Below are 57,035 nucleotides of genomic sequence, written 5' to 3' on the forward strand. Positions count from 1 at the left end.
GAGCAGGACCGGAGCGAGGGAATGCCGAGCCTTGGCGAGGCACCGAACGAAAGGGGCAAGAGCCCTTGGTTACTTGGGGCTTTTCCAAGTAACCCGCCGTAAGGGCGGAACCTTAAGTAGCCATCTCAAAAATGATGGATATATACCCAACCAAAATAGGCGCCTGCAGACAGGATTTTAAGTCGTAACGCGCATTTCCCGCGGCATCCCCAGCGCCCGCTCGGCAATGACATTGCGCTGGATCTCGTTGCTGCCACCATAGATGGTGTCGGAGCGGGTGAACAGGAACAACGACTGCAGCCGGCTGAGCTGGTAGGGCGCGGCGTCGAGGATTTCCCCCGCATCACCCAGCACGTCCATGGCCAGTTTGCCCAGGTCGCTGTGCCAGGTGGACCAGGCCAGTTTGTAGATCATTGCTTCGCGACCGAGGTTGCCGTCTTGCGGGCCGGAGAGCATGCGCAAGGAGTTGTAGCGCAACACTTTGAGTCCGGCCCAGGCCTGGGCAATGCGCTGGCGCAGCAACGGGTCGCGCGCGGCGCCATTGGCGCGGGCGATGCGGATGATTTCGTCGAGCTCATTGTGGAACTGCATCTGCTGGCCCAACGTGGACACGCCACGCTCAAAACCCAGCAGGGCCATGGCGATCTTCCAGCCATCGCCCGGTTGGCCGATCAGGTTGTCGGTGCTGGTGATGGCTTCGTCGAAGAACACCTCGTTGAATTCACTGGTGCCGGTCAGTTGCTGGATCGGTTGCACGCGGATGGCGTCCTGGGCCATCGGCACCAGCAGGAACGACAAACCCTGATGCCCTTGGCTACCGGGTTCGGTGCGTGCCAGCACGAAACACCAGTCGGCCTCGTGGGCCAGGGAGGTCCAGACCTTCTGCCCGCTGATCAGCCAGTGCTCGCCCGTGGCATCGAGCCTGGCCCGGGTCTGTACGTTGGCCAGGTCCGAGCCGGCACCCGGTTCCGAATAGCCCTGGCACCAGAACTGACTGCCATCAAGGATGCCTGGCAACAGGCGCTGCTGCTGGGCAGGGGTGCCGAAGGCGGCGAGTGTGGGACCGACCAGGCCTTCGCCGATATGGCCCATGCGTCCGGGGCCACCGGCGCGGGCGTATTCCTCATGGAAAATCACCTGCTGGCTGATGGACAGTCCCCGTCCGCCATGCTCCCTGGCCCAGCCAACACCGATCCAGGCACCGGCGGCCAGCTCGCGTTCCCAGGCTTTGCGCTCTTCAGGAAAGCTGTGCTCATCCCCCGGCCCGCCACGAAAGCGCAACGGCGCAAACTCGCCGCTCAGGTGCTTGGCCATCCACTGGGCGACTTCTTCGCGGAATGCCTCGTCTGCACGACTGAAACCGATTTTCATGGTTGTTCTCCCAGTAGATGTGTGGCCAGGCGCTCGCGATGCAGCGCCGGGCTGCCCAATAGTTGCTCGCCGGCGCGGGCGCGTTTGAAGTACAGGTGCGGATCGTATTCCCAGGTGAAACCGACGCCGCCATGCAGCTGGATCGATTCGGCGGCGCAGTGGAAAAACGCTTCGCTGGCATGGATCTTCGCGGTGGCGGCGGCCAGTTCAAGTTCGCCTGCCACCGTGGCATCGCCTTCAGGATCGAGGCATTCCTGGGCCACGCAGGCGGCGTAGTAGGCCGCCGACCGGGCGCATTCGACTTGCAGCATCATGTCAGCGCAGCGGTGCTTGATCGCCTGGAAACTGGCAATGGTGCGTTTGAATTGCCGGCGTTCGGCGATGTACGCCAGGGTCAGGTCCAGGGCCTGTTGCGCGCCACCCGTCTGCTCGGCGGCGAGACCGGCAGTGGCGATCAGCAGGCTGTCGCGCAGCACCGCCCAACCTTGTTCTGGGCCGCAGAGCCGCTGCGCCTCGCTGACCTGCACCTGATGCAATTCAATGCGTGCCAGACGACGGGTCTGGTCCAGGGTGGCCAGGGACGTGCGGATCACGCCCGGCGTATCGCCCGGCAAGACGAACAGGCTGATGCCTTGTTCACCCTGAGTGTCGGGTGCGCGGGCGGCGACGATCAGCAGGTCGGCCGAGGCGCCATCGATGACTTGCGCGTACTGGCCCTCAAGGGTCCAGCCTCCCGGGCACGGCTCGGCCACGGTTTGCACGCTGCAAGCCGTAAGCCCTGGAACACTGGCGAAGGCCAGGGTGGCGCGGGTTGCACCGCCGGCAATTGCCCCCAGCCAATGCTCCCGCACGCTCTCGTTGTGCCCCAGCAACAGGGCCGGGGTGGCCAGGCACGCCGTGGCGAACAGCGGCGAACCCAGCAAGTAGCGACCGCTCTGTTCCAGCAGGATGGCCAGTTCGACAAACCCCAGGCCCATACCGCCAAAGCGCTCGGGCACCATCAGCGCCGGCCAGTACAGCTCCTGGCCAATCCGCTGCCAGACCTCGGGGTCATGCGCGTCCGGGCGGTTCATCGCGGCGCGCACAGCATGCGAGTCGCTGGCCTGGGCGAGAAAACGCTCGGCGCTGTCGCGAATCATCAGGTGTTCTTCGGTAAAAGCGAACTCCATGGGGGCGGTCTCTGCAAGGCGAATGGATGCGCGAGTTTGGGGCGGTGGCGGTGGTGTTCGAATCACTAAAACGGACTAGGGACAGCACGTCATCGTTCTTCGCCCTGTAGGAGCCCGGCTTGCCGGCGAAGGCGTCCGTGAAATCGCCTTCGCCGGCAAGCCGGGCTCCTGCAGGGTGCTTAGTCTCAACGGACGATGAAGCGCCCGATGGCGCTTAGCACAATGCCAGCCATGTAAGCCATTCAGCCAACGAGGACCCAGGCATGATCGACATTCGCGGTTTGAGCTATTTCGTCTCGCAGATCGAAAACCTTAGCCATTGGCAGCGTTACGCCGAAGACGTGCTGGGCATGCAAGTGCATCCAGCGCCGGGCGGTGGCTTGTACGTGAAAATGGACGAGCGCCCGTTTCGCATGCTGATCGTCGAAGGTGCTGAGGCGCACTACCTGGCCTCTGGCTGGGAGTTGGCCAACGAGACGGCATTCGAGGCCGCCCTCGAGCACCTGAGCGCAGCCGGCATCGAATGGCAGCCGGGCTCCGCCGCCGAGATCGAACAGCGCGGTGTCCAGGCGCTGGTCAAGCTCACCGACCCGTCGGGCAACTGCCATGAACTGAGTTGGGGCCATCGCTCCGATTGCCTGCCGTTTGTCTCGCCACAGGGTGTGCCGCGGTTCATCACCGGTGACATGGGCCTGGGTCACACGGTGCTGCCGGCGCCGAACTTCGACGCCACGCTGGCGTTCGCCAAGAATGTACTGGGCTTCGAGCTGTCGGACATTTTCAACTTCCGTCCTGATCCGTCGACGCCGCCGATCCGCATTCACTTCCTGCATTGCCAGAACGCCCGCCACCACAGCCTGGCGCTAGCCGAGTATCCGGTGCCGTCTGGTTGCGTGCACGTGATGGTCGAGGTTGATTCGATGACCGAGGTCGGCCGCGCCCACGATCGTCTGCGCGCCCATGAGGTGGCCCTGTCGGCGACCCTCGGCCAGCACCTGAACGACCGCATGACCAGTTTCTACATGAAGACGCCGTCCGGTTTCGACTTGGAATACGGCTTTGGCGGGTTGCAAGTCGACTGGGCCGAGCACTCAGCCTTCGAATTCACCCGCGTGAGCATTTGGGGGCACGACTTTTCGGTCGGCCAACAGTAAGGAATGATCAACATGAACAAACAACTGACAGCGGCCGATGCGGTCGCTCAATTGCGCGATGGCATGACCATCGGTTTTGGTGGCTGGGGCCCGCGGCGCAAGCCGATGGCCATCGTGCGCGAGATCCTGCGTTCACCGGTCAAGGACCTGACCGTGGTCGCCTACGGCGGCCCGGAGGTGGGCATGCTGTGTGCCGCCGGCAAGGTCAAGAAACTGGTATTCGGTTTCGCCACCCTCGATGCCATTCCGCTGGAACCCTATTACCGCAAGGCCCGCGAAGCCGGCGAGCTGGAGTTGATGGAACTGGACGAAGGCATGTTCCAGTGGGGCCTGCGTGCCGCCGGCATGCGCCTGCCGTTCCTGCCGACCCGTTGCGGCCTGGCCACCGATGTGACGCGCCTGAACCCGGAACTCAAGACCATCCAGTCGCCCTATGCCGATGGCGAGGTGCTGCTGGCGATGCCGGCGCTCAACCTCGACGTGGCGTTCCTGCATGTCAACGTCGCCGACCGCCTGGGCAACTGCCTGGTGACCGGGCCGGACCCGTATTTCGACCACCTGTTCGCCCGTGCCGCCGACCAATGCTTTGTTTCGTGCGAACGCCTGGAAGAGCGTCTTGAGCTGAGCGCCGAACAGGCCCGCTTCAATACCTTCGAACGCTATCTGGTCAGCGGCGTGGTCCATGCGCCCCTCGGTGCGCACCCGACTACCTGCGCCCCCGACTACGGCTGGGACATGAAGCACCTCAAGGGCTATGTCGCCAGCAGCCAGGCGGAAAACGGCTGGCAGGACTATGTGCAGACCTACATCGCCGGTGGCGAGCTGGCCTATCAGGCACAGAACGGTGGTGCCGACTCCATGGGCGCCTTGCCCCTTCCCGTGTTCTGAGGATTAGCGACTATGTCTGCAACCTGTGATTTCACCCTCGCTGAACTGATGATCGTCGCCGCCAGCGAAGCCTGGCGCGGCAATGGCGAGATCATTGCCTCGGGCCTGGGCGTCATACCGCGCCTTGGCGCCAGCCTAGCCAAACTGACCCACAGCCCGGAACTGCTGATGACCGACAGCGAGGCGTTCCTGGTCGAAGAACCGATCCCGCTGGGCCCGCGTGGCGACTACGTGCCGCGTTACTCGGGCTACATGTCGTTCGAGCGGGTGTTCGAATGCGTGTGGGGCGGACGCCGTCACGCGATGATCGGGCCGACCCAGATCGACCGTTGGGGCCAGACCAACCTGTCCTGCGTCGGTGACTATCAAAAGCCCAAGACCGCGATCCTTGGCGTGCGCGGCTTGCCCGGCAACAGCATCAACCACCTCAACTCGTTCTTCGTGCCCAGCCATAACACCCGGGTGTTCGTCAGCGGCGAAGTGGACATGGTCTCCGGTGTCGGCTTCAAGGCCGAACGCTGGCCCGAAGGTGCGCGCCGTGACTTGATGGACATCCATTGCGTGGTCAGCGACCTGTGCGTCCTGGATTTCAATGGCCCGGACCGTGCGGTGCAGGTGCGTTCGCTGCACCCTGGCGTGAGTTTCGAGCAGGTCCAGGAGAACACCGGCTTCCCTTTGCTCAAGTCCGCGCAGTTGCACGAAACCGTGCATCCCACCCCTGAGCAGTTGGCCCTGATCCGCCGACTCGACCCCCACGATTACCGCGCCACGGCGATCAAGGGCAACCCGCCCGGCATCCGTACGGCCTGAGACAAGGAGGCGAGCATGCACAGCAGCGACAGTGAATTTATCGTCCGCCAGGACAATGCCGTCTATGAGACGGACACCCCGGTGCTGTACAGCGTGGCCGAGGGTATCGCCACGCTGACGCTGAACCGGCCGACCTTCAACAATGCGCAAAACTCGCAAATGACCTACGCCCTGGATGCCTTCTTTCGCCAGGCGGTGAACGATGACAGCGTCAAGGTCATCGTCCTGCGGGGCAACGGCAAGCACTTTTCGGCGGGCCACGATATCGGCACGCCCGGGCGCGATATCGACAAGCCGTTCGAACGCGCGCACCTGTGGTGGGATCACACCAACAAACCCGGTGGCGAGCAGCTGTATGCCCGCGAGCAGGAGGTGTACCTGGGCATGTGCCGGCGCTGGCGGGAACTGCCCAAGCCGACCATCGCCATGGTCCATGGTGCATGTGTGGCGGGCGGGCTGATGCTGGCCTGGGTCTGCGACCTGATCGTCGCCAGCGACGACGCGTTCTTCCAGGATCCGGTGGTGCGCATGGGCATTCCGGGGGTGGAGTATTTTGCCCATCCCTACGAAATGAACCCGCGCATCGCCAAGGAATTCCTCTTCACCGGTGACCGCATGAGCGCCAACCGGGCCTGGCAAGTGGGCATGGTCAACCGTCTGGTGTCCCGCGAGGAACTGGAGTCGGCCACCTATGCCCTGGCTGCCGGTATCGCCCGCCAGCCGCGCATGGGCCTGGCCCTGACCAAGCAGGCGATCAACCACGTCGAGGACTTGCAGGGCAAGCGCACGGCGATGGATGCCGTGTTCGCCTGGCACCACTTTGCCCATGCCCATAACGAGCTGTTGTCCGGCGACAAACTGGGCGGCTTTGACGCCAAGGGCATGGCCCGGGCCAACAAGCAGGCCGAGGACAAAAGCCAATGAATCGCTGGCTGGATACGCCGCTGACCGAGGCCCTCGGTTGCCGTTACCCGATTGTGCAAACCGCCATGGGCTGGGTCGCCGACGCCAACCTGGTGACCGCCACGACCCAGGCCGGGGGTTTCGGTTTTCTGGCCGGGGCGACCATCGCGGCCGATGAGCTGGAAGGCGAAATCCGCAAGGTGATCGACGCCACCGGCGGCAGCAACTTCGGGCTCAATTTCCATATGTTCCAGGACAACGCCGCACAGTGCGTCGACCTGGCGATCAAGTACCGCTTGCGCGCCGTGAGCTACGGACGCGGCCCGGACAAACAGACCATCGCGCGCTTCAAGGTGGCCAAGGTGCTGTGCATTCCCACCGTCGGCGCCTTGAAGCATGCGCTGAAAGCGGTGGAACTGGGCGCTGATCTGATCACCATCCAGGGCGGCGAAGGCGGCGGCCATACCGGCGGCGTGCCCAGTTCGATCCTGCTGCCCCAGGTACTGGCGGCGGTCAAGGTGCCGGTGATCGCGGCCGGAGGATACGCCACCGGCCGTGGCCTGGCCTCGGTGCTGGCCGCCGGTGGCGCCGGCATCGCCATGGGCACGCGGTTTCTCATGACCCGCGAATCGCCGACCCCGCCCGCGACCCTCGAACGCTACCTGAAGGTCAATGATCCGCAGCAGGTGCGCGTGACCACCGCAGTCGATGGCATGCGCCACCGCATGATCGAAAACCGTTTCATCAATCATCTGGAGCAGGCCGGCCCCTTCGGGCGCCTGCGCATTGCCCTGGGCAGCGCCTGGCAGTGGAAGCAGCAGACCGGCATGAGCCTGGGGCACATGGCAGCAGTCTTTATCCGGGCGTTGCGCGAAGACCCTTCGGCGTTGTCGCAAGTGGTAATGGCCGCCAACCAGCCGGTGCTGTTGCAGCGCTCGATGGTCGATGGCGCCCCGGACGAGGGCATCCTGCCCAGTGGCCAGGTCGCGGCCGCCATCGGCGAGTTGCTCAGTTGCCGTGAAGTCATCGAAGGCATCGCCAGCGAGGCCCAGCAGTGCCTGGACGCGCTGCTGGCGCGCAGCCAGACCCGCCCCTCGAACCATCCAGCCAGCATTGGAGAACCCCTATGAACCCGGCATTTACGACACAACTCAATCAGGGGATCGCTGAGCTGGTGATCGCCAAGCCACCGGTCAATGCCCTCGACAGCCAGGAGTGGCAAGCCCTGGCGCGACAGATCGAAGCCCTTGGGGCCAATCCCGACGTGCGGGTGATCGTGATCCGCGCCGAAGGCCGGGGCTTTTGCGCCGGTGTCGACATCAAGGAACTGGACAAGCACCCGGAGCGGATCGTCGAGGTCAACGCCGGTAACTACGCCACCTTCAAGGCCGTGCACCGCAACCCGGTGCCAGTGATTGTCGCGGTGCATGGTTTTGTCCTGGGCGGCGGCATCGGCATCACCGGGGCGGCGGACATCGTCGTCGCCTCCGAGTGCGCGACCTTCGCCTTGCCGGAAGTCGACCGCGGCGCGATGGGCGGCGGTGCTCATCTGCAGCGCCTGTTCCCGGTGCAAAAGGTCCGCTACCTGTTCTTTACCGGCGACAGCATCGGCGCCCCCGAAGCCCTGCAATACGGCTTTATCGAGCGGATCGTCAGCAAGGACCAGTTGCGCGAAACCGCCTTGGGCATCGCGGCGAAAATCGCCGAAAAAAGCCCGGGCATGATCCGCATCGCCAAGGAAGCCTTGAACGGCATCGAGGATGGCAACCTGGAAGATAAATATCGCTGGGAACAGGGCTTCACCATGCAGGCCTACAGCAGCCCGGACTCCGCGGAAACGCGCCGGGCCTTCGTCGAAAAACGCGACGCCAAGTTCTGAGATAACGCCATGGACCTGACTTATACCCCCAAGCAAATCGCCTTCCGCGCCGAAGTCCGTGCCTGGCTGGCGGCCAACCTTCCACGCGAGCCCCTGGCCAGTTACGACACCCGCGAAGGCTTTGAGCAGCACCGCGCCTGGGAGGCCAAGCTGTTCGAGAGCCGCTGGTCGATGGTGATGTGGCCAGCCGAACTGGGCGGTCGCGGTAGCGACTTGATCGAGTGGCTGATCTTCGAGGAAGAGTATTACGGCGCCGGCGCACCGATGCGCGTCAACCAGAACGGCCAGCTGTTGCTGGGGCCGACCCTGATGGAGTTTGGCACCCCGGAGCAGAAGCAGCGCTTCCTGCCACGCATGGCCGAAAGCCTCGACATGTGGGCACAAGGCTGGTCGGAGCCCAACGCCGGTTCCGACATGGCGGCGATCACCAGCAAGGCGCTGCTCGACGGCGACCATTACGTGATCAACGGGCAGAAAACCTGGTCGACCCGGGCGATCTACGCTGACTGGTTGTTCGGCCTGTTCCGTAGCGAACCGGGATCGACTCGGCACCACGGCCTGTCGTTCATCATGGTGCCGCTGGACACGCCGGGGGTGAGCATTCGCCCGATCAAGGCGCTCAACGGCAAAGACGCTTTCGCCGAAGTGTTTTTCGACGACGTGCGGGTGCCAGTGGCCAATCGCATCGGTGACCAGGGGCAGGGCTGGCATGTGGCGATGGCCACCGCCGGTTTCGAGCGCGGCCTGCTGCTGCGTTCACCGGCGCGCTTCCAGGCCACGGCCCGCAAGCTGGTCGAGCTGTACAAGGCGCACCGCGCCAGCGCCGACCGCGACCCGGGCCTGCGCGATGCGGTGCTGGAGACCTGGATGGGCGCTGAAGCCTATGCGCTGTCGGCCTATCACACAGTGGGGCGCTTGAGCCGGGGCGAGCAAATCGGCGCCGAGTCGAGCATCAACAAGATCATCTGGTCGGAGTTGGACCTGAAGATGCACGAGACCGCCATGCGCATTCTCGGCGCGCGCGGCGAACTGCTGGACAAGGGCGCGCAGGCGGGCGATGCGGCGGGTTGGCTGGAGGGCTTCCTGTTCGCCCAGTCCGGGCCGATCTATGCCGGCACCAACGAAATCCAGCGCAACATCATTGCCGAGCGCATGCTCGGCTTGCCGAAATAAGGAACCGCCATGGACTTCACTTTTAACGATGACCAGTTGGCGTTCCACGAAGCCATCAGTCGTTTCCTGATGACCGAAGCCGCCCCGGAAATGCTCCGGGAAATCTGGGAGACCGATGCCGGGCGCTCCCGGGACCTGCGCAACAAGATCGCCGGCCAGGGCCTGACCGCCTTGTCGGTGCCTGAGGCCGAAGGCGGCCTGGGCATGGACGATGTGACCTGGGCCCTGATGACCCAGGATCTGGGTTACTACGCGATTCCCGACTCATTGGCCGACACCGCCTATGTCGCCAGCGGTTTGCTCGCCGCTCTGCCCGCGGAGCATCCGGCCCGTGCCGACCTGTTGCCACGGATCGCCGATGGCAGCTTGCGCATGGCGATCAGTCATCCGGTCAATGCTCTGGTCAGCGACGCGCAACTGGCCGAAGTGCTGATACTCACCAACGGCGATGACATCCATGTGGTGCCGCGCTCTGAAGTGGACGTGGAAAACCATCAGAGCATTGACGCCTCACGGCGCCTGGGTCGGGTGAGCTGGACCCCATCGTCGGCAACCTGCGTGGCCAGTGGCGAGCAGGGTCGTGCCTTGCAGGAGCGCCTGCTGGACCGTGGCGCGCTGTCGGTGGCCGGGCAACTGCTGGGGCTGGCGCAACGCATGCTGGACCTGTCGGTGGACTACGTGGCCCAGCGCAAACAGTTCGGCAAGCCGATCGGCAGCTTCCAGGCGGTCAAGCATCACTTGGCCGATGTCGCCCGTTACATCGAACAGGCCAAACCGGTGCTGTACCGCGCAGCCCATGCTCTGGCCCGGGGCGACGTCAACGCCGGTGTCTGGGTTTCGCAAGCGCGCCTGGCGGCGAACGAGGCGAGCTGGATCGCCGCCCGCAAAGGCATCCAGACGCATGGTGCGATGGGGTACACCTGGGAAGTGGATTTGCAGATGTTCATGAAACGCGCGTGGGCCCTCGATGCGTCCTGGGGCGACCGCGGCTTTCACAAAACCCGTGTCAGCGACTACCTGTTCGCCGACGCCACCGGCCTGGGGCCGGGGCATACTTTCGAGGAATGAGTCATGGCACAGGCCTACATTGTTGATGCACTGCGCAGCCCCACCGGCAAGCGCAAGGGCGCATTGAGCGAGATCCACGCCATTGACCTGGGCGCCCATGTGCTCAAGGCGCTGGTGGAGCGCAATGCGATTCCGGCTGAAGACTACGACGACGTGATATTCGGTTGCGTCGACACCATCGGCTCCCAGGCCGGCGATATCGCCCGCACCAGTTGGCTCGCCGCCGGCTTGCCGCTGACCGTGCCCGGCACCACGGTCGATCGCCAGTGCGGTTCGTCGCAACAGGCATTGCACTTCGCCGCACAGGCGGTGATGAGCGGCACCCAGGATGTAGTCGCGGTGGGCGGGGTGCAGACCATGACCCAGATCCCGATTTCCTCGGCGATGCTCGCCGGCCAGCCCCTGGGCTTTGCCGATCCGTTCTCGGGCAGCATTGGCTGGCGTGCACGCTTTGGCCAGCAACCAGTGAACCAGTTCTACGCCGCACAACGGATTGCCGATCACTGGCAGATCAGCCGCGAGCAAATGGAAGCCTTTGCCCTGCAAAGCCACGAACGCGCCCTGGCGGCCATCGCCAGTGGCCGCTTTGCCCGGGAAATCGTCAGCTGCCAGGGCCTGGCGGTGGATGAAACCCCGCGCCACAGCAGCCTGGCAAAGATGGCCGAATTGCAACCGGTGGACCCACAGTTCCCGTCGATCACGGCTGCCGTGTCCAGCCAGACCTGCGACGCCTCGGCGGCGCTGCTGGTGGTTTCCGAAGCGGCGCTCAAGCGCTACGACCTGACGCCACGGGCGCGGATTCATCAGCTGACGGTGCTCGGTGACGATCCGATCTGGCATCTCACGGCACCGATTGCCGCGACCCGCCGGGCCCTGGCCAAAAGCGGGCTGAGCATGGCCGACATCGACCGCGTCGAGATCAACGAAGCCTTTGCCTCGGTGGTCATGGCCTGGGCCAAGGAGCTCGATTACGACCCGGCGCGTACCAACGTCAACGGCGGTGCGATTGCCCTCGGCCACCCGTTGGGCGCAACCGGCGCACGACTGATGACCACGCTGCTCAACGAACTGGAATGCAGTGGTGGCCGCTACGGCCTGCAAACCATGTGTGAAGGCGGTGGCCAGGCCAACGTGACCATCATCGAACGCCTGTAATTTTTTTATGCGGGGCCGCCGCTTCGGGCGCGTGGCCACCCAACATCTTGAGGAGTCAAACATGGCTATGTGTGCAGACCGCACCGTGATCATCACCGGGGCCGGCGGCGGACTCGGTCGCGCCTACGCCCTGGCGTTCGCCGCGCAAGGGGCCAATGTCGTGGTCAACGATATCCGCGCCGAAGCCGCAGAGGATGTGGCGGGGGAGATTCGCGCCAACGGTGGCCAGGCCATTGCCAACAGTGACGACATAACGACCCTGGCCACCGCGCAGCGCATCGTCGATGCGGCGTTGGCTGCGTTCGGTGAAGTGCATGTGCTGATCAACAACGCCGGGGTCTTGCGCGACCGCATGTTCATCAGCCTCAGTGAAGAAGACTGGGACATGGTCATGCGTGTTCACTTGAAGGGCCATTACTGCCTGGCCAACATCCTCGGCCGCCGCTGGCGCGACCTGGCCAAGGCCGGTACGCCGGTGGACGCACGGATCATCAACACCAGCTCCGGTGCCGGGTTGCAGGGCTCGGTGGGACAGTCCAATTATTCGGCGGCCAAGGGCGGCATCGCTTCGCTGACCCTGGTGCAGGCGGCGGAACTGGCGCGCTATGGTGTCACCGCCAACGCGCTGGCGCCGGCTGCCCGCACCTCGATGACCGAGAGCGCGATGCCCGACGTGGTGAAAAAGCCGGAGGACGGCAGCTTTGATGCCTGGGCCGCCGAAAACGTCGCGCCGCTGGTGGTGTGGCTGGGCAGCCCGGCGTCGGCCCACGTCAGCGGCCAGGTCTTCGAAAGCCAGGGCGGGCGTATCTCCCTGGGGGACGGCTGGCGCACGGGCGTTACCTGCGACAAGGGCGCGTTGTGGAAAGTCGAAGAGATCGGTGCGGCGGTGGATGCAATTCTTGCTGAAGCGCCGAAGGCGCAGAAAGTCTGGGGGAGTTGAAAGTCCTGATCAATTGTAGGAGCTGGCTTGCCAGCGAAGCCGCCCTGACAGCCGACCTATTGTTTGTTGATGGAGTACATATCCATTCCTGCGGTAACGGCGGCTTATGGTTTCGCTCTTACAGCGAGTCACTTGGAAGAGCCCCAAGTAACCAAGGGCTCTTGCCCCTGGCGTTCGGTGCCTCGCTAATGCTCGGCATGCCCTCGCTCCGGTCCTGCTCCGTGGGCCCGCCGCGATCGGCCATCCTTGGCCCAACGCGGCTAAACCGGCATCCATGCCGGTTTACCCACTGCGCAGAACCTCCACTCGGCCTCTCGATGGGGCAAGAACATCAAAAGCCAGATCAAGATCAAACGCAAAAGCGAGGCGGCCTGACAGCCGACCTGATCGGGAGCCGTATGCGTTCTCCTTGTAGGAGCCAGGCTTGCCGGCGAAGAACGATAACGCGGTACTACAGACACACCGCAGCGTCTGGTTCGCCGGCAAGCCTGGCTCCTACAAGGGATTGGGGTGCCTGGAAAAAATCAGGTCGGCTTTAAGGCCGCCTCGCTTTGGCTTTAGATTTTGGGTGCCCCGTTAACCACGATGGTCGAACGCAGGCATTGCGCAGTGGGGAAACCGGCAGGACGCCGGTTTAGCCGCGCTGGGCCATGGATGGCCCATCGCGGCGACCCACGGAGCAATGCCGGAGAGAGGGCATGCCGAGCCCTAGCGAGGCACCGAGTGGTGGGGCAAAGCCTTTTGCTTCCTTTTTGGCGTTTGAAAAAGGGAGTCGCTGTAAGAGCGAAACCATAAGTCGCCGTTACCGCAGCAATGGATATGTACTCCCAAAAACATCTCCCCCAGGCTTTAACGCGGCATGGATCAACGTCGGTAGTCACAGATTAACGGACAGGCTCAGGTGTAATGGAGCAAGGGATTGCGTCGCGGCTTTTCTACCCCATTTTGACGATGCGCCCGCATCGCCCCCTCCGTACAAATGCAGCGTATTGATTTCTTCGGAGGTAGACGCTGTGAAACAAGCCCCCCCTTATGTTCCCGGTCATCAATTGCTGGCTGGCAAATCGGTGTTGATCACCGCTGCCGCAGGTGCCGGTATCGGTTATTCGGCGGCCCGGCGCAGTGCCGAGGAAGGTTGTCGGGCGCTGATGATTTCCGACGTGCATGCGCGGCGCCTGGAAGAGGCGGTGGAGCGTCTCAAGGCCGAGACTGGCCTGCAGGCGATTTATGGCCAGCTGTGCAATGTCACACTCGAGGACGAAGTCCAGGCCCTGGTGGCTGCGGCCGAAGAGGCGCTGGGCGGGGTCGATGTGTTGATCAACAACGCGGGACTGGGTGGCCAGAAGCGCGTGGTGGAGATGAGCGACGAAGAGTGGTTGCGGGTGCTGGATGTGACCTTGACCGGCACCTTCCGCATGACCCGGGCGATGTTGCCGCACATGCAGCGCCGTGGCGCAGGGGCCATCGTCAATAACGCCTCGGTGCTTGGTTGGAGGGCCCAGAAGGAACAGGCCCATTACGCCGCCGCCAAGGCCGGGGTGATGGCGCTGACCCGCTGCAGCGCCCTGGAAGCCGCCGAGTTCGGTGTGCGCATCAATGCGGTTTCGCCATCGATTGCCCTGCACGATTTCCTCAAGAAAGCCTCCAGCGAAGAGTTGCTCGAAAGCCTCGCCGGGCGCGAGGCATTTGGTCGTGCCGCCGAGGTCTGGGAAGTGGCCAACGTGATGATGTTCCTGGCCAGCGACTATGCCTCCTACATGGTTGGCGAAGTGCTGTCCGTCAGTTCCCAACAGGCTTGAGGGCGCGCTCATGAATCACGTTTTCAGCAGTGCCCAGGCGTTGCTTGCCGCCGAAGGTCTGGACCTTGGCCACACCGAATGGCTGACCATCGACCAGCAACGCATCGATTTGTTCGCCGAAGCCACCAGTGATCACCAGTGGATTCATGTCGACCCGGTGCGCGCCGCCAGCGGTCCGTTCGGCGCCTGCATTGCCCACGGCTACCTGACCCAGTCACTGGCCAATCTGTTCATGCCGCAGTTGTTGACGATTGAAAACATGGCGATGGGCGTCAATTACGGCAGCGACCGGGTGCGCTTCCCGGCGCCGGTCAAGGTCGATTCCCGGGTGCGCGGCAGCGGCCAGATCATCCGCGCCGAAACACTGGGCGACGCCGTGCAACTGGTGGTGCGCATCACCGTGGAAGTCGAGGGTCAGGCGCGCCCGGGCTGCGTGATCGACACCATCAGCCGCTACACCTTCAACCCAATTTCCGAGTGAGTACCCCATGGACCTGAATGAAGTCGTCATCGTCGCCACCGCCCGTACCGCGCTGGCCAAGTCGTTTCGTGGATCGTTCAACGATACCGAGGCCCCGGTGCTGGGCGGCCATGTGGTGCGCGCGGTGGTCGAGCGCGCCGGCATCGAGCCGGCTGACGTCGAAGATGTGATCATGGGCGCGGCAGTGCAGCAGGGCACCCAGGCCTACAACATCGGCCGGCTCTGCGCCTACACCGGCGGTTTGCCGGACAGCGTGCCGGGCATGGCCCTGGACCGGATGTGCGCTTCGGGCCTGATGAGTATCGGCGTGGCGGCCAAGGGCATCATGACGGGCGAGATGAGCATCGCCATTGGCGGCGGCGTGGAGTCCCTGTCGCTGACCCAGACCAAACACAAGAACAGCTTCCGCGCGCAGTCCGAAGCCGTGCTGCAGGTGATGCCCAGCGCCTATATCCCGATGATCGAAACCGCAGAGATTGTCTCTCGCCGCTATGGCATCAGCCGCGCCGCCCAGGATGAGTACTCGCTGCAAAGCCAGCTGCGCACCGCTGCCGCCCAGCGCGATGGCCTGTTCGACGAGGAAATCGTCGGCCTGAGCGTGGACAAGCTGCTGTTCGCCGCCGATGGCCAGCCCAATGGCCATGAACGCGTGCAGGTCCTGCGTGACGAGTGCAACCGGCCCAATACGCGTCTGGAAGACCTGGCCGGATTGAAGCCGGTGTGGAAGGACGGCAAATGGATCGGGCAGGGCGAGTTCGTCACCGCCGGCAACGCCTCGCAGTTCTCTGACGGTGCCGCGGCCAGCCTGCTGATGAGTCGCGCCGAGGCCAAGCGTCGTGGGTTGACGCCGCTGGGCATCTACCGCGGCATTGCCGTGGGCGGCTGTGCGCCGGAGGAAATGGGCATCGGCCCGGTGATCGCCATTCCCAAGCTGCTCAAGCGCTTTGGCCTTGGGGTGGCGGATATCGGTCTGTGGGAGATCAACGAGGCCTTTGCCAGCCAGGTGTTGCATTGCCGCGACGCGCTGCAGATCCCGGCCGAGCGCCTGAACGTCAATGGTGGGGCGATTGCCATCGGGCACCCCTTCGGTATGTCCGGCGCGCGGATGGTCGGCCACGCTTTGCTCGAAGGGCGGCGTCGCGGTGTGCGCTATGTGGTGATTGCCATGTGCATCGGTGGCGGCATGGGCGCCGCCGGCCTGTTCGAGCTGCCGTGAGGCGAGCGGGGCGCCGCCGCTGTCTCGATTCAATCCATGGGGGCCCGCCGGTCGGGCCCGCTGCTGGGGAATGGTTATGCAAAGTTGTATGCCCAATGCACAGGTCCTGGCGCAAATGGGCCTGGAGCTGGCCGAGTACGAACGGATCATTGGCAACATCTACGAAGCGGCGATGAGCACCCGCTGCCTGAGCGACTCATTGCGCGAGATCCGCGCGTTGTTCAAGGCCAATTTCGTGACCCTGATCCTGCGGGTCCAGGATGAGCCGCTGTTGTCGCCGATGGTGGTCGCCGGTGATGTTGAACTGGGGCAGGGCGGGATCAATCACTATGCCTACTACGCCAAATCCACCCTGTTCGACGGCTTGCCCACCGACACTGTGTTTACCATCGATGAGCTGATGAGCGATGCCGAATGGGCCAGTTCGGCGTTTTACCTGCTGTACTGCCAGCCCTACGATTGCTACCACATGCTCGGTGCCGATATCCGCATGCCGGATGGCGGCACGGTGCGCTTTCGGATCAATCGACCACAGGGGCAGCCAGGTTTCAGTGACACCGAACGGGCCATGTGCGCCATGTTGTTGCCGCACTTGCGCCGGACCCTGCACCTGTATTCGCTGCTCGACCGCAGCGAGTCCCTCGGCAGCCTCTATTCGCAGACGATCAGCCGCCTCGCGGTGGCGACCATCGTGCTCGATGAAAATGGCAGCGTGGTGCAACTCAATCCCGTGGCCCGGGACATTCTCGACAGCCAGGACGGCCTCAAGGTGGTGGGCGGTCGGCTGGAGGCGACGTACCCCAGTGACAATCGCGAGTTGACGCGCCTGGTGCGCAATGCCTTCCAACGTGCCCGGCAGGACGCCGGCAGGGGCGTGCAGATGGCGGAGGCGACGTCGATTTCCCGTCCTTCAGGGCAGGTCAGCCTGGGGGTTGTGGTGGAGTTGATTCCCTCCCGGGATCTGCTTGAAGGCAACGGCAAGCCCACGGTGGTGGTGTATGTGCGCGATGCGGTGAGCAAGTCGCTGGTGAGCACGGTGTTGACTTCGCAACTGTACAACCTGACCCCGGCGGAAACCGCGCTGGCCCTGGAACTGGCCAACGGCTTGTCGCTGGAGGAAGCCTCGGAACTCCTCAATATTCGGCGCAATACCGCGCGGGCGCACCTGCGTTCGATTTTTTCCAAGACCGGCGTGCGGCGCCAGACCGAGCTGGTGCGGATCATGCTCAACAGTGTAGTGGCGCTGGGTGCGCCGCAGCCGGCGGGGGCCCGGTTGTGATCCAGGTCTGCGCAAAAATGCGTTAGTCCGTGCGGACGATGCTGCCGGCTTCCTGGCCTGTCGATACTGGGCAACCGTTGTCGAATCCAAGGAGAATAAAAATGACCGGCAGTAATCAGTCCCGTGGCTGGGCGTTGACGTTGTTGTTGGGATGCTGTGCCATCGGCACGGTGAATGCCGCACCGGAGGACATCCCACGCCTGGGCAACGACTTGACGTGTCTGGGTGCAGAAAAGGCCGGCAATGCCGACGGCAGTATTCCAGCATTCAGCGGCAAGTGGCTGGGCGCACCGCCCCACGTTGATTTCAAGGGCACAGGCAACCACCCGGTGGATCCGTACCCGGACGAAAAACCGCTGTTCGTGATCACCGCGCAGAACATCGCGCAATACAGTGACTACCTGTCCGATGGCCAGAAAGCCCTGTTCAAGCTGTACCCGGGCACGTACAAAATGCCGGTCTATCCCTCGCATCGGGATTTCCGTTCCAACGACGCGGTCTGCCAGGCCACGCGCGAGAACGCCAGCGTGGCGCGTCTGGTGGATGATGGCGAAGGCGTGGTCGGCAAGACCGGCGGCACACCGTTCCCGGTGCCGCGCAGCGGCCTGGAACTGTTGAAGAACGCCTCGACTTTTACCTTGCGCGCCTGGACCGAGGAATATGTCTCCGACAACGCCTACGTGCTCAAGGACGGCAACATCAACTGGGGCCGCGTGCATTCGCGTAACCTGGCGCCCTCACTGGAGCCGGGCAAGATTGGTGAAACCAGCGGCAACTCGTCGTTCTATCTCAACGAAACCCTGCTGCCGCAACGGGACAAGGGCGAGATCAATACCGGCACCGAGTTCTGGAACGACAAGACCGAACCGCGCCAGGCCTGGCGTTACGATCCGGGTACCCGCCGCGTGCGTCAGTCCCCGGGCTATGGCTTCGACATGTCGTTCCCGGGCAGCGGTGGATCGATCACCGTGGACGAAGTACGCCTGTTCAACGGCTCCGGCCAGCGCTATGACTGGAAGATCGTTGGCAAGCGCGAGATGTACATCCCCTACAACACCTATCGCCTGCATGCGGCCAATCTCAAATACGCCGACCTGTTGACCCCTGGCCACATCAATCCCGAGGCCATGCGTTATGAGCGCCATCGCATCTGGGAGCTGGAAGGCACCCTCAAGCCGGGCTATCGCCACCTGTATGGCAAACGCAAGTTGTATGTCGACGAAGACACCTGGTTCCCGATGCTTGCCGACAACTACGACAACCGTGGCGAGCTGTGGCGCACCTCGATGGTCAACTACTTCTACGCCTACGAAAGCCAGCGTCAGCAGGCAGGCGTCGGCCTGTACTACGACCTCAATGCCGGCAGCTACCTGGCGTTCAACCTGATCAACGAGCAACGCAACGGCTACCTGTTGAACAAACCCGGTTTCAGTCCCCGGGACTTCGGCCCGGAAGCTGCCCGCCGCTTCGGCCAGTAACCCTCCAGCGCGGCGCCCGTGGAGACAGGGGCGCCCATTGAGAGTGGCTCGCGTTTGATCTAGTCCAACTGAAGGATGTTCTCCTTGCGCGACTGCTCAATGATGTTCGCCATGGGATCACCCTGTATTTCTTGGGGGCATGGCCTGCCCCGAAGTCTGCAATCGAGGAACAATAACAATGACCAAACTCGCTGAAATCAACATCGAGAACGCCCAGCGTACCCACCGTTACGCGCGCGGCTGGCACTGCCTGGGCAATGCCAGCGATTACCGTGATGGCAAGCCCCATACCCTGGAAGTCTTCGGTACCCGCCTGGTGGCCTTTGCCGACAGCCAGGGCACCATCAGCATTCTGGATGCCTATTGCCCGCACATGGGCGCCGACCTGTCCCAGGGCACCATCGAGAACGACAAACTGGTGTGCCCGTTCCATCACTGGAAGTACGACACCGGCGGCAAATGCGTGGAGATCCCCTACTGCAAGCGTATCCCACCCAAGGCCAAGACCCGCAGCTGGTTGACCTGCGAGGAAAACAACCTGCTGTTCGTCTGGAACAACCCCGAAGGCCGTCCGCCGAAAGAGGGCGTGGTCATTCCGCACCTGCCCGAGATGGACGATCAGGACTGGGTTCATGACTGGAACATCGACACCATGCACATCGAAACCAACCCGCGGGAGTTGGTCGATAACCTGGTGGATGCCCAGCACTTCGGGCCGGTGCACGGCACGCCGACCAAGTATTTCGCCAACGTCTTCGAAGGCCATATCGGCCACCAGATTTTCCATGGCGACTCCGAGCGCCTGGGCGGCGACCTGATCGCGCCATCGGCCTACTACGGGCCGGCCACTCACTTCACGCACATCAGCTCGATGTTCGGCGATGTGCGCATCCACGCCATTTTGCTCAACAGCCACGTGCCGGTGACGCCGAACAGCTTCGACCTGCGCTTTGGTTGCATGGTCAAGCGCGTGCCGGGCTGGACCGAAGAGCAGAACCAGGAAGTGGCCAGGGCCTATGTCCAGGGCAACCGTGACTCGTTCTACCAGGACGTGGTGATCTGGAAGCACAAGATCCGTATCGACAAGCCGGTGCTGGCAGAAACCGATGGCCCGGTCTACCAGCTGCGCGAGTGGTACGAGCAGTTCTTCACCAATGAGGACGACGTGCCTGCATTCATGGCCGACCGTCGCGAGTTCGTGACAGTCGACGAGCGCTGATAGAGCAGCAGGGCGCCTTCGAGCGAACAGCACTGATCACTCGAAGGCGTCGTTCGCAAGGACACTGCCACCCTGGATGTACTGGCAGTCACGCAAGCCCGATTCAAAGGTCATGAGAGCACTGATAATGAAAATAAAAAGTCTTCTTGCCTATTCCGTTCCCTTGTTGATCCTGTGCTTGCTGGTGTTGATCGTGCAGATTTCGGTGCCGCCGGAGTCAGCCAGTGTCAAAGCCTGCAAGCAGTATGCGAGCTGTATTGCGATGAGTTCGAGCGTGCCGAACTGGCTTGATTTGCGTTAGGGGCTCATCCAGACCCCTTCCATGACGGCGGGCACAAGCTATGGCCCTGCCGTCGCTTGTCCAGAAGTTGTGCTCGTTTGGATCATTAAGTTGTAAGTTTCGGTCATTGAGCGACCGCTGGAGTGCTCATAGTCTGTAACCCATGACAGAGGGGCGCCAAAGAGCGCCCACACTTTCCGTGATGGAGTTACCGATGACCGCCGCTCATTACCCGCACCTGTTGGCCCCGCTGGACCTGGGTTTTACCACCTTGCGTAACCGCACCCTGATGGGTTCGATGCACACCGGTCTTGAAGAGAAACCGGGTGGTTTCGAACGCATGGCGGCGTACTTTGCCGAGCGTGCCCGTGGCGGTGTCGGCCTGATGGTCACCGGCGGTATCGGCCCGAATGACGAGGGCGGTGTGTACTCTGGTGCGGCCAAGCTGACGACCGAAGAAGAGGCGCTCAAGCACCGTATCGTCACCCGCGCCGTGCATGACGCGGGCGGCAAGATCTGCATGCAGATCCTCCATGCCGGTCGTTATGCCTACAGCCCGAAACAGGTTGCGCCCAGCGCGATCCAGGCGCCGATCAATCCGTTCAAGCCCAAGGAGCTGGACGAGGAAGGCATCGAGAAGCAGATCAGCGATTTCGTCACCTGTTCGGTACTGGCACAAACCGCCGAATACGACGGTGTGGAAATCATGGGCTCCGAAGGTTATTTCATTAACCAGTTCCTCGCCGCCCACACCAACCACCGTACCGACCGCTGGGGCGGCAGCTATGAAAACCGCATGCGCCTGCCGGTGGAAATCGTCCGTCGTGTGCGTGAAGCGGTCGGCCCGAACTTCATCATCATTTTCCGTCTGTCGATGCTCGACCTGGTCGAAGGCGGCAGCACCTGGGAAGAGATCGTTCAACTGGCCAAGGCCATCGAGCAGGCCGGCGCGACCATCATCAACACCGGTATCGGCTGGCACGAAGCGCGTATTCCAACCATCGCCACCAAGGTGCCGCGTGCGGCGTTCAGCAAGGTCACGGCCAAGCTGCGGGGTTCTGTGAACATTCCGCTGATCACCACCAACCGCATCAACACGCCGGAAGTCGCCGAGCAGATCCTGGCCGAGGGCGATGCCGACATGGTGTCCATGGCGCGGCCGTTCCTCGCCGACCCGGATTTCGTCAACAAGGCCGCTGAAGGTCGCGCCGATGAAATCAACACCTGCATCGGTTGCAACCAGGCCTGCCTCGATCACACCTTCGGCGGCAAGCTGACCAGTTGCCTGGTTAACCCGCGTGCCTGCCACGAAACCGAGCTGAACTATCTGCCGGTGCAGCAGCTGAAGAAAATCGCCGTGGTCGGTGCCGGCCCTGCCGGTTTGTCCGCCGCGACCGTGGCCGCCGAGCGTGGGCATCAGGTGACGCTGTTCGATTCAGCCAGCGAAATCGGCGGTCAGTTCAACATCGCCAAGCGTGTTCCGGGCAAGGAAGAGTTCTACGAAACCATTCGCTACTTCAACCGCAAGCTGCAGACCACCAACGTCGAGGTGTGCCTGAACACCCGCGTCGACGTGGCCAGGCTGGTCGAGGGCGGCTACGACGAGATCATTCTGGCGACTGGCATTGCACCGCGCATGCCGGCGATTCCGGGGGTAGAAAACACCAAGGTGTTGAGCTACCTGGATGTGATCCTGGAGCGCAAACCGGTCGGCAAGCGTGTCGCGGTGATTGGTGCCGGTGGTATCGGTTTCGACGTCTCCGAGTTCCTTGTGCATGAAGGCGTCGCTACCAGTCAGGATCGCGCCGCGTTCTGGAAGGAATGGGGCATCGATACGCACCTTGAGGCACGCGGTGGTGTTGCCGGTGTCAAGGCCGCGCCCCATGCGCCGGCCCGCGAGGTGTTCCTGCTGCAACGCAAGAAATCCAAGGTCGGCGACGGCCTGGGCAAGACCACCGGCTGGATTCATCGCACCGGTCTGAAGAACAAGCAGGTACAGATGCTCAACAGCGTTGAATACCTGAAGATCGACGACGAAGGCCTGCACATCCGCATCGGCGAAACCGGCGAACCGCAGGTGCTGCCGGTGGACAACATCGTGATTTGCGCCGGGCAGGACCCACTGCGTGAATTGCATGAAAGCCTGGTGGCGGCGGGGCAGAACGTGCACCTGATCGGTGGCGCGGATGTCGCGGCAGAGCTGGATGCCAAGCGGGCGATCAATCAGGGTTCGCGGTTGGCGGCGCAGTTGTAATACGCAGGTCCAGCGTGCCAATGGCTATCGCGGGCAAGCCCGCTCCCACAGGATCTGAGTTGTTCGTGCATTTTGTGAGCAGCGCGAAACCTCTGTGGGAGCGGCGGTGCGACGATTCGACTTGCCCGCGATGGCGTCCGCAAGGCTGTTAAGATGCTGGCTCTTCACCCAGAGCCAGCATCGATGCTTCTCCCTTCCGACACCTGGCTACCCCAGGCCCCCCTCGACTCTCTACACCTCGACTGGCTCACCCAAGCCGGCATCGAAGTGGCGATCCTGCGTCTGGACCTGATCGACCCGCTGATCAGCGGCAACAAATGGTTCAAGCTCGTCGAACACCTGAAGACCGCCGACCGCTTGGGTGCCGAAGGCATCATCAGTCTTGGTGGCGCGCACTCCAATCACCTGCACGCGCTGGCGGCGGCGGGCAAGCGTTTCGGTTTTTCCACCGTCGGCCTGTTACGCGGGCATCCTCAGGAGACCCCGACGGTCAAAGACTTGCAGGCGTTCGGCATGCAGCTGCACTGGCTGGGTTACGCCGGTTATCGAGCGAGGCATGAAGCGGGTTTCTGGCAGCCCTGGCACACCCGCTACCCTAGGCTGCATCCGGTGCCTGAAGGGGGAGGTGGTTTACCTGGCGCCTTGGGTTGCGTGCCATTGCGAGCCGCCGTGTGCGCGCAATTGCAGGGCTTGGGCTGGAGCGACTATGACGGCTGGTGGCTGGCCTGCGGAACCGGCACGACGCTGGCGGGCCTGGTGCTGGCCGAAGCGGGGGATCATCCGGTGTACGGTGCCCTGGCGGTGCCGGACGATCATGGGGTGGCGCAGCAGATCGAGCGGATCGTGCAGCAAGCCGGTGTGGTCGATGCGGCGTATGAGTTGTTCGAGGTCAGTCGCGGCGGCTTCGCGAAGGTCGATCAACTGTTGCTCGACTTCATCGAAAAGACCGGGCAGGCCAGTAACATTCCCCTTGAGCCGCTGTACACCGGCAAGGCGCTCATGGCCCTCAGGCAACAGGTCGCTGCGGGCAAGTTCGCCAGAGGCTCGCGGCTGATCTTCGTCCACACCGGCGGCTTGCAGGGGCGCCGGGGGTTCAGTCCACAAATCTGAAGCGCAGATGCAAACTCATGCAGCCTCAGCTATCGCGGTTTACGCTCTTGGGCATCATCCGCAGCAAGGTGTTATCGCCCACCACGTAATGGTGATACAGCGCGGCCGCGGCATGCAGGCCGATCAGCCAATAGCCGATAGTGCCGCCGAGCTCGTGCCAGTCCTGGAGTTGTCTGGCCAGGTCCTTGTTTTCCGCGATTGGCATCGGCAGGTCGACCCCATAGAACATCACCTGATTGCCTTTGGCGCTGGTGACCAGCCACCCGAGAATCGGTGTGACGATCATGAAAATGTACAGCGCCCAATGCATCAGCCTGGCCAGCGTCGTTTGCCACTGCGGGGAGGCCGGGAAGACCTGCGGCGCGGGGCCGAAACTGCGTGCGAACAATCGCAGCCAGACCAGCACGAAGACGGTCAGGCCGAGCATGAAGTGTGATTCGACGATCAGCGTGCGCCCGCCACTGCCCTTGGGAAACATCCCGCGCAACTCGATACAGGCGTAAACCAGCACCAGCAGGACCAGCATCAACCAGTGCAGCGCGATCGATACGGTGCTGTAGCGCGAGGCGGAGTTTTTCCACGGCATACGGTATTCCTCAGAGGTCCGGTTTAAAGCCACCGCACTTGTTCGACGGTGTTTGGTAACTTTAATCCTGTTTCACCGGGTTTGCCTGAGGCGATTGGCCGCTGGATGCTCTGGTTCGGGTATCGGACAGCAAAACCCTGTACCTGTAGGAGCGAGCTTGCTCCGGGCTGCGTTCCGACGATGGTGTGTCAGTCGACATCAATGTATCTGACACTCCATCGCGAGCAAGCTCGCTCCTACAGGGGGGCGTTGCGTTTTTTAGCTCGATTGCGGCATTTCGCCGTTGGCCAGACGCTTGTTGATGTCGGCGATCACTTCCGGCAGGTCGGTGATGGTGTCGATCATGTAGTGCGGGCGTGAACCTTCGAACATCCCATGGATGCGCTTGCGCTCGCTGTCCAGCTGGTCGCTGCCCAGGGCGCGATAACCTTCGTAGTCCAGGCCCAGGGCGTTGCCCGAGCAGATCAGCGCCACGGTCCACATGCCGGCGCGGCGACCTTCGAGAATGCCCGGCACGGTGTCATCGATCTTCACGCACGCGGCGACATCGTCGATGCCCAGGGCGATGACATTGGCCAGCGCCTGGGCGGGCCATGGGCGACCGTTCGGGACTTCGTCGGTGGCGACCACGTGATCGGCCACGTAACCGTTGGTGGCGGCCAGTTCGACCACTTTGTCCATGACCTGTTTCGGGTAACCGGAGCAGGAGCCGATCTTGATCCCTTGCTGGCGCAGGTTGGCGATGGTCTCCAGTGCGCCCGGGATCAGTGCCGAGTGTTCGGCGATTTTTTCGATCTGCAGCGGCATGAAGCGTTGGTAAATCGCGGTGACGTCATCGTCGGTCGGTGTGCGGCCGAACACTTTGCGATAACGCTCGGCAACGTCCGGCAGATCGCACAGGGTGCGGATGTGGTCCCACTTGCCCATGCCCATCGGGCCACGGGCTTCTTCGATGGACACCTGGACGTCGAACTCGGCGAAAGCCTCGACGAAAATCTGCGTCGGGGCGAAGGAGCCGAAGTCGACCACGGTGCCGGCCCAGTCGAGGATGGCGGCTTGCAGTTTGGTTGGGTTGGCGTAGTTCATGGTGAAAAAATTCCTGTGAGAACGAGTTGTCAGGGAGTTCGCCTTCCCTGTGGGAGCGGGCTTGCCCGCGATGTGGTCCGGTCAGTCGACATCAATGGTGAATATCAGACCGCTATCGCGGGCAAGCCCGCTCCCACAGGGATCGTGGTGGATCAAATGTCTAGCACTTCCATCTCGCGCAGTACTTCGCCAATCGCGGCCACGGCTTCGCGCATTTCGGCCGGTTGGACATGGCCGATGCAGCCGACGCGGAAGGTTTCGACCTGGGTCAACTTGCCGGGGTAGAGGATGTAACCCTTGGCCTTGACCCGCTCGTAGAACTCCTTGAACTGGTAGCGCGGGTCTTTCGGGGCATGGAAGGTGGCGATGATCGGCGCCTGGATAGCCGCCGGCAGGAAGCTGCGCAGCCCCAATTTGCCCATCTCTTCCATCAGTGCCTGGCAATTGGCGGCGTAGCGTTCGTGCCGCGCCGGCAAGCCACCTTCTTCGTTGTATTGCAGCAGGGCTTCGTGTAGCGCGGCGACCACATGGGTCGGCGGGGTGAAGCGCCACTGGCCGGTCTTGGCCATGTAGGCGTACTGGTCCTGCAGGTCCATCGCCAGCGAGTGCGAATTGCCGGCGGCAGCGGCCAGGGATTCCTTGCGAGCGAAGACAAAGCCCATACCCGGCACGCCCTCCAGGCATTTACCGGAGGCTGCGATCAGTGCGTCGAACGGAATCTGTTGCGCGTCTACCGGTAGCGCGCCGAAGGAGCTCATGGCGTCGATGATCAGGTGTTTGCCGTGCCGGGCAATCACGTCGGCGATTTCCGGCAGCGGATTGAGGATACCGGTGCTGGTTTCGCAGTGAATCAGGGCGACGTGGGTGATGCCGTTGTCGGCGCGCAGCAGGCGGTCGACGTCGGCGGCGGTGGTCGGCTCGTCTTCGGCGGTTTCAAAAGTGCTGAAGGAGCGGCCCAGCACCTCGCAGATCTTCGCCAGGCGTTTGCCGTAGGCGCCGTTGATCAGTACCAGAACCTTGCCGTCCCGAGGCACCAGCGTGCCGATCGCTGCCTCGACCGCGAAGGTGCCACTGCCTTGCAGGGGCACGCAGTGGTGCGTGGCGGCGCCGTTGACGATCGCCAGCAGTTGCTCGCAGAGGCTGGCGGTCAGTTGATTGAAGCGGTCATCCCATGAACCCCAGTCGATCATCATCGCCTGACGGGTGCGGGCCGAAGTGGTCAATGGGCCGGGGGTGAGCAGGATGGGTTCGGCAGTACTCATTCTCATGTCCTCGCAATCGATGGGATGAAGCTACGGGGCCTAAATTGCAATTTGCCGTGTTATCAATCAAATTGTTTGTTGTTATGCCAGCCATCAGTGAGAGTTATTCATGAACCTGTTTCAGCTCCGCGCCTTCGATGCCGTGGCGCGCGAAGGCAGCTTTACCCGGGCGGCGGCGCGGTTGTTTATCAGCCAGCCAGCGGTAACCGGGCACATCAAGGCCCTGGAGGAGCACTACCAGATCACCCTGTTGCGCCGCACCGCCCGCCGAGTGGAGCTGACGGAGGAGGGCACCAAGCTGGCGGCCATCACCCGGGCGATGTTCGGCCTGGCCGAAGAGGCGCAGGTGATGCTTGAAGCCAACCGGCAATTGCTGACCGGACGCCTGGAGGTAGCGGCGGACGGTCCGCACATGGTCATGCCGATGCTCGCCAGCCTGCGCGCGCGCTATCCGGGGATCACGGTGAACCTGCGCCTGGGCAACGCCCAGGAAACCCTGGCGGCGCTGTTGTCCGAACATGCCGACGTGGCAGTGCTGACCGAGGTCGAGCCGCGCAAGGGCTTGCATCTGCAAGCGCTGAACGAATCGCGAATTTGCGCACTGGTGCCCGACGGGCATCCCTGGGCGCAGAAGACCAAAGGCGTGCAGCTCAAGGAACTGGATCAGGTGATCATGGTGTTGCGCGAACCGAGTTCGATCACCCGGCGCACCTTCGATGAGGCGTGCGCCCAGGCCAGGGTCAATCCGCGGGTGTTGCTGGAACTGGACAGCCGCGAAGCGGTGACCGAGGCGGTGGCCGCCGAACTGGGGGTGGGGGTGGTGTCGTCGGTGGAGGTCAGCCACGACCCGCGGGTGGCGGCGGTGCCGATCATTGGCGAGGGATTGGTGAACCGGCACATGATCGGGTGCATGGAGCGGCGCAGGGATTTGCGCTTGATCCAGGCGTTTTTCGGATTGGCGCCAGGCAGGTAAACCGAGTCGCCTGCAATCGCGGGCAAGCCCGCTCCCACAGGTTCAGCGCCGTCCTTGTGGGAGCGGGCTTGCCCGCGAAGGGGCCGGACCTGCCTACACCAGACTCTCGCGCACCATCTCCAGAAACGTCGCCACCACCCGCCGCGAACTCTGCTCGCGCAAGCACACCAGGGTTTCAGTCAGCCGTCGTTCGCAATCGGTAATCGGCAACGCGCACACCCTGGAGTCCGCGCCAAACTCGGCAGCCGACACCACGCCCACCCCGATCCCGACCACCACCGCTTCCCGCGCAGCCTCCCGGCCCTCGACCTGAATCGCCGGGCGAATGCGGAACCCGGCGCGTTGCATTTCCTCCTCCAGGGTCTGTCGGGTCACCGAGCCGATTTCCCGCAACACCAGTGGCGTGTCGTCGAGGTCCGCGAGGGTGATGGATTCGCGGTCGGCCCAGGGGTGATGGCGCGACACGAACGCCACCATCGGGTCGTTACGCAGGGGCAGGGAGATCAGGCGTTCATCGCTGACGTCACGGCCCAGCAGCGCCAGGTCGGCCTGGTAGTTGAACAGTCGGAACAGCGACTCATCGGTGTTGCCGGTTTCGATCTTCACGCTGATCCCGGGGTAGCGTTCGCAGAACCGGGCAATCTGCGGCAGCACGTGCACCGGTGCATCCACCGCCAGAATCAAGCTGCCGGTCTGCAAGGCCTGGGATTCCTGAAGCAGTTCCTGGGCTTCGGCCTCGATCACAAAAAGCCGCTGGGTAACGCTCAACAGGCGTTCGCCCAGATCGGTCAGGCGCACCGAGCGCTTGTTGCGGTGAAACAGCAAAACACCGTAACGCTCTTCAAGCTTGCGCACTTGGTCGGAGATCGCCGGTTGCGTCAGAAAAAGCCGCTCGGCGGCTTTGGTAAAGCTGCCATGGACCGCCACGGCGTGGAACGCTTTGAGCTGCGCGTGGGAAACCGACATGGCAATCTCCAGTAACAAGCTGAACTTATATTTGAAATACGATAAATCGATTTCACTTATTAATCAGTAATTGTTTTTATCCACCTCAGCCCCGCTGACTGGTCAGTCGAACAGCAGCGGGTGCCATGAGCCTGGGCGTGCAATAACAGGACTCATCTGACCGGTATCCGCCGTAGGGACAGGGCGATATCGCAGTGCTCAACAATAAAAACACAGGCGTTTTCTTCCAATTCTGCCGGCACACTCACACCCTGAGGTCAGAACCACAATGAACAAGCACATCGGCACCATCAAGCGTTGGCGCGTGCAGATCTTCGCGATCACCTGGCTCGCCTACGCCGCTTTCTACTTCACCCGCAAAGCCTTCTCGGTGGCCAAGCTCGGCATCGCCGAAGACCCGACCTTCATGCTCGACAAAATGGCCATGGCCAACCTCGACGCCATCTACCTGACGGCCTACGCCGTCGGCCAATTCACCTGGGGCATCCTTGCCGACCGCTTCGGCCCGCGGGTGGTGGTGCTGGGCGGGTTGCTGATTTCCGCCTGTGCGGCGCTGGTGATGGGCAACTTTGCAACGTTACCGATTTTCGCTACCTGCATGCTGATACAAGGCCTGGCGCAGTCCACCGGATGGTCGGGGCTGTGCAAGAACCTCGGCAGTTTCTTTCCCGCCGAGCAGCGCGGGCGGGTACTGGGCCTGTGGAGTTCCTGCTACGCCTTTGGCGGTCTCGTGGCGTCGCCGTTTGCCGGTTGGTGGGCGTATACGCTCATCGGCAGCTGGCATGCAGCGTTCATTTCCAGTGCGGCGGTGGTTGGGCTGGTCGCCGTGCTGTTTTTTATTTTCCAACGTAACAAACCGGAAGACGTCGGCTTGCCGGCGGTGGAGCCGGAACCCGAGCTGACCGCCGAACAAGCCGACGCGCAAAGCAAAATCAGCATGTGGGAGCCTTTGAAGGAAATCCTGCGCAATCGTACGGTGCTGGTGCTGGGGCTGGCGTACTTCATGCTCAAGCCGGCGCGCTACGCGATTCTGCTGTGGGGGCCGGTGATCGTCTTCGAGCAAATGCCTTCGGTGGGCAAGGTCGGTGCGGCGATCATTCCGACCGCGTTTGAACTGGCCGGGTTGCTCGGGCCGATCCTGATTGGCCTGGCCTCGGACAAACTGTTCGGCGCCCGGCGCATGCCAGCCTGCGTGATCAGCCTGTTGGCGTTGACGGTGTCCCTGGCATTTTTCATGGGCGCCCTGCATACCGGCAGTGTGCTGCTGGTGGTGGCGCTGCTGTTCGTCATGGGCCTGACCCTCTACGGACCGGACTCGATGATCAGCGGCGCGGCCGCCATCGACTTCGGCACCGCCAAGGCCGGTGCCACGGCAGCCGGCTTCGTCAATGGCTGCGGCTCGGTCGGGGCGATTCTTGGCGGACTGCTGCCGGGCTACTTCGACACCGTTACCGTGTTCATCGTCTTCGCCGGCTGCGCCATGTTCTCGGCGCTGGTGTTGATGCCGCACTGGAACAGTCGCCCCGGCGGTCTGGGTACTCACTTCGCCTACGTACCCAATAAAGCGATGACCATCAAACCCCTGCGTACCTGAATCCTGTCCCTCGTCGCCTGCTGTACCTGCGGCAGGCCGGCGTGTGGGCAACTGACCGGAGATTGACCCCATGAGACCCTTTTGGCTGGAGCAGGCCTTGAAGGCTGATGCATCCGAAACCTGTCCGCCGCTGGAAGGCGACAGCCGCGCCGACGTGTGTATCGTCGGTGGCGGTTATACCGGGTTGTGGACCGCGATCATGCTCAAGGAACAGAACCCGGAACTGGACGTGGTGCTCATCGAAGCGGACATTTGCGGCGCCGGAGCCAGTGGACGCAATGGCGGTTGTGCGTTGTCGTGGTCGGCCAAGTATTTCACCCTGGAGCGGTTGTTCGGCGTCGAGGAAGCCGTGCGCCTGGTCAAGGAGTCCGAGCGCAGCATCCATGCCATCGGCGCCTTCTGCGAACAGTATGCGGTGGAGGCCGATTATCGCCTCGACGGTACGCTCTACACCGCCACCAACCGTGCGCAATGCGGCTCGACCGATGCGGTCATCGCCGCACTGGGGCGCAACGGCATCAATTCGTTCACTCAGCGGCCGGTGGCCGATGTGCAGCGCATGGCCGGTTCGAGCAAACACCTGGAAGGCTGGTTTTCCCCGGCCGCGGCCAGTGTGCAGCCGGGCAAGCTGGTGCGCGGTCTGCGCCGGGTCGCCCTGCAATTGGGCGTGAGGATTCACGAATACACCGCGATGACCGGGCTGGAAGAAGGCAAGCCGGCGGGGATTCAAACCCCCAACGGCACGGTTCGCGCCGATCGCGTGGTACTGGCGATGAACGCCTGGATGGCCCGGGCGTTCCCGCAGTTCGAACGCAGCGTGGCGATCGTTTCCAGCGACATGCTGATCACCGAGCCCCGGCCGGATTTGCTCGATGAAATCGGCTTGACCAGCGGTGTCACGGTGCTCGATTCGCGGATTTTCGTGCACTACTACCACAACACCCCGGACGGCCGGATCATGCTGGGCAAGGGCGGCAATACCTTCGCTTATGGTGGACGCATGTTGCCGGTGTTCGATCAGCCTTCACCCTATGCCGGATTGTTGCGCAACAGCCTGGCGGATTTCTTCCCGGCGTTTGCCGACGTCAAGGTCGAAGCGACCTGGAATGGTCCGTCGGACCGTTCGGTGACCGGGCTGCCGTTTTTCGGGCAGATGAGCGCCAGTGGCAATGTGTTCTACGGTTTTGGCTACTCCGGCAGTGGTGTAGGCCCCTGCCACATGGGCGGGCAGATCCTGGCGTCGATGGTCCAGGGCCTGGACAACCCCTGGACCCGGTCGCCGCTGGTCAACGGCCCGCTGGGTTTCTTTCCGCCGGAGCCGATTCGCTACATTGGCTCGCTGATGGTGCGCAACGCCATCCGCCGCAAGGAGCGCGCGGAGGATCACGGACGTCGGCCGCGGCATCTGGATGTGCGCCTGGCGAAGTTCGCCGCAGCGGCCGGAAAGGCTGACAAGGGCTGAGCGTCAGGGCGCAAGGTTCTAGCGGTTGAGCAGCCAGTCGAACAGCAGGCGGGTGTCGCCGCGGGGCTCGCGCGGACGAGGGCGGCGAGGTTGTGGCCTTGGGCTCATGGCCGTACAGAGCACCGGGCGATCCGGGTCACTGTCGAGGAAAATCACCAGTACCTCGCTGCCAGCCACGGGCAAGCGGGCCGGATCGATCCAGTCCTCGGCGGTGGTCAGCGCCAGCGGTAACCAGAGGCTGGTGGACACCTCGTTGGTTGATTGTATGGCGGGCCAGAGGATCACCTGAACCCGGCCATCCTCATCCACTGTCGCCGGTTGCCCGACCGAACCGCACACTTGGGCGGGCTGATACCCGGGGATGCTCGGCCTGGGCTGTTTGAGCGCTGGCCTGAATACCGTCGACCACGGGATGGCGCTGAATTGATTGCGGTAACCCGGGGTCATGCCCGCAGTGTCGTCGAGCAGAATGGAGGCGTGACGACCCTGATGGCGGATTTCGGTGACCAGCCATTGATCGTTGAAATTCGCCAACGGGTGCTCGGCCACCTGTACGATCCGGCCGCTGCGTAATGCTCCCTGGTTACTTTGACCGTGGATCTGCAGGTGCCGGCAACGCAGGCGTTCCAGTTGTCGACGGCTGAGCTGGTCGCGATGTTGTTGTTCGCGAGCGGGAAAGTGTCTCGCCGTGGCGAACGAGTGATTGGCTGCGCCGTCGCGGATGTCCGGTGCACCCGGATTCCTGGCACTTGGGCGCTCGGGGGAGAGCGGAGCGTCATGGCGCTGGAACAATTCGCTGATCACAGGTTCGTGATGTTCGTCGAGGGCGTCGCTGCGCAACGGCATGAGCAGCGGTTCCTGGGGGAAACTCAGGCTGTCATCGGCCAATACCAGGACATGGCCGTCGCGGTGATGTTCGAAGTGATAGTGAATGCCTTCTTCCTCGCACAGTCGTTGCAGCAACGCCAGGTCGGTTTCTTCGTACTGGATGCAAAAAGGTCGCAGGGGGTAGTACCCGGTTGCCAGTTCAAAGCGATAGCTGCCGGCGGGCAACCCCTGTTCCTCCAGTAACTGGCACAGGATCATGGGCACGCTGGCGTGCTGGAAAACCCGCCGGCATCGTTGCCTATCCAGCGCCTGGATACGGGACACCAGCACCAGTTTGTAAGCGACCCGGTGCCCGCTTCGGTGTTCACAACTGGCGCTGTCCAGCACGCCATGAATGCCTTGGTCGTGGCCAAATTCGAGGAACGCCGGCTGGTGCAGCAATCGTTCAAGGTTCAGGGCCGGTGCCAGCCCGATCACCTCGATGTCGAATCGATAGGGCTGGTTGAGTGCTTCATGACCACTGAACCGGACCACCTGGAAACTCAGTTCGTCATCGAGAAGCGTCAGGGTGGCGGGACTTTCCTTTTCGTTGTGCATCGAACACGCTGCTGCCGTGGAATAGGGTGCAAAGCGTACGAAACCCCAGCGCATTGCGGGCAGGCTAAAGCGACATTTCCGAATTGCCCTACAACCGCTGGTGAAGATGTCGATACCAGTCGGGATTTTTTGGTCGATTGCCAACTTTAGGCCGTATAAACTTGCGCAAAGCGCCGGCCAATCGTTGTCTCGGCGCCACAGATGCCACAGATAAGAGAGTGAGAAATGGGCGCACAGTGGAAGGTTAAACACAAAGAAGCGGCAGCCAATGCCAAGGGCAAGATCTTCGGCAAACTGGTGAAAGAAATCACCATTGCTGCGCGTAACGGCGCTGATGTTGCTACCAACGCACACTTGCGTCTGGTCGTTGAACAGGCCAAGAAAGCCTCGATGCCCAAGGAAACACTGGATCGTGCCATCAAGAAAGGTGCGGGCCTGCTGGGCGAAACCGTGCAATACCATCGCGTGACGTATGAAGGGTTCGCCCCGCATCAGGTGCCCCTGATCGTTGAATGCGTGACCGACAACATCAACCGTACCGTCGCCGAGATCCGCGTGGCGTTCCGCAAGGGTCAACTGGGGGCTTCCGGTTCGGTGGCCTGGGACTTCAACCATGTCGGCATGATCGAAGCATCGCCGGACACCCCGGACGCCGATCCGGAAATGGCCGCCATCGAAGCCGGAGCACAGGATTTCGAACCGGGTGAAGACGGTGCAACCCTGTTCCTGACCGAGCCGACCGACCTCGACGCGGTACAGAAAGCCCTGCCGGAACAAGGCTTCACCGTGCTGTCGGCCAAACTGGGCTACCAGCCGAAAAATCCGGTCAGCGGCCTGAGCGACGAGCAGATGGCGGAAGTCGAAGCGTTCCTCGAAGGCCTTGATAACCACGACGACGTGCAGGACATGTTTGTCGGGTTGGCGGGTTAAGTCTTTGTGTCAATGACGGCTCTGTTGTCTGGCAGGCCGTCATCGTCGGATCGCCGCCCGGAGCAAGCTCGCTCCCACAGGTTTAGCGCTACCCTTGTGGGAGCGAGCCGGCTCCGGGCGGCGATCCGACGATTGACCGCGCAGCGGTCACATATTTTCCAGTTGCTCCACGACTTCGCTGAACCCCGGCCGCGCCAGCACTTGTGGCTGACAGCAACGCTGTTCCAGATCTTCCAGCACCCCACGCAGTTCATCGCTCAACCCCGAGTCGATCCGCTCCAGCAACTCCCCCAGCAACACCCCGAACGCCCGCACCTCGATCCGCTGCAAGGCACGGCTTTCAAGGCTGTCGGAAATCGCGTGGAACGACGCCGCACCAAAGTCCCCCAGCAAGCAATCCCCCTGTTCATTCCACAGAATGTTGTGCCCATAGAGGTCGCCGTGGGTGATGCCATGGCTGTGCAGGTGCTCGGCCACCGAGGCAATGCCTGAGGCAATGCGCAGCGCCACGGCAGCACTCAAGCGCAAGTCGTCGGGGTATATGTCGCGGCTGCACGACGCCAGGCTCGGCAGCGCGGCGAGGTTGCGGTAACTCGGTGCGATCAGTTGCATCACCAGCCCGGCGGTGTGCTGCGGGTGATCGACAATCCGCCCTTCGACGCGGATCAGGTTCGGGTGCAGGCCCGCGGTGATACAGGCGTTCATCTCGTGCAGTGGCGAACCGTCGCTGGTCATTTCGCCCTTGTAGAGCTTCACCGCAACGGCCATGGACGGCTGGTCGGCCGGTTGCCAGGTGGCCTGATGAATCACCCCCGACGCACCTTCCCCGAGTTTTTTCTCCAGACGCAATGCCGACCAGTCAATGCGCGGTGTGGCGTCGAGGGCCGCAGCATCGGCTTCGGTTTCCAGCGGGTTGCCGGCGTACGCCAGCCAGGTCAGGCTCGGCAATTCCAGCAGCCATTGCGGTAACCCGGTCAACTGGTTGGCAGCGATGCGGATCAGTTCCAGCCGGTGGCACTGGCGCAACGACTCCGGCAGCGCTTGCAAACGGTTGCCGGCAAGCATGAGCTTTTGCAGGAACGGGCGCTCTCCCAGTTCGCTCGGCAAGGTTTCGATGCAGTTATCGGTCAGGATCAGCCAGCGCAGCAGCGGTGGCAGCGCCGCTGCGGGCACGTGGGCGATGCGGTTGGCCTTGAAGCCGATCATCGTCAGTGCGGTGCATTGGCCCAGGCAGGCCGGCAACTCGGTGAAGCGGTTATCGGAACAGAACAGCACGCGCAAACGGGTCAGGCGATGCAGGTCCTGCGGCAGGTCGCTCAAGGCATTGCCGCTGAGGTTGAGCACTTCCAGCGAGTCCGCCAGATCGAAAATCTCCCGGGGGAACTCGGTGAGGCCTTCAACAAGATCCAGCCGCGTGATGCCTGACAACTCGCCGGCGCGCAATTGAGCAAGGGTATGCATGAACAGATTCGCTATTGATCAGGGAATAGGCGCGTGGCCCCGGAAATGCGCGACATGATAGCGGCAAAGTCGGGTGATCTGTCAGGCCGGTTCGCAGACTTCGACCAGTTGCCCCAATCGACTGCGGGTGCGCGCCAGATCAATGGCATCACCGTCCAGGCTTTCACGCAGGGCGTGCTGCCCGAGCAGCGTCAGGTGCTTGTCCTGGTCGTACAGCACGTCGATGAGGTTGATGAAGCGCTGTTGGGCGGCAATCGAGCATTCACCGAGCCGCGGCAGCTCATCGATGATCCAGCTATCGAAACGGCGGCACAGCTCCAGGTAATCCATCACGGCCGTAGGGTGTTCGCAAAGGTCGGCGAAAGTAAAACCGATGCGCCGCTCATCGCAGAAACGGGCCTGGAAATGCCGGGTGCCCACGGGTAGCGACACGGGCGGGGCGCCGCGATCCGGCAGATTCAATGACCGTCGCTGCACTGCGCTGGCCGGCCACACGTAATGGCCTTGGGTGAACAGTTGATGCGCGTGGCTTCGGACCTGGCTGCGATAGTCGTGCGGGCCGCCGACTTCCATCACCTGCATGCGCGCATTGATCAAGTCGATCACCGGTTTGAAGCGGGCGTGGTACAGCGGATTGGGCAGCAGGCCTTCGGGTGGGTAGTTGGAGGTGACCAGCAACAGGATGCCGCGCTGGAACAGCGCCTTGAACAACCGGTTGATGAGCATCGCATCACCGATGTCGTGCACATGGAACTCATCGAAACACAGCACCCGGCAATCGCTGAGCAGTGCGTCGAGGGTGATCTCCAGGGCGTCGGCACACTCGCGGTGTTCGAACATGCCCTGGTGCAGCTGGGCGAAAAACTGATGGAAGTGCAGGCGCTGTTTTTTTGCGAGGGGAATGGCCCGGAAAAACCCGTCGAGCAGCCAGCTTTTGCCGCGCCCCACGGCACCATGCAGGTAAAGGCCGGGAAGGAGGCTCGGCGCAGTGCCCGCCAGTATGCCTGCCTGCCGGGCCATGCAGTCGATCACGCGCTGTTGGCTGTGGCTGAGGGTGTAGCCCTGGAAGTGGGCCTGGTGACGGAAGTAGTCGCGGATGACTTGGCCCGCCGCGACGCTGCCGGCAGCCGGTGCCTGGCCGAAAAGGCGACGCAACGATTGCCAGCGCGATTTGATTCGCGAACGATTGGGCGGTCGAACGGCCACTGAGATATCACCTCTGGTGTGCGGGCAGGCTCTGCGAGCTGCGGCGGCATAGTGTAACCAGAGCAGGGAATTTGCTTCCAGCTGTGTGGGTGTGCGTCGGAGCAGTTCCGGCGGGGAACGTCCGCCGATACGACAGGTCACTTGGAAGGGCCTGTAGGAGCGAGCTTGCTCGCGAAAAACTCTGGATAACGCGGGCATTCAGGCAGCACGCGTTATCGTTGACGTCCATCGTCGGAACGCCGCCCGGAGCAAGCTCGCTCCTACAGGGGGGGTGGTGTTGTGGTCAGAACTGTGTGGTCTGCCTCAGCATCTGCGCCGCCGGCGTATCCGCCGGGCTGACCATCGCATAGTTGTAACCGCCCCCCGACCAATACTCGGCCTGCAACCCGCCATCGCTGCGACTGCCTCTTGGCAGCATGAAGTTTTTCGGTCCCGGTGGGCGCACGTAGAAGCTGATCTTTTGTCCCCTCAGGTTCTGGTAAACCACCATCGCCGCAGGCCCTTGATCGGTGCTGAGCAAGCGCCCGCTGACCGGTTTGAATCCGGCGCCGGTGAGGTCGGGCAAGCGATTGGCCCGGGTGAAATAGCGGTCGAGCCAGCCCTGCATGTCGCCGTCATCGCTGGCCTTGTAGTCCGCCGGCAGGATCTCTTGCTGGGCAATCAGGCGATAGGCTTGCAGGGCATCGGTCATTGGAAGCGGGGCGCCGACCAGGGTCATTTGCCGTGCCTGCCAGCCACTGAAACCGCCGACGCCGACAGCAATCAGCAGCACCGCGGCGCTGGCCAGGTGTCGGCGGGACTGGCGCTTGAGGCGCCGGCGAATCAGTGCCGGATCGAGGTTCGGGTTGGCCGGTTGCTGCAAGGCACCACCGAGGGCTGCGCGCAGTTGCTGGGCGTCCAGCTGCCAGGCACGCACTTGCGCGGACATTTCTGGATTGCTCGCCAGAAAAGTCTCGACCAGGCGTCGGTCGGCGTCGCTCAACTGGTGGTCGACATAGGCGTGCAGATCACGCTCGCTGGGGGGCATGCTGATCATTTGAGTCTCCGCAGGGAAGGGCGGTTGATTTCGCCATCGCTGAGTTGGCGCAGAGCCTGGCGAGCCCGGGACAGGCGGGACATCACGGTGCCAATGGGGACGTCGAGAATCTCGGCGACCTCTTTGTAACTCAAGCCTTCCACCGACACCCAGAGCAGCAGCGCGCGTTGCTCCGTGGGCAGTTGATCGAAGGCGTGGAGGGTGGATTGTGCCATCACGGTGCGTTCCACCGAGGGCTGGGTATCGTCACGCCCGATGAAGAATTCGAGCATGCGCGCATAACGCCGGGAGCGGCGGTGCGCATCGAGAAACTGCCGATAGAGAATCGAAAACAACCAGGCGCGCAAGTCGCCCTCGACACGTTTGCCGCCCCAACTCGACAGTGCTCGCTCCAGGCTCGCCTGTACCAGGTCGTCGGCGCTGCTGGTGTTGCGCGTCAACGACACGGCAAAGCGGCGCAATCCTGGAATGATTTCTCTCAGTTGTTCGTCGATATCGTTCATCAGGTTCTGACAAGTCTCTACGCTTGGGACTAGGAAGACGCCCCGTGCCGGAGGTTATTCCACGCTTGAAAAAATAAATACCGCGCGTGGGAATAATCCTGTGTGCGGTTCGTCTGCTTGATTCTTCTCACTTGTGGCCGATGGCCCTGGAGTCTTTCATGGTAGATCGATCATCACCGCCACCCCGGCCACCCTTGAGCGCGGCGAGCCTGACGTTGCGTCTGGCTGGCATTGCCGTGGTCCTTGCCGCAGTGGCCGGGGCGTTTGCCTACGTCAACGGTACCTTCGATCCACAGCGCCTGACCCCGAAGAAACTGATCAACGTGCTGGAAACCAACAACGGCGTGCATCCGGGTTTCCGTCGCAACCATGCCAAAGGCGTGTGCGTGATCGGGCATTTCGAGAGCAGTGGCGAGGCGCGCAGCTATTCCTCCGCTCAGGTGTTCAACGAAGCGCGGACCCCGGTGGTCGGGCGTTTCGCCTTGCCGGCCGGTAATCCCTATGCGCCGGACAGTGCCGTGCCGATTCGCAGCATGGCCTTGCGCTTCACTCAGGCCAACGGCCAGCAGTGGCGTACGGGGATGAACAGCATGCCGGTGTTCCCGGTGGGCACGCCCGAGGCGTTCTATCAATTGCAAAAAGCCCAGTCGCCAGACCCGGCCACTGGCAAACCGGACCCCAAGGCGGTACCGGCGTTTTTTGCTTCGCACCCGGAAGCCGCACCGTTCCTGGCCTGGATCAAAACCGCCAAGCCGTCGGCCAGTTACGTGACCGAAAACTACAACAGCGTCAATGCGTTCTACCTGGTCAACGCGGCGGGCCAGCGCCAGGCCGTGCGCTGGAACATGGTGCCGATGGCCCAGGACGCACCCGGGGCCACGGCACCGCAGGGCAGTGATTTTCTGGAGAAAGACCTGGCTCAGCGCATCGCCGCCGGCCCGTTGCGCTGGCAGTTGAACATCACCCTGGCCAACCCCGGCGATCCGGTCAACGACGCCAGCAAAGCCTGGTCCGAAGGGCGCAAGGTGTTGAACGCTGGCACCCTGGTGCTGGAAAAGACTCAGCCGCAACTCGACGGTGAATGCCGTGACATCAACTACGACCCGCTGGTGTTGCCTGCCGGGATCGAAGGTTCCGACGACCCGTTGCTCGCCGCTCGTTCAGCCGGTTACGCCAATTCCTACCTGCGTCGCACCAGCGAAGTCAGCCAGTTGCCCGCCGCCCAACAGGAGACCCGGCAATGAGCACCCAACCGAACCACTTCGCCCCGTTGGCGCGCCTGCTGCACTGGCTGATGGCGCTGATGATCATCGCCATGCTGTTCATCGGCGCCGGCATGGTCGCCTCGGTGTCCGAGCGGCATGAGTGGCTGATTCATCTGCACAAACCCTTGGGCATCGCGATCTTGCTCTTGGTGATCGTGCGGCTGGTGGTGCGCTTTTCCACCACGCAGCCACCGCTGCCGGCGGACCTGCCAAGTTGGCAGGCGCTGGCGGCCAAGGCGTCGCATGTCTTGTTGTATGCGTTGATGCTGGTTTTGCCGCTGCTGGGTTGGGCGATGATTTCGGCGTCGGGTGAGCCGGTAATGCTCAGCAGTTCGCTGCAACTACCGTCGATTGTGCCGGCGAACCCGCAGGTGTTTGCCTTCCTGCGCAAGGCGCACGGGTATCTGGCGTATCTGCTGTTTTTGACCGTGTTGCTGCATTTGGCGGCGGCGCTGTTTCACGGCTGGGTGCGCCGTGATGAGGTGCTGGACAGCATGTTGCGGGGTAGGGATCGCGGTTGAAAGCTGCCGATCAATCATTGTGGCGAGGGGGCAAGCCCCTCGCCACAGGTGGTCAGCGCAGGGTATCGACCATATCGGCCAGCGTGGTCAGCACATCCTTGCCCAGCTGTTTCGACCGCTTGCCCGACCAACCGGTTTCCACGTTCGGATGATTATCGTGATCCTTGAACGGCATTTCCAGGGTCAGCGACAGGCAGTCGTACTTCTGCCCGACGCTGTTGCAGGCCAGCGTCATGTTGGCTTTGCCCGGTTCGTCGCGGGTGTACCCGTGCTTGGTCTGGAAGTCCTTGGTGGTGTGCTTCAGATGGCTGCGGAAGTGCTCCTCGAGCTTTTCGATCCGCGGCGAGTAACCGGGGTTGCCCTCGCAACCGGCGGTGAATACGTGGGGGATTTCCTCGTCACCATGGACGTCGAGGAACATGTCGACGCCATACTTTTCCATCTGCTGCTGCACGAAAAAGACTTCCGGGCTGATTTCCTGGCTGGCGCTCTGCCAGGCGCGATTGAGGTCCTGGCCCATGGCGTTGGTGCGCAGGTGGCCGTGGAAAGCACCATCCGGGTTCATGTTCGGCACCAGGTACAGGTCGGCGCTGGCCAGCAGTTTGTTCAGTACCGGATCGTCCTGTTTTTCCAGGCGCTCGATCACGCCTTCCATGAACCACTCGGCCATGTGTTCGCCCGGATGTTGCTGGGCAATCATCCACACCTTGCGCCGGCCTTCGGCCCCGGTGCCTTTACGCAATAACTGGATGTCGCGACCTTCGACACTTTTGCCGGTGGCCAGCAACTCAGTGCCAGCCTTGCTCAGCGCCTGCTCGATCAGCCAGTCGTGGCGACCACGGCTGTAGGGTTCGAAGTAGGCGAACCAGGCGTGGGTCTGCTCGGCTTCGAGGCCGAAGCGCAGGCAGTCACCTTCAAAAATGGTCGGTACGCGGAACCAGTTGACGTGATCGTAGGACGCTACCGCCTGATAACCGGTCCAGGCCTTGTTATAGGAGGATTGGCTGGCATTGTTCAGGCGAAACCAGTGCTCCTGCCCGACATGCAGGCCGCTGGCCTTGAAGTGGAACCACTGGAAATGAGCACTGCGGGTGTCCGGGCGAATGGCCAGAAGCGGTCTTAGCGGGTCGCTGATGTCGATGACTTGGATGTTGCCGCTGTCGAAGTTGGCACTGATGTCGAAAGAGGATTTAGCCACGGCCATAATCGGGTCCTGAATATGATTTTTATGGCGGCTACTTTACACGCAAGAGTGGGGTGAAACCGAGGGAAATTGCGGGGTGCAGGGGGGGCGTCCTCCTTGACGCAGTCGCAGCTTAGAGATTGTGCGATTGATTCTCAAGTGCTATTTGTCGCTGGTTTGAACCAGTGATGGCGGGCTTCTCTTGCCGGGCGCCATTCTTTTGATATCATTCGCGCCATCGAATTTGCGACACCCAAAGACTTCATTAGCCTGAAGCCAACAGCCAGAAAACTGGCAAAAAAAGACCCGGCAAAAAGCCGGGTCAAAAACCGTGATTAGCCTGATGAGGAGATAGTCCAGGAGACCGACCTAAGGTCACCTGGTCCATCGACTGATCTCGCGATCAGTTGATGCAATAATAATCATTCTCGTTTGCAAGTCAAACGTTTTCACCTGCGCGATAGGAAAATTCTTTCCTCTCCTCTCGATTTACCTTCTCACCTCGACCGTTTTCATACTTCTCCAGCGAACGATCGACCATCGCTTTGGCCATGTCGATCATATGCACAGCCGAAAACGCCAGGTCGCGGTTTGCGCCTTGCAGGTGGCTGGCTGATTCATACGCGGTGGCGGCAGCACAGCGCAGCAGGTCCAAGGCATGAACCAGTGCCTCTTCGCCGTTAACATTGCGGTTCACATCAAAAAAACGCGGCTCGGCAACGTCCTCGGAAATAGCTGGTTTCAAGTAATAGTCCAGCGCGCGTTGTGCAGCCGCTGAGCCTTGGGGCGAGGTGAGGGTGGTGTCGATTTGCATGTCCGACAGGTCATTGGCGGGTGGGTTCATGGTGATGGCAAGCTCCGTGTTAGATTCAGATCCGTGAATTGATACTAGTACGAACTGTATTTGTGACGATAATTTAAATACTACAACTTGTGTTTTGATGGCCGGAGTCACCCACGTATCGTGCCGCACATGGATAAATGGATCGAATTGGTCAAGGCCAAGATGAGTGAACTCAAAATCACTCAAGAGATACTCGCCGAGCGCCTCGGGATGTCCCAGGGCGGCATTGGCCATTGGCTCAACAAACGTCGTGAACCCGGCATCGAAGACATGAATCGTGTGCTGCGGGCGCTGGGCCTCGAGTTTCTCGAGGTGGCGCTGGTGATCCGGGAACCGCAGGCGTCAACCGACGACGAAATCCCCCTGACACAGAAGTACAACCCGTACTTTCGCTACCCGATCAGTGACTGGCGTGAACCGGCCGAAGTGCGCGACGGCGAAGTCGCGGTGTACGCAAAGGGGCGTTCTGAACTGTCCGATTACCACGCTCGGGGGGCGGCGTTCTGGTTGAGAGTGGCAGGTGATGCGATGACCGCACCCAATGGCATCAGCATCCCGGAAGGCATGCTGATTCTGGTGGACCCGGCCGTGGAAGCCGTGCCTGGCAAACTGGTCATTGCCCAGTGGCCGGACAGCGCCGAAGCCACGTTCCGCAAGTTGATCGAAGAGGGCGGGCAGCGTTACCTGGTCCCGCTCAATCCGACGTATCCGAAAGCCTTGTACACCGACGAATGTCGAATCATCGGCGTAGTGGTTCAGGCAACGACCAAGTTTTGATCAGATCGGTCCTCGCGAGGCGTAGGACCGATCTTCATTTCACGCTTCTTCCAGTTCGACCAGCGCACTGCCTTCGCTGACCATCTCGCCTTCCTGGCAATACAGCGCCTTGATCACCCCGGCATGGGGTGCGCGGATGCTGTGCTCCATTTTCATCGCTTCCAGCACCACCAGTTGCGCCCCGGCTTCGACCGTTTGCCCGGCCTCCACCAACACGCGCACGATGCTGCCGTTCATCGGTGCGGTCAGCCCGCCGTGATGGCTATGGCTGGCCTCGACGGCGCTGATCGGGTCGTAAGCCTCGATGCGGCGCAACTCGCCATCCCACTGCAAATACACATACTCGCCACGGCGTATTGCGCGGTGTTGACGGCGTACACCAGCCTGCTCGGTCAGCAACTGCTCGCCCTTGAGTCGAGCGCTGTGGGCATCGATGTCGCCCAGCGTCAGCGCCCGGTCCTGGCCTTCACAACTCAAGTGAAGGGTGATTTCTCTCGGCAAACCGGCACGCAGCCCATTACCCGCCGCCCATGGCGAACTCGGATCATCGGCACGGGTTGCAGGCGGCTGGCTCTGGGCAAACGCCTGAGCAGCGGCCTGCCAGAAATCATCGCTGAGTTGCGCTGGCGTCGGCAGCAACTGTTCCTGATAGCGCGGAATGAATCCGGTATCCAGTTCGGCAGCGGCAAATGCCGGGTGGCCGATGATGCGCCGCAGGAAATTGATGTTGGTCTTCAGACCGCCGATGGCGAATTCGTCCAGCATGCTCAGCAGGAGCAAGCGCGCCTGTTCACGGTCCTCGCCCCAGGCAATCAGCTTGCCGAGCATCGGGTCGTAGAACGGCGAAATTTCATCGCCCTCTTCAACGCCGCTGTCCACTCGGCGCCCCGGCCCCTGGGCGGATTCGCGATAAAGCTCCAGGCGACCGGTCGCCGGCAGGAAATCATTGCCCGGATCTTCGGCATACAGCCGCACTTCGATCGCGTGCCCCACCAGTGGCACCTGATCCTGAGTGATCGGCAACGCTTCGCCGCGTGCCACGCGAATTTGCCAGGCCACCAGGTCGAGGCCGGTGATGGCTTCGGTAACAGGGTGTTCCACTTGCAGGCGGGTGTTCATCTCCATGAAGAAGAACTCGCCACGCGCATCCAGCAAAAATTCCACGGTGCCGGCGCCGACATAACCGATGGCCTGGGCTGAACGCACGGCGGCCTCACCCATGGCGCGACGCAGTTCCGGGCTCAGGCCTGGTGCCGGGGCTTCTTCGACGACTTTCTGGTGCCGCCGCTGAATCGAGCAGTCACGTTCGTTGAGGTACAGGCAGTTGCCGTGCTGGTCGGCGAACACCTGGATTTCCACGTGACGTGGCTTGAGCAGGTATTTTTCCACCAGCATCCGCGAATCGCCGAACGACGATTGTGCCTCTCGCTGTGCCGAGGCCAGGGCTTCGGCCAGTTGGCTGACGTCCTCGACCACTTTCATGCCTTTGCCGCCGCCACCCGCGGTGGCCTTGAGCAGCACCGGGTAGCCGATGCGCTCGCAGGCGGCGCGGAAGGTTTCCAGGTCCTGGGCTTCGCCGTGATAACCGGGCACCAACGGCACGCCGGCGGTTTCCATCAAGGCCTTGGCGGCGGATTTGCTGCCCATGGCGTCGATGGCCGAGGCAGGCGGGCCGAGGAATATCAGACCGGCGCTTTCAATGGCGCGGGCGAACCCGGCGTTTTCCGACAGAAAGCCGTAGCCGGGGTGAATCGCCTGGGCGCCACTGGCCTTGGCGGCGGCAATCAGTTTGTCGATTTGCAGGTAGCTGTCGGCGGCTTTGCTGCCACCGAGGTCGACACGAATATCGGCTTCGCGGCTGTGCCGGGCGTCACGGTCGGTGGCGCTGTGCACGGCCACGGTCGTCAGGCCCAGCGCCTTGGCGGTACGCATCACCCGGCAGGCGATTTCGCCACGGTTGGCCACCAGCAGGGTGGTGAGGACTGGTGCGCTCATCAGCGGGGCTCCTTGGTGGTTTCGGCTTGCCAGCTCGGCGGACGTTTTTGCAGGAAGGCGCGCAGGCCTTCCTGGCCTTCCGGGCTGACGCGGATGCGGGCGATTGCGTTTTCGGTGTAGCGGCGCAATGCCGGGGTCAGTGAGCCGTCGCCGACTTCGCGCAACAGCTCCTTGCTGGCGCGCATCGCGGCCGGGCTGTTGAGCAGCAGGTTGTCGATCCACTGCTCGACTTTCTGTTCCAGTTCGGCACTTGCATAGCTTTCCGACAACAGACCGATTTCCCGTGCCCGTTGCCCGCCGAAGCGCTCCGCGGTCAAGGCATAGCGACGAGTAGCGCGCTCGCCGATGGCTTGCACCACGAACGGACTGATCACCGCCGGCGCAAGGCCGATGCGCACTTCCGACAGGCAGAACTGCGCGTCATCGGCACCGATGGCCATGTCGCAGCAACTGATCAGGCCCAGCGCGCCGCCAAAGGCCGCGCCTTGTACCACGGCCAGGGTCGGAACTTTCAGTTTGGCCAGGTTGTACATCAACTCCGCCAGTTCCCGGGCGTCATCAAGGTTGGTGGCGTAATCGAGTTCGGCCGATTGCTGCATCCAGGCCAGGTCGGCGCCGGCGCTGAAATGTTTGCCGCGGCCGCGCACGATCAGAAATCGCAGGCTGGCATCGCTGGCGACTTTGTCGAGGGCGAGGATCAGCTCGCGGATCATTTCGGCATTGAAGGCGTTGTTCTTTTCTTCACGGCTGAGCCACAGGGTGGCAAAACCACGCGGGTCGGTCAGCAGTTCGAGGGTGTTGAAGTCGCTCATATTGTCCGTCTCCACAATTCTGTTCTTCTGTAGGAGCGAGCAAGCTCGCGATGATCTTGAGGACGCCGCTGGGTGTCAGGCTTTCAGCGTTATCGTTGACGACCATCGCGAGCGAGCCCGCCCCTACAAAAAATCACATCCGGAACACGCCGAAGCGGCTCGGTTCGATTGGCGCGTTCAACGACGCGGACAAGGCCAGGGCCAGTACGTCGCGGGTCTGGGCCGGGTCAATGACGCCGTCGTCCCACAAGCGAGCACTGGAGTAGTAGGGGTGACCCTGTTCTTCGTACTGGTCGAGGATCGGTTGCTTGATCTCGGCTTCCTGCTCGGCACTGAAACCATGGCCGCTGCGTTCGGCCTGTTCGCGCTTGACCTGCACCAGAACACCGGCAGCCTGTTCGGCGCCCATCACGCCGATGCGTGCGTTCGGCCACATCCACAGGAAACGCGGATCGTAGGCGCGGCCACACATGCCGTAGTTACCGGCGCCGAAGCTGCCGCCGATGATCACCGTGAACTTCGGCACCTTGGCGCAAGCCACCGCCGTCACCAGCTTCGCGCCGTGCTTGGCAATACCGCCGGCCTCGTATTTCTGGCCGACCATGAATCCGGTGATGTTCTGCAAGAACAGCAACGGAATGCCGCGCTGACAGGCCAGCTCAATAAAGTGCGCGCCTTTCTGCGCCGCTTCAGCGAAGAGAATGCCGTTGTTGGCGAGGATCGCGATCGGGTAACCGTGCAGGTAAGCAAAACCGCAGACCAGCGTTGTCCCGAACAGCGCCTTGAACTCGTCGAACACCGATCCGTCCACCAGTCGCGCAATCACTTCGCGCACGTCAAATGGTTGCTTGGCGTCGGCCGGGACCACACCGTACAACTCGTCACTGCTGTAGAGCGGGGCGATCGGCGTGCGTTGCTGAACCTCACCTTGCTTGCGCCAGTTGAGGTTGGCGACGCTGCGGCGCGCCAGTGCCAGAGCGTGCTCGTCGCTCTCGGCGTAATGGTCGGCCACCCCGGAAATCTTGCAATGCACATCGGCCCCACCGAGGTCTTCGGCACTGACCACCTCACCGGTCGCGGCCTTCACCAGCGGCGGGCCGGCGAGGAAGATCGTCGCTTGTTCGCGGACCATGATTGCTTCGTCGGCCATCGCCGGCACATACGCGCCGCCAGCGGTGCAGGAGCCCATGACCACGGCAATCTGCGGAATGCCCATGGCGCTCATGTTGGCCTGGTTGAAGAAGATCCGCCCGAAGTGCTCGCGGTCCGGAAACACTTCATCCTGACGCGGCAGGTTGGCACCGCCCGAATCCACCAGATAGATACACGGCAGGTGATTCTGCTGGGCGATGGTCTGGGCGCGCAGGTGTTTTTTCACCGTCAGTGGGTAATACGAGCCACCTTTTACCGTGGCGTCGTTGGCGACGATCATGCATTCGACGCCTTCCACGCGGCCAATCCCGGCAATCACGCCAGCCGCTGGAACGTCTTCGCCATACACCTCATAGGCCGCCAGTTGACTGATTTCCAGAAACGGAGAACCCGGATCCAGCAAGCGGTTGATGCGCTCGCGGGGCAGCAATTTACCCCGCGAGGTGTGGCGTTCCTGAGCCTTCGGGCCGCCACCTTGTGCCACTTGCGCGAGCAGGGTGTGCAGGGCATCGACCTGTTTGAGCATCGCCGCGCTGTTGGCGGCGAACTCCGCTGAACGAGGGTTGAGCTGGGTATGCAGGATAGCCATGGGCAGCTCCGTTTAGCGGGTTTCGTTGAACAGTTCGCGACCGATCAGCATGCGACGGATCTCACTGGTGCCGGCGCCGATTTCGTACAACTTGGCGTCACGTAGCAGACGGCCGGCCGGGAATTCGTTGATGTAGCCGTTGCCACCGAGAATCTGGATCGCGTCGAGGGCCATTTGCGTGGCACGTTCGGCGGAATAGAGAATTACCCCGGCGGCGTCCTTGCGCGTGGTTTCGCCGCGCTCGCAAGCCTGGGCCACGGCGTACAGGTAGGCGCGGCTGGCGTTGAGTTGGGTGTACATGTCGGCGACTTTGCCCTGGATCAGCTGGAATTCGCCGATGCTCTGGCCGAACTGCTTGCGGTCGTGGATGTACGGCACGATCAGGTCCATGCACGCCTGCATGATCCCGGTCGGGCCACCGGACAGGACAACGCGCTCGTAGTCGAGGCCGCTCATCAGCACTTTCACGCCGCCGTTGAGCACGCCGAGAATGTTTTCTTCCGGCACTTCGACGTCATCGAAAAACAGCTCGCAGGTGTTCGAACCACGCATGCCGAGCTTGTCGAACTTATTGCTGCGGCTGAAGCCTTTCCAGTCGCGCTCGACGATGAAGGCGGTGATGCCGTGAGGGCCTTTTTCCAGGTCGGTCTTGGCGTAGATCACATAGGTGTTGGCGTCCGGACCGTTGGTGATCCAGGTCTTGCTGCCGTTGAGCACGTAGTGATCGCCGCGTTTATCGGCACGCAGTTTCATCGAGACCACGTCGGAACCGGCATTCGGTTCGCTCATGGCCAATGCGCCGATGTGCTCGCCGCTGATCAGCTTCGGCAGGTATTTGGATTTCTGTTCGTGATTGCCGTTGCGATTGATCTGGTTGACGCAGAGGTTGGAGTGGGCGCCATAGGACAACGCCACCGAGGCCGAACCACGGCTGATTTCTTCCATGGCCACCACGTGGGCCAGGTAACCCAGGCCGGCACCGCCGTACTCTTCCGGCACAGTAATGCCCAGCAGGCCCATGTCGCCGAATTTGCGCCACAGGTCGGCGGGGAACAGGTTGTCGGTGTCAATCTGAGCGGCGCGCGGGGCGATCTCTTTGGCGACGAAGGACTGAACCTGATCGCGCAGCATGTCGATGGTTTCACCGAGGGCAAAGTTCAGGGATGGATAGCTCATGGGTCACCTTTTGGCTTTTTTGTCGGTTGGTGAGACAGTCAATCAGTTCTCACCTTTACGTTAACGTAAACCTGTGACGAATGGCTGTCAATCACCCTTTACGTTAACGTCAACTTGAGCGAGAGTAGAGGCAGTTCAAGATAGAACGCGGACGAACCTTGTGGGAGCGAGCTTGCTCGCGATGAACTTAAAGGCGACGCATTTTTCAGGCAGTACGCGTCATCGTTGACCTCCATCGCGAGCAAGCTCGCTCCTACAGGTAACCGCGAGTAGCCCATTAATAAAGACAATAGGGGTCGTCATGGATCAACCCAGTGCAAGCCCGCAACGCAGTTACACCCGTGGTTCCCAGGACAAAGCCTTGCTGGCGATGACTATCGGCCAGGCGTTCGACAACACGGTTGCGCAGTACCCGGACGGGGAGGCGCTGGTGGTGCGCCATCAACAGCTGCGTTACACCTGGCGGCAATTGGCCGAGGCCGCGGACCTTCACGCCAGAGCACTGCTGGCGTTGGGGCTGCAAGCCGGGGACCGCCTCGGCATCTGGGCGCCGAACTGTGCGCAGTGGTGCATCAGCCAGATTGCCACCGCGAAAATCGGCGTGATTCTGGTCAACATCAATCCCGCGTATCGCAGTTCCGAACTCGAATACGTACTGAAGCAATCCGGTTGCCAATGGCTGGTATGCGCCGGGGCCTTCAAGACCTCGAACTACCACGCGATGCTGCAAGGCCTGGTGCCGGAACTGGCCGAGCAATCCATCGGCAAGTTGCACAGCGAGCGGTTGCCGGAGTTGCGGGGTGTCGTCAGCCTGGATGCGCAGCCACCGTCGGGGTTCCTGCCATGGTCGCAACTGGCCGATCTGGCGGGCAGCGTGACGCTCGAGCAACTGCATGAGCGTCAGGACAGCCTGCATTTCGATCAGCCGGTGAATATCCAGTACACCTCCGGCACCACCGGTTTCCCCAAGGGCGCGACCCTCAGCCACTACAACATCCTCAACAATGGCTACATGGTCGGCGAAAGCCTGGGCCTGACGGCGGCCGATCGCCTGGTGATCCCGGTGCCGCTGTATCACTGCTTCGGCATGGTCATGGGCAACCTCGGCTGCATCACCCATGGCAGCACAATGATTTATCCGAATGACGCGTTCGATCCGCTGCTGACCCTCAACACTGTTGCCGAAGAAAAGGCCACGGCGTTGTACGGGGTTCCAACCATGTTCATCGCCATGCTCGATCAGCCGCAACGCGCGGAATTCGACCTGTCGAGCCTGCGCACCGGGATCATGGCGGGCGCAACATGTCCTATCGAAGTGATGCGCCGGGTCATCAGCGAAATGCACATGAGTGAAGTGCAGATTGCCTACGGCATGACGGAAACCAGCCCGGTGTCGTTGCAGACCGGTCCGTCGGACGATCTGGAACTGCGCGTCACCACGGTCGGGCGCACCCAGCCGCAACTGGAAAGCAAGATCATTGACGAGGCGGGCAACCTGGTACCCCGTGGCACCATCGGTGAGCTGTGTACCCGTGGCTACAGCGTGATGCTCGGCTACTGGAACAACCCGCAAGGTACAGCAGAAGCCATCGATCAGGCAGGCTGGATGCACACCGGCGACCTGGCGAGCATGAACGATGAGGGGTACGTGTGCATTGCCGGGCGCAACAAGGACATGATCATCCGCGGCGGTGAGAACATTTACCCGCGGGAGCTGGAAGAGTTTTTCTTCACTCATCCGGCTGTTGCGGATGTTCAGGTGATCGGCATTCCCTGCTCGCGCTACGGCGAAGAGATCGTCGCCTGGATCAAGTTCCACCCCGGCCACAGCGCCACCGAGCAAGAGCTGCAAACCTGGTGCAAGGAGCGCATCGCGCACTTCAAGACGCCGCGCTACTTCAAGTTCGTCGAGGAGTTTCCAATGACCGTGACCGGCAAGATCCAGAAATTCCGGATGCGCGAGATAAGCGTTGCGGAGCTCAAAGCGAAGCTGTAGGAGCTGGCTTGCCAGCGAAGGCGGAGGGTCATTCAGCATTCATGTTGACTGGTCTGCCGCCATCGCGAGCAAGCTCGCTCCTACAGGGGGCGGTGTAAAACCTGAATGTCAGACAGCACAAAGGGGAGCCGAAGCTCCCCTTTAATTTGTCGTTGCGCGTGCTCTTTTTTTATTATTGAGGGTCGGTCTGTTTTTGTTTTTGGCAACCGTTGCCCTTTACCGCTGTTTTTGGCGATCCCCATCCGGGATCAAGAGCAAACGTATTTTTTTGAGCGCTGATCTACTTTTTCGCCAAGCGATCCAACCAGTTCGGGAGCTACCTGAAGGTAGTTTTATTGTTCTCTGTCCGGTTGCGGGTCACTCCGAAAAGCACCCTGAAAAGCACATCTTCTCCAAAAAAATCTGTTAGCTGCGTCTCTGCCGTGTTGTTTTTGTTATGTCAGAGTCGTTACGTCTTGTTTTTATTAGGTTTGTCGCAATTTTTTTATTCTTGTTGTGCGAGAGAGATAGCAGGAGCCGTGCCAACTTTTAAAAAGCCTTTAAAATCAACGACTTGTAGATTTGTAGGGTTTTTCGCCTCAGGCAAAACCCTACATTTTGTTTCCGTGTTACTCGCCTGCGCCCACGTTTGAGTCTGCGCGGTAACACCCGGACACACTCAGCGTACTCACTGTGCGCTGCGCGCCTTGGCCACGCGGGAACCGGTAGGGCGACCCAATACTGTGCAAATCTGCTGACCGGCGAGCATCAAGGCGTCGAGATCGATCCCGGTGTCGATACCCAGGCCGTTGAGCAGGTAAACCACGTCTTCGGTCGCGACGTTACCGCTGGCGCCCTTGGCATAGGGGCAGCCGCCCAGGCCAGCGATGGAGCTGTCGAACACCGAGATGCCTTCCAGCAGACTGGCGTAGATGTTGGCCACAGCCTGACCGTAGGTGTCATGGAAGTGCCCCGCGAGGTTTTCCCGGGGGACATCCTTTGATACCACTTCAAACATCTTGCGGGTTGCGCCAGCGGTGCCGGTGCCGATGGTGTCCCCCAGCGAGACCTCATAGCAGCCCATGGCATAGAGCTCGCGAGCGACTACGGCAACTTGCTCCGGTGCGACGTTACCTTCATAGGGGCAGCCCAGCACACAGGACACATACCCGCGCACGGTTACCCCGTGTTGTCTGGCGGCGTCCATGATCGGCCCGAAACGCTCCAGGCTCTCGCTGATCGAGCAATTGATGTTGCGTTGGGAAAAAGCTTCGGATGCCGCCGCGAACACCGCCACTTCCTTGACTCCGGCGGCGAGGGCATCTTCGAAACCGCGCAGGTTGGGAGCGAGCGCGCCATACACCACACCCGGTTTGCGCTGGATCTGCGCGAAGACATCGGCGGAACCGGCCATCTGCGGCACCCACTTGGGTGAAACGAAACTGCCGACTTCTATATAGCCCAGGCCCGCGGCCGTGAGCGCGTCGACCAGTTGCACCTTGTCGGCGACGCTGATGGGCTGGGCTTCGTTCTGCAGGCCGTCGCGTGGGCCGACTTCGACAATGCGTACGTGGGTGGGGAGGGACATGGGCTTCGACCTGTGCTGATTGTCTGAATGTGCAAAAAACCTGTAGGAGCGAGCTTGCTCGCGATGGACTCCCAGGCACCGCGTTTATCCAGCAGACACGCGTTATCGTTAACGGCCATCGCGAGCAAGCTCGCTCCTACAGAGGGCGGTGTGGATTTACTGAATTGATTCCTGGCTTTTGAGCGTCTGCTCCAGCGCTTGCACGCAGCGTTCTTCGGCAGTATCCAGCTCCAGTTTCATCTGTTCGATGTCCAGCAACTGCTGCTCAAGCTGCTCACGGCGCTCGCTGATTTTCGCCAGCATGCTGTGCAGTTGCTTGGTGTTACCGCTGGACGGGTCGTAAAGCTCGATCAGCTCGCGGCATTCAGCCAGCGAGAAACCGATGCGTTTGCCCCGCAGGATCAGCTTCAGACTGACCTTGTCGCGGGGCGAGTAAATGCGTTCCTGGCCACGGCGCTCAGGGCTGAGCAGGCCTTGCTCTTCATAAAAGCGAATGGCCCGGGTGGTGATATCGAGCTCGCGGGCGAGATCGGAAATGCTGTAGGTCTGGCTGCTCATGGGCGCGCTCGCAAAAGGTCATGGCGCTAAGCTAATGGCAGGTTGACGTTTACGTCAAGGGGCAGGGGTTTTCTGTGTGCTGACGGGCCTCATCGTCGGATCGCCGCCCGGACCAAGCCCGCTCCCACAAGGATCTTGGTCATGCACAAAATTGGGTACACCGAAATTCTTTGTGGGAGCGGGCTTGCCCGCGATCAAGGACACCTCGGTATCAAGCCTTAAACCTTCTCGAGCTTTTTCTCCTGCGCCGTCACCTGCTGGCACAACTCGATCATCTGCTCGCGCATCCAGCGGTTCGCCGGGTCCTGGTCGGTGCTTTCGTGCCAGTACAGGTGGGTTTCCACCGGTGGCACATCATTGACCGGCAGGTAGAAGGCGTGCAGGTCGTTGCGGCGGGCGAAACGTTCCGGCACGGTCATGACCATGTCCGTCTGCTGCAACACTTGCGAGGCCATCAGGTAATGCTGGGAGCGCAGGGCGATCTTGCGCTGGATGCCCATCTTGCCCAGCGCCAGGTCGACATAACCAAGGCCACTGCGGCGGCTGGAAATATGGATGTGGGTCAGGCTCAGGTAATCATCCAGCGTGAGCTTCTCCTTGCCCGCCAGCGGATGCCCCTTGCGCATGGCGCACACGTAGCGGTCTTCCATCAACTTGACGTGACGTACCTGCGGGTCGGTGTTGAGCGGCGCATCGACCGCGAAGTCGAGGCGTCCGGCCGCCAGTTCCTTGGTGGTTTCGCGACGTTTGGACAGGAAGCTTTCGATGATCACCGTCGGTGCCAGGCGGCGCAGGCGCTGGAACAGCGGCGGCAGGATCACCGCTTCGGTGAGGTCGGTCATGCTGATGCGGTAGGTCTTGACCGCTTGCTGCGGGTTGAAAATGCGGCTTTCCTGCACCGACACGCGCAGCAGCGAGAGCGCGTTGCGTACCGGACCGATGATGTTCTGGGCCATGGGCGTCGGCACCATGCCCTGGGCGGTGCGCACGAACAGCGGGTCGTTGAAGGTCTCGCGCAGACGCGCCAGCGCATTCGACACCGCCGGTTGGGTGATGCCGACGATTTGCCCGGCGCGGGTCAGATTGGCTTCGGTGTAGATCGCGTCGAAGACGATGAAAAGGTTGAGATCGACCTTGCTCAGATTCATTACGCGGGCTCTCTTATTGTGTGGGCGGACGGACCGTGACGATCAGTCGATCATATATCGGTGATGAATGTTAATACACGCCGAGAATAGGCTAGGTAAATTATCAACGCTGTTCTAGCATCGATTGCATGATCTAAACAACCTCCCCCAAGAAGGTATCTCGCTCATGGATTTCGCTTATTCGCCCAAGGTTCAGGAACTGCGCGAGCGCGTGACTGCGTTCATGGACACCTACGTTTATCCCGCCGAAGCCGTGTTCGAACGCCAGGTCGCCGAAGGCGATCGCTGGCAGCCGACCGCGATCATGGAGGAGCTCAAAGTCAAGGCCAAGGCCGAAGGCCTGTGGAATTTGTTTCTGCCTGAGTCCGAACTGGGTGCGGGCCTGACCAACCTCGAATACGCGCCGCTGGCGGAAATCATGGGCCGCTCGCTGCTGGGGCCAGAGCCGTTCAACTGCTCGGCACCGGACACCGGCAACATGGAAGTGCTGGTGCGTTACGCCAACGAAGAGCAGAAACAACGCTGGCTCGAACCTTTGCTGCGCGGCGAGATCCGCTCGGCATTCGCCATGACCGAACCGGATGTCGCATCCTCCGATGCCACCAACATGGCCGCCCGTGCGGTGCGCGATGGCGACGAGTGGGTGATCAATGGCAAGAAATGGTGGACCTCGGGTGCTTGCGACCCGCGCTGCAAAATCCTGATTTTCATGGGGCTGAGCAATCCGGACGGGCCACGTCACGCCCAGCACTCGATGATTCTGGTGCCGGTGGACACCCCCGGGGTAAAAATCCTGCGTCCGCTGCCGGTGTTCGGCTACGACGACGCTCCCCACGGTCACGCCGAGGTGCTGTTCGAGAATGTCCGGGTGCCGTACGAAAACGTCTTGCTGGGCGAAGGCCGTGGCTTCGAAATTGCGCAAGGTCGCCTTGGCCCGGGCCGGATTCACCACTGCATGCGTTCGATCGGCATGGCCGAACGAGCACTGGAACTGATGTGTAAACGCTCGGTGAGCCGTACGGCATTCGGCAAACCATTGGCGCGGCTGGGCGGTAACGTCGACAAGATCGCCGATTCGCGGATGGAGATCGACATGGCACGCCTGCTGACACTGAAGGCGGCGTACATGATGGACACGGTTGGCAACAAAGTGGCCCGCAGCGAGATCGCGCAGATCAAGGTCGTCGCGCCAAACGTTGCGTTGCGCGTGATCGACCGGGCGATCCAGATCCATGGCGGGGCAGGGGTTTCCAACGATTTCCCGCTGGCCTACATGTACGCGATGCAGCGCACCCTGCGCCTGGCCGACGGCCCGGACGAAGTGCACCGTGCGGCGATTGGCAAGTTCGAGATCGGCAAGTATGTGCCGAAGGAAATGATGCGTAGCAGCCACTGACAGGCACCGCGTTATCGTTCATCGCGGGCAAGCCCGCTCCCACAGGTTCGGTGCAGTCCTTGTGGGAGCGGGCTTGCCCGCGATGGCGTCAGCCGATTCAACACAGCAACACCAGATTCAATACACCCAAACCTCAACCCGCCGATTCCTGATCCTTCCCTCATCGGCGCTATTGGCCGCTACCGGCATTTCGGCACCGAATCCACGAATCTCGCGAAACACCACGCCGCTCTTCACCAACTCCCGCCGTACCGCCATGGCCCGCAGTTTCGACAACAGGTCGGCGCGCGCCGGGTCGCTCTTGGCATCGCCAAAGCCCACCAGCGTGACCTGCCCATCGGTCTTGCCGTGCTGCTTTATATAGTCGAGCACCCGCCACAGGTCCTGTCGGGCCTTGTTGTCCAGGGTGGCGCTGCCTTCCTCGAAACGGAAGTTCACCGACAGCCGTTGCGCGTGACGGCTCAGCGCCTGATAACCCTCGGGCATCAACGCGTTGGGGGTAACGGCCATGGCCTGGACGGTTTGGGCAATAAAGCCGTTGGCGGCCACGATGGCTTGACCGCCAGTGCTTTGGGCAAAGGCCACCAGGGCTTTGGCCCAGGGATTTTGTTCGTTGGGTGGCAGGTAGAAAAACAATCGGCGGGACAGTGGATAGTCTTCCGTGGCAATCAGGCTATTGAGCGGCAGCATGGCTTGCGATTGACCGTCGACAATGGCCACGGCCTTGGCCTGGCGCACGTAGGGTAAACCGATGAAGCCGATGCCTTGTGGGTCTGCGCTGACCGCATCGGACAGTTGTTCGCTGGATTCGAAACGTTTCGCCGCGCTGCCGAGTTTTTTCCCGCGACCACTGAGGACCAGTTCCTTGAAGGTGTCGTAGGTCCCGGACCGATCATCCCGCGCATACAGATGAATCGGCCCACCGTGGCCGCCGACGTCTTCCCAGGTCGTCACTTCGCCACTGAAGATGCGCGCCAGTTGCACGGTGTCGAGTTGATTCAGCGGATTGTCCGGGTGAAGGATGATCGCCAGGCCGTCGATGGCGATGACCTGTTCGGCGCTCGGGCTTTTCAGGTCCCCGAGCGATTGCAGGCTGGCCAGTTCGCTGTCCTTGATCGGGCGCGATGAAGCGGTCAGGTCGGCACTGGCTGTTTTCAACGCGGTGAAACCGGTGCTGGAGCCATGGGCTGCCACTTCAACCACGACCCGACGGCCCTGAAGGGTTTCGCCGACAATGCGCAGTTCGTTGGCGGTGTCCGGGGTTTCGCGGTGAATCCTGCGCAGGCCCTGTGCGCTCAGCAACCCTTCGACCAGCGCCGGCCCCAATGCCGCACCGATGGTGTTGGAGCCGTGAATGCGCAGCACCGGGCCGTGTTCGGGTGTCGGCAAGTCGCCGGCCGAGGCGGCTTGCGGCAAGCCCATGCACAGCATTAACAGGAACAACACGCGCAGCATCATGCCGGCACCTTATAGAGCCAAAGGAGGTGTCGGGAGATTAAGTCAGTAAGGTTTCCGAAAAATGACACTTTGCAAATGTGGGAACGAGTCTGCTCGCGATGGGGCCATCACATTCAATGTCGATGTTGAATGTAAGACCGCTATCGCGAGCGAGCTCGCTCCTACAGGGGGTTGATGTGGCCGTTGGACGTTAGCTCAACTCAAGCCAGATCGGCGCATGGTCCGAAGGTTTTTCCATGCCGCGCAGCTCGTAGTCCACCCCGGCGGCCTTCACCCGTGGCAGCAAGCCGTGGGAGGCGAGGATCAGGTCGATACGCAGGCCACGCTTGGGCTCGTCTTCAAAGCCACGGCTGCGGTAGTCGAACCAGCTGAAGGTGTCGGTCACGTCCGGGTTCAAGTGACGGAAACTGTCGACCAGGCCCCAGTTTTTCAGGCGGGCCATCCACTCGCGCTCTTCCGGCAGGAAGCTGCATTTGCCGGTT

General features: G+C 62.0%; 49 protein-coding genes and 1 pseudogene (1 of these 50 running past the window's edge). 28 read left to right on the plus strand and 22 right to left on the minus strand.

From position 1 onward, the window contains the following. Window positions 1-177: 177 nt before the first annotated feature. Together PMI31_RS22110 and PMI31_RS22115 are read right to left on the minus strand one after the other, a co-directional pair. On the minus strand, window positions 178-1,371 hold the full coding sequence (locus PMI31_RS22110; RefSeq protein WP_008020816.1) for an acyl-CoA dehydrogenase family protein: 1,194 nt from the start codon (window positions 1,369-1,371) through the stop codon (window positions 178-180). After that, window positions 1,368-2,540: an acyl-CoA dehydrogenase family protein gene (locus PMI31_RS22115; protein WP_008020817.1), complete on the minus strand. Its 1,173-nt coding sequence runs from the start codon at window positions 2,538-2,540 to the stop codon at window positions 1,368-1,370. The genes PMI31_RS22110 and PMI31_RS22115 overlap by 4 nt, the downstream gene beginning before the upstream one ends. Before the next feature lie 263 nt (window positions 2,541-2,803). Here PMI31_RS22115 and PMI31_RS22120 point away from each other — a divergent pair, with 263 nt between their 5' ends. The 19 genes from PMI31_RS22120 to PMI31_RS22205 all read left to right on the plus strand — a co-directional run bounded on the left by PMI31_RS22120 (window position 2,804) and on the right by PMI31_RS22205 (window position 23,626). Further along, window positions 2,804-3,694: a VOC family protein gene (locus PMI31_RS22120; protein WP_008020818.1), complete on the plus strand. Its 891-nt coding sequence runs from the start codon at window positions 2,804-2,806 to the stop codon at window positions 3,692-3,694. 12 nt (window positions 3,695-3,706) lie between these two features. Further along, the gene (locus PMI31_RS22125; protein ID WP_008020820.1) at window positions 3,707-4,582 is read left to right on the plus strand and encodes a CoA transferase subunit A; all 876 of its coding nucleotides are present in this window, start codon (window positions 3,707-3,709) and stop codon (window positions 4,580-4,582) included. Between the two features lie 12 nt (window positions 4,583-4,594). Then, a complete protein-coding gene (locus tag PMI31_RS22130; protein ID WP_008020822.1) occupies window positions 4,595-5,392 on the plus strand; it encodes an acyl CoA--acetate/3-ketoacid CoA transferase subunit beta in 798 nt (265 codons plus the stop codon). Between the two features lie 15 nt (window positions 5,393-5,407). Beyond that, window positions 5,408-6,316, plus strand: coding sequence for an enoyl-CoA hydratase (locus PMI31_RS22135; protein WP_008020824.1), 909 nt, complete (start codon window positions 5,408-5,410; stop codon window positions 6,314-6,316). Continuing rightward, window positions 6,313-7,425 (plus strand): NAD(P)H-dependent flavin oxidoreductase, encoded by a 1,113-nt coding sequence (locus PMI31_RS22140; RefSeq protein ID WP_008020826.1) that lies wholly within the window; start codon window positions 6,313-6,315, stop codon window positions 7,423-7,425. The genes PMI31_RS22135 and PMI31_RS22140 overlap by 4 nt, the downstream gene beginning before the upstream one ends. After that, window positions 7,422-8,174, plus strand: a complete 753-nt coding sequence (locus PMI31_RS22145; RefSeq protein WP_008020836.1) for an enoyl-CoA hydratase family protein — start codon at window positions 7,422-7,424, stop codon at window positions 8,172-8,174. The genes PMI31_RS22140 and PMI31_RS22145 overlap by 4 nt, the downstream gene beginning before the upstream one ends. 9 nt (window positions 8,175-8,183) lie before the next feature. Further along, window positions 8,184-9,347, plus strand: coding sequence for an acyl-CoA dehydrogenase family protein (locus tag PMI31_RS22150; protein ID WP_008020842.1), 1,164 nt, complete (start codon window positions 8,184-8,186; stop codon window positions 9,345-9,347). A 9-nt stretch (window positions 9,348-9,356) separates the two neighbouring features. Then, window positions 9,357-10,415 carry an acyl-CoA dehydrogenase family protein gene (locus tag PMI31_RS22155; protein ID WP_008020844.1) on the plus strand — a complete coding sequence of 353 codons (1,059 nt, stop codon included), beginning with the start codon at window positions 9,357-9,359 and terminating at the stop codon, window positions 10,413-10,415. Between the two features lie 3 nt (window positions 10,416-10,418). Further along, the gene (locus PMI31_RS22160; RefSeq protein ID WP_008020845.1) at window positions 10,419-11,570 is read left to right on the plus strand and encodes an acetyl-CoA C-acetyltransferase; all 1,152 of its coding nucleotides are present in this window, start codon (window positions 10,419-10,421) and stop codon (window positions 11,568-11,570) included. A 61-nt stretch (window positions 11,571-11,631) separates the two neighbouring features. Further along, window positions 11,632-12,510, plus strand: a complete 879-nt coding sequence (locus tag PMI31_RS22165) for an SDR family oxidoreductase (protein ID WP_008020847.1) — start codon at window positions 11,632-11,634, stop codon at window positions 12,508-12,510. A gap of 1,013 nt (window positions 12,511-13,523) precedes the next feature. Then, window positions 13,524-14,309, plus strand: a complete 786-nt coding sequence (locus PMI31_RS22170) for an SDR family oxidoreductase (protein WP_008020850.1) — start codon at window positions 13,524-13,526, stop codon at window positions 14,307-14,309. A 10-nt stretch (window positions 14,310-14,319) separates the two neighbouring features. Beyond that, on the plus strand, window positions 14,320-14,790 hold the full coding sequence (locus PMI31_RS22175) for a MaoC family dehydratase (RefSeq protein ID WP_008020852.1): 471 nt from the start codon (window positions 14,320-14,322) through the stop codon (window positions 14,788-14,790). 7 nt (window positions 14,791-14,797) lie between these two features. Further along, entirely contained in the window at window positions 14,798-16,006 is a 1,209-nt protein-coding gene (locus PMI31_RS22180) for an acetyl-CoA C-acyltransferase (RefSeq protein WP_008020860.1), read from the plus strand. Window positions 16,007-16,082: 76 nt separating this feature from the next. Further along, entirely contained in the window at window positions 16,083-17,285 is a 1,203-nt protein-coding gene (locus PMI31_RS22185) for a helix-turn-helix transcriptional regulator (RefSeq protein WP_008020861.1), read from the plus strand. A 101-nt stretch (window positions 17,286-17,386) separates the two neighbouring features. Next, complete coding sequence (locus PMI31_RS22190; RefSeq protein ID WP_008020862.1) at window positions 17,387-18,763, plus strand: DUF1329 domain-containing protein; 1,377 nt, start codon at window positions 17,387-17,389, stop codon at window positions 18,761-18,763. 178 nt (window positions 18,764-18,941) lie between these two features. Beyond that, window positions 18,942-19,982: a Rieske 2Fe-2S domain-containing protein gene (locus PMI31_RS22195; protein ID WP_008020863.1), complete on the plus strand. Its 1,041-nt coding sequence runs from the start codon at window positions 18,942-18,944 to the stop codon at window positions 19,980-19,982. A 127-nt stretch (window positions 19,983-20,109) separates the two neighbouring features. Continuing rightward, window positions 20,110-20,283, plus strand: a complete 174-nt coding sequence (locus PMI31_RS31100) for a hypothetical protein (RefSeq protein ID WP_008020865.1) — start codon at window positions 20,110-20,112, stop codon at window positions 20,281-20,283. A gap of 193 nt (window positions 20,284-20,476) precedes the next feature. After that, entirely contained in the window at window positions 20,477-22,516 is a 2,040-nt protein-coding gene (locus tag PMI31_RS22200) for an oxidoreductase (RefSeq protein ID WP_008020866.1), read from the plus strand. Window positions 22,517-22,699: 183 nt separating this feature from the next. Continuing rightward, window positions 22,700-23,626: a 1-aminocyclopropane-1-carboxylate deaminase/D-cysteine desulfhydrase gene (locus PMI31_RS22205; protein WP_008020868.1), complete on the plus strand. Its 927-nt coding sequence runs from the start codon at window positions 22,700-22,702 to the stop codon at window positions 23,624-23,626. A 25-nt stretch (window positions 23,627-23,651) separates the two neighbouring features. On the opposite strand, the gene PMI31_RS22210 is transcribed toward PMI31_RS22205, so the two are convergent. The 3 genes from PMI31_RS22210 to PMI31_RS22220 all read right to left on the minus strand — a co-directional run bounded on the left by PMI31_RS22210 (window position 23,652) and on the right by PMI31_RS22220 (window position 26,560). Then, a complete protein-coding gene (locus PMI31_RS22210; RefSeq protein WP_008020870.1) occupies window positions 23,652-24,212 on the minus strand; it encodes a cytochrome b in 561 nt (186 codons plus the stop codon). A 258-nt stretch (window positions 24,213-24,470) separates the two neighbouring features. Beyond that, window positions 24,471-25,298, minus strand: coding sequence for a phosphonoacetaldehyde hydrolase (gene phnX, locus PMI31_RS22215; protein WP_008020871.1), 828 nt, complete (start codon window positions 25,296-25,298; stop codon window positions 24,471-24,473). A 152-nt stretch (window positions 25,299-25,450) separates the two neighbouring features. Then, the gene (locus PMI31_RS22220) at window positions 25,451-26,560 is read right to left on the minus strand and encodes a 2-aminoethylphosphonate--pyruvate transaminase (protein WP_008020872.1); all 1,110 of its coding nucleotides are present in this window, start codon (window positions 26,558-26,560) and stop codon (window positions 25,451-25,453) included. A gap of 109 nt (window positions 26,561-26,669) precedes the next feature. Between PMI31_RS22220 and PMI31_RS22225 the strand changes: the two genes are divergently transcribed. Further along, complete coding sequence (locus tag PMI31_RS22225; protein WP_008020876.1) at window positions 26,670-27,533, plus strand: LysR substrate-binding domain-containing protein; 864 nt, start codon at window positions 26,670-26,672, stop codon at window positions 27,531-27,533. A 93-nt stretch (window positions 27,534-27,626) separates the two neighbouring features. On the opposite strand, the gene PMI31_RS22230 is transcribed toward PMI31_RS22225, so the two are convergent. Then, the gene (locus PMI31_RS22230) at window positions 27,627-28,499 is read right to left on the minus strand and encodes a LysR family transcriptional regulator (protein ID WP_008020877.1); all 873 of its coding nucleotides are present in this window, start codon (window positions 28,497-28,499) and stop codon (window positions 27,627-27,629) included. A gap of 268 nt (window positions 28,500-28,767) precedes the next feature. Here PMI31_RS22230 and PMI31_RS22235 point away from each other — a divergent pair, with 268 nt between their 5' ends. Both PMI31_RS22235 and PMI31_RS22240 read left to right on the plus strand, forming a co-directional pair. Continuing rightward, complete coding sequence (locus PMI31_RS22235; RefSeq protein WP_008020878.1) at window positions 28,768-30,093, plus strand: MFS transporter; 1,326 nt, start codon at window positions 28,768-28,770, stop codon at window positions 30,091-30,093. Window positions 30,094-30,163: 70 nt separating this feature from the next. After that, a complete protein-coding gene (locus PMI31_RS22240) occupies window positions 30,164-31,555 on the plus strand; it encodes an FAD-dependent oxidoreductase (RefSeq protein WP_008020879.1) in 1,392 nt (463 codons plus the stop codon). 18 nt (window positions 31,556-31,573) lie between these two features. Here the strand turns inward: PMI31_RS22240 and PMI31_RS22245 are convergent, their stop codons facing one another. Continuing rightward, window positions 31,574-32,980: a type VI secretion system Vgr family protein gene (locus tag PMI31_RS22245; protein ID WP_008020880.1), complete on the minus strand. Its 1,407-nt coding sequence runs from the start codon at window positions 32,978-32,980 to the stop codon at window positions 31,574-31,576. A 225-nt stretch (window positions 32,981-33,205) separates the two neighbouring features. On the opposite strand from PMI31_RS22245, the gene PMI31_RS22250 reads away from it, so the two are divergent. Next, a complete protein-coding gene (locus PMI31_RS22250) occupies window positions 33,206-33,910 on the plus strand; it encodes a YebC/PmpR family DNA-binding transcriptional regulator (protein ID WP_008020881.1) in 705 nt (234 codons plus the stop codon). A gap of 147 nt (window positions 33,911-34,057) precedes the next feature. Here PMI31_RS22250 and PMI31_RS22255 read toward each other — a convergent pair whose 3' ends face one another. From PMI31_RS22255 to PMI31_RS22270, 4 genes are all read right to left on the minus strand, one after another. Then, a complete protein-coding gene (locus PMI31_RS22255) occupies window positions 34,058-35,371 on the minus strand; it encodes a leucine-rich repeat-containing protein kinase family protein (protein WP_008020883.1) in 1,314 nt (437 codons plus the stop codon). Window positions 35,372-35,452: 81 nt separating this feature from the next. Next, complete coding sequence (gene zapE, locus PMI31_RS22260; protein ID WP_008020884.1) at window positions 35,453-36,577, minus strand: cell division protein ZapE; 1,125 nt, start codon at window positions 36,575-36,577, stop codon at window positions 35,453-35,455. 283 nt (window positions 36,578-36,860) lie between these two features. Beyond that, window positions 36,861-37,613, minus strand: a complete 753-nt coding sequence (locus PMI31_RS22265; protein ID WP_008020885.1) for an anti-sigma factor family protein — start codon at window positions 37,611-37,613, stop codon at window positions 36,861-36,863. Further along, window positions 37,610-38,116 (minus strand): sigma-70 family RNA polymerase sigma factor, encoded by a 507-nt coding sequence (locus tag PMI31_RS22270; protein WP_008020886.1) that lies wholly within the window; start codon window positions 38,114-38,116, stop codon window positions 37,610-37,612. The genes PMI31_RS22265 and PMI31_RS22270 overlap by 4 nt, the downstream gene beginning before the upstream one ends. 158 nt (window positions 38,117-38,274) lie before the next feature. On the opposite strand from PMI31_RS22270, the gene PMI31_RS22275 reads away from it, so the two are divergent. Together PMI31_RS22275 and PMI31_RS22280 are read left to right on the plus strand one after the other, a co-directional pair. After that, entirely contained in the window at window positions 38,275-39,360 is a 1,086-nt protein-coding gene (locus tag PMI31_RS22275) for a catalase family peroxidase (RefSeq protein WP_008020887.1), read from the plus strand. Beyond that, a complete protein-coding gene (locus PMI31_RS22280; RefSeq protein WP_008020888.1) occupies window positions 39,357-39,902 on the plus strand; it encodes a cytochrome b in 546 nt (181 codons plus the stop codon). The genes PMI31_RS22275 and PMI31_RS22280 overlap by 4 nt, the downstream gene beginning before the upstream one ends. Before the next feature lie 52 nt (window positions 39,903-39,954). On the opposite strand, the gene PMI31_RS22285 is transcribed toward PMI31_RS22280, so the two are convergent. Then, window positions 39,955-41,106, minus strand: coding sequence for a M14 family metallopeptidase (locus PMI31_RS22285; protein WP_008020890.1), 1,152 nt, complete (start codon window positions 41,104-41,106; stop codon window positions 39,955-39,957). A 487-nt stretch (window positions 41,107-41,593) separates the two neighbouring features. Next, window positions 41,594-41,929: pseudogene (locus PMI31_RS22290) on the minus strand (DUF6124 family protein); the annotation flags it as partial. Between the two features lie 129 nt (window positions 41,930-42,058). Between PMI31_RS22290 and PMI31_RS22295 the strand changes: the two are divergent. Further along, entirely contained in the window at window positions 42,059-42,706 is a 648-nt protein-coding gene (locus tag PMI31_RS22295) for a LexA family protein (RefSeq protein WP_008020894.1), read from the plus strand. A gap of 39 nt (window positions 42,707-42,745) precedes the next feature. Here PMI31_RS22295 and PMI31_RS22300 read toward each other — a convergent pair whose 3' ends face one another. The 4 genes from PMI31_RS22300 to PMI31_RS22315 form a co-directional block, all read right to left on the minus strand. Next, window positions 42,746-44,701: an acetyl/propionyl/methylcrotonyl-CoA carboxylase subunit alpha gene (locus PMI31_RS22300; RefSeq protein ID WP_008020895.1), complete on the minus strand. Its 1,956-nt coding sequence runs from the start codon at window positions 44,699-44,701 to the stop codon at window positions 42,746-42,748. Beyond that, window positions 44,701-45,513 carry a gamma-carboxygeranoyl-CoA hydratase gene (locus PMI31_RS22305; protein ID WP_008020896.1) on the minus strand — a complete coding sequence of 271 codons (813 nt, stop codon included), beginning with the start codon at window positions 45,511-45,513 and terminating at the stop codon, window positions 44,701-44,703. Before PMI31_RS22305 ends, PMI31_RS22300 begins: the two co-directional genes overlap by 1 nt. 133 nt (window positions 45,514-45,646) lie before the next feature. Next, window positions 45,647-47,254: a carboxyl transferase domain-containing protein gene (locus tag PMI31_RS22310; protein WP_008020897.1), complete on the minus strand. Its 1,608-nt coding sequence runs from the start codon at window positions 47,252-47,254 to the stop codon at window positions 45,647-45,649. A 12-nt stretch (window positions 47,255-47,266) separates the two neighbouring features. Beyond that, a complete protein-coding gene (locus PMI31_RS22315; RefSeq protein ID WP_008020898.1) occupies window positions 47,267-48,430 on the minus strand; it encodes an isovaleryl-CoA dehydrogenase in 1,164 nt (387 codons plus the stop codon). Window positions 48,431-48,731: 301 nt separating this feature from the next. On the opposite strand from PMI31_RS22315, the gene PMI31_RS22320 reads away from it, so the two are divergent. Continuing rightward, a complete protein-coding gene (locus tag PMI31_RS22320) occupies window positions 48,732-50,426 on the plus strand; it encodes an AMP-binding protein (RefSeq protein WP_008020899.1) in 1,695 nt (564 codons plus the stop codon). A gap of 667 nt (window positions 50,427-51,093) precedes the next feature. On the opposite strand, the gene PMI31_RS22325 is transcribed toward PMI31_RS22320, so the two are convergent. The 3 genes from PMI31_RS22325 to PMI31_RS22335 form a co-directional block, all read right to left on the minus strand. Next, window positions 51,094-51,993 (minus strand): hydroxymethylglutaryl-CoA lyase, encoded by a 900-nt coding sequence (locus tag PMI31_RS22325; RefSeq protein ID WP_008020901.1) that lies wholly within the window; start codon window positions 51,991-51,993, stop codon window positions 51,094-51,096. A gap of 156 nt (window positions 51,994-52,149) precedes the next feature. Further along, window positions 52,150-52,551, minus strand: coding sequence for a MerR family transcriptional regulator (locus tag PMI31_RS22330; protein WP_007980992.1), 402 nt, complete (start codon window positions 52,549-52,551; stop codon window positions 52,150-52,152). Window positions 52,552-52,769: 218 nt separating this feature from the next. Next, a complete protein-coding gene (locus PMI31_RS22335) occupies window positions 52,770-53,699 on the minus strand; it encodes a LysR family transcriptional regulator (RefSeq protein WP_007970503.1) in 930 nt (309 codons plus the stop codon). A gap of 166 nt (window positions 53,700-53,865) precedes the next feature. Between PMI31_RS22335 and PMI31_RS22340 the strand changes: the two genes are divergently transcribed. After that, the gene (locus tag PMI31_RS22340) at window positions 53,866-55,095 is read left to right on the plus strand and encodes an acyl-CoA dehydrogenase (RefSeq protein ID WP_008020903.1); all 1,230 of its coding nucleotides are present in this window, start codon (window positions 53,866-53,868) and stop codon (window positions 55,093-55,095) included. Window positions 55,096-55,212: 117 nt separating this feature from the next. On the opposite strand, the gene PMI31_RS22345 is transcribed toward PMI31_RS22340, so the two are convergent. After that, window positions 55,213-56,553: a substrate-binding domain-containing protein gene (locus tag PMI31_RS22345; protein ID WP_008020905.1), complete on the minus strand. Its 1,341-nt coding sequence runs from the start codon at window positions 56,551-56,553 to the stop codon at window positions 55,213-55,215. 190 nt (window positions 56,554-56,743) lie between these two features. Beyond that, a protein-coding gene (gene xthA / locus PMI31_RS22350) for an exodeoxyribonuclease III (protein WP_008020906.1) crosses the window boundary here: on the minus strand, window positions 56,744-57,035 show its final stretch. Its footprint extends 521 nt past the window's final position; only the last 292 of its 813 coding nucleotides appear in the window; its start codon lies off the right edge, out of view; its stop codon occupies window positions 56,744-56,746.

This window comes from Pseudomonas sp. GM55, from assembly GCF_000282395.1.
GTDB classification, from domain to species: Bacteria; Pseudomonadota; Gammaproteobacteria; order Pseudomonadales; family Pseudomonadaceae; genus Aquipseudomonas; species Aquipseudomonas fluorescens_CC.

Excerpts from the sequence above, each read along its gene's own strand:
- PMI31_RS22145 (WP_008020836.1), top strand. The coding sequence starts at position 7,422 with ATGAACCCGGCATTTACGACACAACTCAATCAGGGGATCGCTGAGCTG.
- PMI31_RS22120 (WP_008020818.1), top strand. The coding sequence starts at position 2,804 with ATGATCGACATTCGCGGTTTGAGCTATTTCGTCTCGCAGATCGAAAAC.
- PMI31_RS22340 (WP_008020903.1), top strand. The coding sequence starts at position 53,866 with ATGGATTTCGCTTATTCGCCCAAGGTTCAGGAACTGCGCGAGCGCGTG.
- PMI31_RS22175 (WP_008020852.1), top strand. The coding sequence starts at position 14,320 with ATGAATCACGTTTTCAGCAGTGCCCAGGCGTTGCTTGCCGCCGAAGGT.
- PMI31_RS22230 (WP_008020877.1), bottom strand. The coding sequence starts at position 28,499 with ATGTCGGTTTCCCACGCGCAGCTCAAAGCGTTCCACGCCGTGGCGGTC.
- PMI31_RS22295 (WP_008020894.1), top strand. The coding sequence starts at position 42,059 with ATGGATAAATGGATCGAATTGGTCAAGGCCAAGATGAGTGAACTCAAA.
- PMI31_RS22300 (WP_008020895.1), bottom strand. The coding sequence starts at position 44,701 with ATGAGCGCACCAGTCCTCACCACCCTGCTGGTGGCCAACCGTGGCGAA.
- PMI31_RS22180 (WP_008020860.1), top strand. The coding sequence starts at position 14,798 with ATGGACCTGAATGAAGTCGTCATCGTCGCCACCGCCCGTACCGCGCTG.
- PMI31_RS22185 (WP_008020861.1), top strand. The coding sequence starts at position 16,083 with ATGCAAAGTTGTATGCCCAATGCACAGGTCCTGGCGCAAATGGGCCTG.
- PMI31_RS22110 (WP_008020816.1), bottom strand. The coding sequence starts at position 1,371 with ATGAAAATCGGTTTCAGTCGTGCAGACGAGGCATTCCGCGAAGAAGTC.
- PMI31_RS22240 (WP_008020879.1), top strand. The coding sequence starts at position 30,164 with ATGAGACCCTTTTGGCTGGAGCAGGCCTTGAAGGCTGATGCATCCGAA.
- PMI31_RS22130 (WP_008020822.1), top strand. The coding sequence starts at position 4,595 with ATGTCTGCAACCTGTGATTTCACCCTCGCTGAACTGATGATCGTCGCC.
- PMI31_RS22135 (WP_008020824.1), top strand. The coding sequence starts at position 5,408 with ATGCACAGCAGCGACAGTGAATTTATCGTCCGCCAGGACAATGCCGTC.
- PMI31_RS22325 (WP_008020901.1), bottom strand. The coding sequence starts at position 51,993 with ATGTCCCTCCCCACCCACGTACGCATTGTCGAAGTCGGCCCACGCGAC.
- PMI31_RS22275 (WP_008020887.1), top strand. The coding sequence starts at position 38,275 with ATGGTAGATCGATCATCACCGCCACCCCGGCCACCCTTGAGCGCGGCG.
- PMI31_RS22250 (WP_008020881.1), top strand. The coding sequence starts at position 33,206 with ATGGGCGCACAGTGGAAGGTTAAACACAAAGAAGCGGCAGCCAATGCC.
- PMI31_RS22125 (WP_008020820.1), top strand. The coding sequence starts at position 3,707 with ATGAACAAACAACTGACAGCGGCCGATGCGGTCGCTCAATTGCGCGAT.
- PMI31_RS22155 (WP_008020844.1), top strand. The coding sequence starts at position 9,357 with ATGGACTTCACTTTTAACGATGACCAGTTGGCGTTCCACGAAGCCATC.
- PMI31_RS22195 (WP_008020863.1), top strand. The coding sequence starts at position 18,942 with ATGACCAAACTCGCTGAAATCAACATCGAGAACGCCCAGCGTACCCAC.
- PMI31_RS22320 (WP_008020899.1), top strand. The coding sequence starts at position 48,732 with ATGGATCAACCCAGTGCAAGCCCGCAACGCAGTTACACCCGTGGTTCC.
- PMI31_RS22330 (WP_007980992.1), bottom strand. The coding sequence starts at position 52,551 with ATGAGCAGCCAGACCTACAGCATTTCCGATCTCGCCCGCGAGCTCGAT.
- PMI31_RS22305 (WP_008020896.1), bottom strand. The coding sequence starts at position 45,513 with ATGAGCGACTTCAACACCCTCGAACTGCTGACCGACCCGCGTGGTTTT.
- PMI31_RS22255 (WP_008020883.1), bottom strand. The coding sequence starts at position 35,371 with ATGCATACCCTTGCTCAATTGCGCGCCGGCGAGTTGTCAGGCATCACG.
- PMI31_RS22280 (WP_008020888.1), top strand. The coding sequence starts at position 39,357 with ATGAGCACCCAACCGAACCACTTCGCCCCGTTGGCGCGCCTGCTGCAC.
- PMI31_RS22220 (WP_008020872.1), bottom strand. The coding sequence starts at position 26,560 with ATGAGTACTGCCGAACCCATCCTGCTCACCCCCGGCCCATTGACCACT.
- PMI31_RS22235 (WP_008020878.1), top strand. The coding sequence starts at position 28,768 with ATGAACAAGCACATCGGCACCATCAAGCGTTGGCGCGTGCAGATCTTC.
- PMI31_RS22140 (WP_008020826.1), top strand. The coding sequence starts at position 6,313 with ATGAATCGCTGGCTGGATACGCCGCTGACCGAGGCCCTCGGTTGCCGT.
- PMI31_RS22345 (WP_008020905.1), bottom strand. The coding sequence starts at position 56,553 with ATGATGCTGCGCGTGTTGTTCCTGTTAATGCTGTGCATGGGCTTGCCG.
- PMI31_RS22315 (WP_008020898.1), bottom strand. The coding sequence starts at position 48,430 with ATGAGCTATCCATCCCTGAACTTTGCCCTCGGTGAAACCATCGACATG.
- PMI31_RS31100 (WP_008020865.1), top strand. The coding sequence starts at position 20,110 with ATGAAAATAAAAAGTCTTCTTGCCTATTCCGTTCCCTTGTTGATCCTG.
- PMI31_RS22310 (WP_008020897.1), bottom strand. The coding sequence starts at position 47,254 with ATGGCTATCCTGCATACCCAGCTCAACCCTCGTTCAGCGGAGTTCGCC.
- PMI31_RS22210 (WP_008020870.1), bottom strand. The coding sequence starts at position 24,212 with ATGCCGTGGAAAAACTCCGCCTCGCGCTACAGCACCGTATCGATCGCG.
- PMI31_RS22165 (WP_008020847.1), top strand. The coding sequence starts at position 11,632 with ATGGCTATGTGTGCAGACCGCACCGTGATCATCACCGGGGCCGGCGGC.
- PMI31_RS22245 (WP_008020880.1), bottom strand. The coding sequence starts at position 32,980 with ATGCACAACGAAAAGGAAAGTCCCGCCACCCTGACGCTTCTCGATGAC.
- PMI31_RS22160 (WP_008020845.1), top strand. The coding sequence starts at position 10,419 with ATGGCACAGGCCTACATTGTTGATGCACTGCGCAGCCCCACCGGCAAG.
- PMI31_RS22115 (WP_008020817.1), bottom strand. The coding sequence starts at position 2,540 with ATGGAGTTCGCTTTTACCGAAGAACACCTGATGATTCGCGACAGCGCC.
- PMI31_RS22150 (WP_008020842.1), top strand. The coding sequence starts at position 8,184 with ATGGACCTGACTTATACCCCCAAGCAAATCGCCTTCCGCGCCGAAGTC.
- PMI31_RS22200 (WP_008020866.1), top strand. The coding sequence starts at position 20,477 with ATGACCGCCGCTCATTACCCGCACCTGTTGGCCCCGCTGGACCTGGGT.
- PMI31_RS22225 (WP_008020876.1), top strand. The coding sequence starts at position 26,670 with ATGAACCTGTTTCAGCTCCGCGCCTTCGATGCCGTGGCGCGCGAAGGC.
- PMI31_RS22190 (WP_008020862.1), top strand. The coding sequence starts at position 17,387 with ATGACCGGCAGTAATCAGTCCCGTGGCTGGGCGTTGACGTTGTTGTTG.
- PMI31_RS22285 (WP_008020890.1), bottom strand. The coding sequence starts at position 41,106 with ATGGCCGTGGCTAAATCCTCTTTCGACATCAGTGCCAACTTCGACAGC.
- phnX (WP_008020871.1), bottom strand. The coding sequence starts at position 25,298 with ATGAACTACGCCAACCCAACCAAACTGCAAGCCGCCATCCTCGACTGG.
- PMI31_RS22270 (WP_008020886.1), bottom strand. The coding sequence starts at position 38,116 with ATGAACGATATCGACGAACAACTGAGAGAAATCATTCCAGGATTGCGC.
- PMI31_RS22335 (WP_007970503.1), bottom strand. The coding sequence starts at position 53,699 with ATGAATCTGAGCAAGGTCGATCTCAACCTTTTCATCGTCTTCGACGCG.
- PMI31_RS22265 (WP_008020885.1), bottom strand. The coding sequence starts at position 37,613 with ATGATCAGCATGCCCCCCAGCGAGCGTGATCTGCACGCCTATGTCGAC.
- PMI31_RS22205 (WP_008020868.1), top strand. The coding sequence starts at position 22,700 with ATGCTTCTCCCTTCCGACACCTGGCTACCCCAGGCCCCCCTCGACTCT.